Source organism: Microvirga lupini (assembly GCF_014191055.1).
GTDB lineage: Bacteria > Pseudomonadota > Alphaproteobacteria > Rhizobiales > Beijerinckiaceae > Microvirga > Microvirga lupini_A.
In genome coordinates this window covers 1-55,368 of record NZ_JACHWB010000002.1, presented here as the reverse complement: position 1 = coordinate 55,368, position 55,368 = coordinate 1, and the positions used below count along the sequence as shown (strand labels likewise).

General features: G+C 63.4%; 54 protein-coding genes (1 of these 54 only partly in view). 27 read left to right on the top strand and 27 right to left on the bottom strand.

The annotated features are described in order from the left end of the window. On the top strand, positions 1 to 264 hold the end of the coding sequence (locus tag FHR70_RS07295) for a DUF6454 family protein (protein WP_183448669.1). It extends 702 nt beyond the left edge of the window; only the last 264 of its 966 coding nucleotides appear in the window; its start codon lies beyond the left edge, outside the window; the stop codon is at positions 262 to 264. Between the two features lie 27 nt (positions 265 to 291). Here FHR70_RS07295 and FHR70_RS07290 read toward each other — a convergent pair whose 3' ends face one another. The 4 genes from FHR70_RS07290 to FHR70_RS07275 form a co-directional block, all read right to left on the bottom strand. After that, complete coding sequence (locus FHR70_RS07290; protein WP_183450134.1) at positions 292 to 507, bottom strand: dodecin; 216 nt, start codon at positions 505 to 507, stop codon at positions 292 to 294. Positions 508 to 573: 66 nt separating this feature from the next. After that, on the bottom strand, positions 574 to 1,326 hold the full coding sequence (locus FHR70_RS07285; RefSeq protein WP_183448667.1) for a tellurite resistance TerB family protein: 753 nt from the start codon (positions 1,324 to 1,326) through the stop codon (positions 574 to 576). An 85-nt stretch (positions 1,327 to 1,411) separates the two neighbouring features. Beyond that, positions 1,412 to 1,768: a VOC family protein gene (locus FHR70_RS07280; RefSeq protein WP_183448665.1), complete on the bottom strand. Its 357-nt coding sequence runs from the start codon at positions 1,766 to 1,768 to the stop codon at positions 1,412 to 1,414. Next, entirely contained in the window at positions 1,765 to 2,784 is a 1,020-nt protein-coding gene (locus FHR70_RS07275; protein WP_183448663.1) for a fumarylacetoacetate hydrolase family protein, read from the bottom strand. Before FHR70_RS07275 ends, FHR70_RS07280 begins: the two co-directional genes overlap by 4 nt. 73 nt (positions 2,785 to 2,857) lie before the next feature. Between FHR70_RS07275 and FHR70_RS07270 the strand changes: the two genes are divergently transcribed. From FHR70_RS07270 to hppD, 5 genes are all read left to right on the top strand, one after another. Further along, positions 2,858 to 3,946 carry a TRAP transporter substrate-binding protein gene (locus FHR70_RS07270; RefSeq protein ID WP_183450133.1) on the top strand — a complete coding sequence of 363 codons (1,089 nt, stop codon included), beginning with the start codon at positions 2,858 to 2,860 and terminating at the stop codon, positions 3,944 to 3,946. 2 nt (positions 3,947 to 3,948) lie between these two features. Further along, positions 3,949 to 4,716, top strand: coding sequence for a hypothetical protein (locus FHR70_RS07265; RefSeq protein ID WP_183448661.1), 768 nt, complete (start codon positions 3,949 to 3,951; stop codon positions 4,714 to 4,716). Between the two features lie 106 nt (positions 4,717 to 4,822). Next, positions 4,823 to 5,326 carry a MarR family winged helix-turn-helix transcriptional regulator gene (locus tag FHR70_RS07260; protein WP_183448659.1) on the top strand — a complete coding sequence of 168 codons (504 nt, stop codon included), beginning with the start codon at positions 4,823 to 4,825 and terminating at the stop codon, positions 5,324 to 5,326. Next, positions 5,323 to 5,949 carry a maleylacetoacetate isomerase gene (maiA, locus tag FHR70_RS07255; RefSeq protein ID WP_183448657.1) on the top strand — a complete coding sequence of 209 codons (627 nt, stop codon included), beginning with the start codon at positions 5,323 to 5,325 and terminating at the stop codon, positions 5,947 to 5,949. The genes FHR70_RS07260 and maiA overlap by 4 nt, the downstream gene beginning before the upstream one ends. An 85-nt stretch (positions 5,950 to 6,034) precedes the next feature. Beyond that, positions 6,035 to 7,150, top strand: a complete 1,116-nt coding sequence (gene hppD / locus FHR70_RS07250) for a 4-hydroxyphenylpyruvate dioxygenase (RefSeq protein ID WP_183448654.1) — start codon at positions 6,035 to 6,037, stop codon at positions 7,148 to 7,150. A gap of 79 nt (positions 7,151 to 7,229) precedes the next feature. On the opposite strand, the gene FHR70_RS07245 is transcribed toward hppD, so the two are convergent. Further along, complete coding sequence (locus FHR70_RS07245) at positions 7,230 to 8,111, bottom strand: alpha/beta fold hydrolase (RefSeq protein ID WP_183448652.1); 882 nt, start codon at positions 8,109 to 8,111, stop codon at positions 7,230 to 7,232. Between the two features lie 45 nt (positions 8,112 to 8,156). After that, on the bottom strand, positions 8,157 to 10,202 hold the full coding sequence (locus FHR70_RS07240; protein ID WP_183448650.1) for a lytic transglycosylase domain-containing protein: 2,046 nt from the start codon (positions 10,200 to 10,202) through the stop codon (positions 8,157 to 8,159). A gap of 190 nt (positions 10,203 to 10,392) precedes the next feature. On the opposite strand from FHR70_RS07240, the gene dapA reads away from it, so the two are divergent. The 3 genes from dapA to FHR70_RS07225 are packed head-to-tail and all read left to right on the top strand — an operon-like array spanning position 10,393 to position 12,344. Then, the gene (gene dapA, locus FHR70_RS07235; RefSeq protein ID WP_183448648.1) at positions 10,393 to 11,277 is read left to right on the top strand and encodes a 4-hydroxy-tetrahydrodipicolinate synthase; all 885 of its coding nucleotides are present in this window, start codon (positions 10,393 to 10,395) and stop codon (positions 11,275 to 11,277) included. An 11-nt stretch (positions 11,278 to 11,288) separates the two neighbouring features. Next, positions 11,289 to 11,762, top strand: a complete 474-nt coding sequence (smpB, locus tag FHR70_RS07230) for an SsrA-binding protein SmpB (protein WP_183448646.1) — start codon at positions 11,289 to 11,291, stop codon at positions 11,760 to 11,762. 51 nt (positions 11,763 to 11,813) lie between these two features. Beyond that, complete coding sequence (locus tag FHR70_RS07225) at positions 11,814 to 12,344, top strand: glycine cleavage system transcriptional repressor (RefSeq protein WP_183448638.1); 531 nt, start codon at positions 11,814 to 11,816, stop codon at positions 12,342 to 12,344. A 57-nt stretch (positions 12,345 to 12,401) separates the two neighbouring features. Here the strand turns inward: FHR70_RS07225 and FHR70_RS07220 are convergent, their stop codons facing one another. The 6 genes from FHR70_RS07220 to rpoZ all read right to left on the bottom strand — a co-directional run bounded on the left by FHR70_RS07220 (position 12,402) and on the right by rpoZ (position 18,175). After that, positions 12,402 to 13,046 (bottom strand): LabA-like NYN domain-containing protein, encoded by a 645-nt coding sequence (locus tag FHR70_RS07220; protein ID WP_183448636.1) that lies wholly within the window; start codon positions 13,044 to 13,046, stop codon positions 12,402 to 12,404. A 238-nt stretch (positions 13,047 to 13,284) separates the two neighbouring features. After that, positions 13,285 to 13,872 (bottom strand): orotate phosphoribosyltransferase, encoded by a 588-nt coding sequence (pyrE, locus tag FHR70_RS07215; RefSeq protein WP_183448634.1) that lies wholly within the window; start codon positions 13,870 to 13,872, stop codon positions 13,285 to 13,287. Between the two features lie 105 nt (positions 13,873 to 13,977). After that, positions 13,978 to 14,688 (bottom strand): HAD family hydrolase, encoded by a 711-nt coding sequence (locus FHR70_RS07210; RefSeq protein WP_183448632.1) that lies wholly within the window; start codon positions 14,686 to 14,688, stop codon positions 13,978 to 13,980. A gap of 22 nt (positions 14,689 to 14,710) precedes the next feature. Then, entirely contained in the window at positions 14,711 to 15,412 is a 702-nt protein-coding gene (locus tag FHR70_RS07205; protein ID WP_183448630.1) for a gamma-glutamyl-gamma-aminobutyrate hydrolase family protein, read from the bottom strand. A gap of 6 nt (positions 15,413 to 15,418) precedes the next feature. Then, positions 15,419 to 17,590: a RelA/SpoT family protein gene (locus tag FHR70_RS07200; RefSeq protein WP_183448628.1), complete on the bottom strand. Its 2,172-nt coding sequence runs from the start codon at positions 17,588 to 17,590 to the stop codon at positions 15,419 to 15,421. Between the two features lie 177 nt (positions 17,591 to 17,767). Then, entirely contained in the window at positions 17,768 to 18,175 is a 408-nt protein-coding gene (gene rpoZ, locus FHR70_RS07195) for a DNA-directed RNA polymerase subunit omega (protein WP_183448626.1), read from the bottom strand. A 415-nt stretch (positions 18,176 to 18,590) separates the two neighbouring features. Between rpoZ and fabD the strand changes: the two genes are divergently transcribed. The 7 genes from fabD (at position 18,591) to gmk (ending at position 25,175) form a co-directional block, all read left to right on the top strand. Then, complete coding sequence (fabD, locus tag FHR70_RS07190) at positions 18,591 to 19,538, top strand: ACP S-malonyltransferase (protein ID WP_183448624.1); 948 nt, start codon at positions 18,591 to 18,593, stop codon at positions 19,536 to 19,538. A gap of 12 nt (positions 19,539 to 19,550) precedes the next feature. Beyond that, positions 19,551 to 20,288 carry a 3-oxoacyl-[acyl-carrier-protein] reductase gene (gene fabG, locus FHR70_RS07185; protein ID WP_183448622.1) on the top strand — a complete coding sequence of 246 codons (738 nt, stop codon included), beginning with the start codon at positions 19,551 to 19,553 and terminating at the stop codon, positions 20,286 to 20,288. A gap of 234 nt (positions 20,289 to 20,522) precedes the next feature. Next, complete coding sequence (locus FHR70_RS07180) at positions 20,523 to 20,759, top strand: acyl carrier protein (RefSeq protein WP_036347903.1); 237 nt, start codon at positions 20,523 to 20,525, stop codon at positions 20,757 to 20,759. Between the two features lie 66 nt (positions 20,760 to 20,825). Further along, entirely contained in the window at positions 20,826 to 22,088 is a 1,263-nt protein-coding gene (gene fabF / locus FHR70_RS07175; protein WP_183448620.1) for a beta-ketoacyl-ACP synthase II, read from the top strand. Between the two features lie 95 nt (positions 22,089 to 22,183). Next, on the top strand, positions 22,184 to 23,539 hold the full coding sequence (gene mltG, locus FHR70_RS07170; protein ID WP_183448618.1) for an endolytic transglycosylase MltG: 1,356 nt from the start codon (positions 22,184 to 22,186) through the stop codon (positions 23,537 to 23,539). A 93-nt stretch (positions 23,540 to 23,632) separates the two neighbouring features. Continuing rightward, complete coding sequence (locus tag FHR70_RS07165; protein WP_183448616.1) at positions 23,633 to 24,520, top strand: YicC/YloC family endoribonuclease; 888 nt, start codon at positions 23,633 to 23,635, stop codon at positions 24,518 to 24,520. Positions 24,521 to 24,524: 4 nt separating this feature from the next. After that, on the top strand, positions 24,525 to 25,175 hold the full coding sequence (gmk, locus tag FHR70_RS07160; protein ID WP_183448615.1) for a guanylate kinase: 651 nt from the start codon (positions 24,525 to 24,527) through the stop codon (positions 25,173 to 25,175). 8 nt (positions 25,176 to 25,183) lie between these two features. Here gmk and FHR70_RS07155 read toward each other — a convergent pair whose 3' ends face one another. From FHR70_RS07155 to lptF, 6 genes are all read right to left on the bottom strand, one after another. Continuing rightward, positions 25,184 to 26,296 (bottom strand): D-alanine--D-alanine ligase family protein, encoded by a 1,113-nt coding sequence (locus FHR70_RS07155; RefSeq protein WP_183448612.1) that lies wholly within the window; start codon positions 26,294 to 26,296, stop codon positions 25,184 to 25,186. A gap of 150 nt (positions 26,297 to 26,446) precedes the next feature. Next, a complete protein-coding gene (gene rsmA / locus FHR70_RS07150) occupies positions 26,447 to 27,307 on the bottom strand; it encodes a 16S rRNA (adenine(1518)-N(6)/adenine(1519)-N(6))-dimethyltransferase RsmA (protein ID WP_183448610.1) in 861 nt (286 codons plus the stop codon). Beyond that, entirely contained in the window at positions 27,304 to 28,305 is a 1,002-nt protein-coding gene (gene pdxA / locus FHR70_RS07145; RefSeq protein WP_210277540.1) for a 4-hydroxythreonine-4-phosphate dehydrogenase PdxA, read from the bottom strand. Before pdxA ends, rsmA begins: the two co-directional genes overlap by 4 nt. Before the next feature lie 24 nt (positions 28,306 to 28,329). Continuing rightward, positions 28,330 to 30,801, bottom strand: coding sequence for an LPS-assembly protein LptD (locus FHR70_RS07140; protein WP_246407935.1), 2,472 nt, complete (start codon positions 30,799 to 30,801; stop codon positions 28,330 to 28,332). A 62-nt stretch (positions 30,802 to 30,863) separates the two neighbouring features. Then, the gene (gene lptG / locus FHR70_RS07135) at positions 30,864 to 31,949 is read right to left on the bottom strand and encodes an LPS export ABC transporter permease LptG (RefSeq protein ID WP_183448604.1); all 1,086 of its coding nucleotides are present in this window, start codon (positions 31,947 to 31,949) and stop codon (positions 30,864 to 30,866) included. 2 nt (positions 31,950 to 31,951) lie between these two features. Next, a complete protein-coding gene (gene lptF / locus FHR70_RS07130; RefSeq protein WP_183448602.1) occupies positions 31,952 to 33,112 on the bottom strand; it encodes an LPS export ABC transporter permease LptF in 1,161 nt (386 codons plus the stop codon). A gap of 214 nt (positions 33,113 to 33,326) precedes the next feature. Here lptF and FHR70_RS07125 point away from each other — a divergent pair, with 214 nt between their 5' ends. The 4 genes from FHR70_RS07125 to FHR70_RS07110 all read left to right on the top strand — a co-directional run bounded on the left by FHR70_RS07125 (position 33,327) and on the right by FHR70_RS07110 (position 37,430). Continuing rightward, positions 33,327 to 34,820, top strand: a complete 1,494-nt coding sequence (locus tag FHR70_RS07125) for a leucyl aminopeptidase (protein WP_183448600.1) — start codon at positions 33,327 to 33,329, stop codon at positions 34,818 to 34,820. A 122-nt stretch (positions 34,821 to 34,942) separates the two neighbouring features. Continuing rightward, entirely contained in the window at positions 34,943 to 35,395 is a 453-nt protein-coding gene (locus tag FHR70_RS07120; protein ID WP_183448598.1) for a DNA polymerase III subunit chi, read from the top strand. A 104-nt stretch (positions 35,396 to 35,499) separates the two neighbouring features. After that, the gene (locus FHR70_RS07115; protein ID WP_183448596.1) at positions 35,500 to 37,050 is read left to right on the top strand and encodes a S10 family peptidase; all 1,551 of its coding nucleotides are present in this window, start codon (positions 35,500 to 35,502) and stop codon (positions 37,048 to 37,050) included. 5 nt (positions 37,051 to 37,055) lie between these two features. Continuing rightward, a complete protein-coding gene (locus tag FHR70_RS07110) occupies positions 37,056 to 37,430 on the top strand; it encodes a hypothetical protein (RefSeq protein WP_183448594.1) in 375 nt (124 codons plus the stop codon). 100 nt (positions 37,431 to 37,530) lie between these two features. On the opposite strand, the gene FHR70_RS07105 is transcribed toward FHR70_RS07110, so the two are convergent. From FHR70_RS07105 to FHR70_RS07095, 3 genes are all read right to left on the bottom strand, one after another. Continuing rightward, on the bottom strand, positions 37,531 to 38,199 hold the full coding sequence (locus tag FHR70_RS07105; protein ID WP_183448592.1) for a calcium-binding protein: 669 nt from the start codon (positions 38,197 to 38,199) through the stop codon (positions 37,531 to 37,533). 356 nt (positions 38,200 to 38,555) lie between these two features. Then, positions 38,556 to 38,966 (bottom strand): hypothetical protein, encoded by a 411-nt coding sequence (locus tag FHR70_RS07100; protein ID WP_183448590.1) that lies wholly within the window; start codon positions 38,964 to 38,966, stop codon positions 38,556 to 38,558. Positions 38,967 to 39,559: 593 nt separating this feature from the next. Continuing rightward, a complete protein-coding gene (locus FHR70_RS07095; RefSeq protein WP_183448588.1) occupies positions 39,560 to 41,437 on the bottom strand; it encodes an ABC-F family ATP-binding cassette domain-containing protein in 1,878 nt (625 codons plus the stop codon). A 205-nt stretch (positions 41,438 to 41,642) separates the two neighbouring features. Here FHR70_RS07095 and FHR70_RS07090 point away from each other — a divergent pair, with 205 nt between their 5' ends. Next, entirely contained in the window at positions 41,643 to 42,329 is a 687-nt protein-coding gene (locus tag FHR70_RS07090; protein WP_183448587.1) for a Crp/Fnr family transcriptional regulator, read from the top strand. On the opposite strand, the gene FHR70_RS07085 is transcribed toward FHR70_RS07090, so the two are convergent. Together FHR70_RS07085 and FHR70_RS07080 are read right to left on the bottom strand one after the other, a co-directional pair. Continuing rightward, positions 42,326 to 43,240 (bottom strand): DMT family transporter, encoded by a 915-nt coding sequence (locus FHR70_RS07085; protein WP_246407933.1) that lies wholly within the window; start codon positions 43,238 to 43,240, stop codon positions 42,326 to 42,328. The genes FHR70_RS07090 and FHR70_RS07085 overlap by 4 nt on opposite strands. A 69-nt stretch (positions 43,241 to 43,309) precedes the next feature. Next, on the bottom strand, positions 43,310 to 43,978 hold the full coding sequence (locus tag FHR70_RS07080; RefSeq protein WP_246407931.1) for a TetR/AcrR family transcriptional regulator: 669 nt from the start codon (positions 43,976 to 43,978) through the stop codon (positions 43,310 to 43,312). Positions 43,979 to 44,122: 144 nt separating this feature from the next. On the opposite strand from FHR70_RS07080, the gene FHR70_RS07075 reads away from it, so the two are divergent. Beyond that, a complete protein-coding gene (locus tag FHR70_RS07075) occupies positions 44,123 to 45,328 on the top strand; it encodes an HlyD family secretion protein (protein WP_484502670.1) in 1,206 nt (401 codons plus the stop codon). Between the two features lie 6 nt (positions 45,329 to 45,334). After that, complete coding sequence (locus tag FHR70_RS07070) at positions 45,335 to 46,933, top strand: DHA2 family efflux MFS transporter permease subunit (protein ID WP_183448585.1); 1,599 nt, start codon at positions 45,335 to 45,337, stop codon at positions 46,931 to 46,933. Between the two features lie 56 nt (positions 46,934 to 46,989). Here the strand turns inward: FHR70_RS07070 and FHR70_RS07065 are convergent, their stop codons facing one another. The 3 genes from FHR70_RS07065 to FHR70_RS07055 all read right to left on the bottom strand — a co-directional run bounded on the left by FHR70_RS07065 (position 46,990) and on the right by FHR70_RS07055 (position 50,158). Further along, on the bottom strand, positions 46,990 to 48,060 hold the full coding sequence (locus FHR70_RS07065; RefSeq protein WP_183448584.1) for an HlyD family secretion protein: 1,071 nt from the start codon (positions 48,058 to 48,060) through the stop codon (positions 46,990 to 46,992). 3 nt (positions 48,061 to 48,063) lie between these two features. After that, positions 48,064 to 49,635 (bottom strand): MFS transporter, encoded by a 1,572-nt coding sequence (locus FHR70_RS07060; protein ID WP_183450127.1) that lies wholly within the window; start codon positions 49,633 to 49,635, stop codon positions 48,064 to 48,066. A gap of 94 nt (positions 49,636 to 49,729) precedes the next feature. Next, on the bottom strand, positions 49,730 to 50,158 hold the full coding sequence (locus FHR70_RS07055) for a MarR family winged helix-turn-helix transcriptional regulator (protein WP_183448583.1): 429 nt from the start codon (positions 50,156 to 50,158) through the stop codon (positions 49,730 to 49,732). A gap of 231 nt (positions 50,159 to 50,389) precedes the next feature. Here FHR70_RS07055 and FHR70_RS07050 point away from each other — a divergent pair, with 231 nt between their 5' ends. Genes FHR70_RS07050 through FHR70_RS07040 form a run of 3 tightly spaced genes read left to right on the top strand, consistent with a single transcriptional unit; the run spans position 50,390 to position 53,270 of the window. Further along, the gene (locus tag FHR70_RS07050) at positions 50,390 to 51,559 is read left to right on the top strand and encodes an ABC transporter ATP-binding protein (protein ID WP_210277539.1); all 1,170 of its coding nucleotides are present in this window, start codon (positions 50,390 to 50,392) and stop codon (positions 51,557 to 51,559) included. 5 nt (positions 51,560 to 51,564) lie between these two features. Then, on the top strand, positions 51,565 to 52,467 hold the full coding sequence (locus FHR70_RS07045) for an ABC transporter permease (protein ID WP_183450123.1): 903 nt from the start codon (positions 51,565 to 51,567) through the stop codon (positions 52,465 to 52,467). A 2-nt stretch (positions 52,468 to 52,469) separates the two neighbouring features. Further along, the gene (locus FHR70_RS07040; RefSeq protein ID WP_183450121.1) at positions 52,470 to 53,270 is read left to right on the top strand and encodes an ABC transporter permease; all 801 of its coding nucleotides are present in this window, start codon (positions 52,470 to 52,472) and stop codon (positions 53,268 to 53,270) included. Here the strand turns inward: FHR70_RS07040 and FHR70_RS07035 are convergent. Further along, on the bottom strand, positions 53,264 to 55,075 hold the full coding sequence (locus tag FHR70_RS07035) for an AsmA family protein (RefSeq protein ID WP_183448582.1): 1,812 nt from the start codon (positions 55,073 to 55,075) through the stop codon (positions 53,264 to 53,266). The genes FHR70_RS07040 and FHR70_RS07035 overlap by 7 nt on opposite strands. 199 nt (positions 55,076 to 55,274) lie before the next feature. Between FHR70_RS07035 and FHR70_RS07030 the strand changes: the two genes are divergently transcribed. Beyond that, the coding region (locus FHR70_RS07030; protein ID WP_281381312.1) for a CoA-transferase at positions 55,275 to 55,368 on the top strand (94 nt) is incomplete at its 3' end.

Genomic DNA, 55,368 nt, shown 5'->3' with positions numbered 1-55,368 from the left:
AAAAGCCGCATGCTGTGCTCTGGCGTGACGGAAATGCGGGTCACGCCCGACGCCGCGCCGTTCCGCCTCGGCGGGCTCGACCTTGTCAACCTCGCCGACGGGCGTCCGCTGTTTCAGACACCGGTGCTGCTCTGGACCGCGTCCGGAATGGACATGACCCACAACCCGGTCTGGATGGAGGCGAGCGACGAAGGGATTCGCGGCTACTTCATGCCCGATGACGACAAGTCCACGCTTTACATCTACGAGACCGAGGTGAAGTAGGACACGGACGAGAGCGGGGGCAGCCCGTCAGCTGCCCGCTTCCAGCGTGAACCCGGCCTTGAGCACCACCTGATAATGGCGCACCTCGCCGTCCTCCACATGGCCGCGGGTCTGGACGACCTCGAACCAGCGCAGGTTTCTCAACGTTTCGCTGGCCCGCCGGATCGCGGTCTGAATCGCATCCTCGATGCTGGTCTCGGACGAGCCGACGAGTTCGACGATCTTGTAGACGTGGTCGCTCATGAGGGGCTCCATGGGTTGGGGAGAGACGAGGCTCCATGGCTGTCCCATGGAGCCTCCTGGGTCGGTTCAGGCTCCCGTGCCGGTGGCGACCGTCTGGCGAACGGCGCCGAGCTGCGCATCGAGGTGCGTGACCAGATCGGCCGGAAGGTCCAGGAGCGCCACGAGGCGGTCGAGATAGGCTTTCTCCTCCGGCGTGTCCGCGTCTCCGATCGCCACCCGCGAGGCCACGTAAAGCTCGGCGGCCTGCTCCTTGGTTTTCGGCAAGCGGGCGATAGCGGCGGCATCGGCAGGTTTCGCCATCATGTCGAGCAGGAAGCCCTTCTCCTCGTTGCCGAGGCCGAGCTGCTGGATCTGCTCCTGGATCCGGGTGCTTTCCTCGCCGTCCAGATGCCCATCGGATTTCGCCGCCGAGATCATGGCCTGCACGAGGGCGAGGCCCATCTCGTGGCCGTTCTTGTCCTTCTCCTCCTCGAGGTGGAAGCCGCTGCCGGCTGGCGGCTGGGCAGGCACGCTTCCAGGCCGCCCGGCACCCGGCGCCTGATTGGCCTGCCAGTCCTGGTAGGCCTTGAAGGCGACGCTCGCGAGCACTGCGAGGCCGCCGGCCTTCATGAGCGAGCCGCCGGCGGAGCGCCCGGCGCGGGAGCCCAGGATCAGGGACAGGAGGCTTCCCGCCGCCAAGCCGCCCATGCCGCCGGGGATCTGCGAGCCGAGGCCGCCTGACTCGCCCAGCATGCCGCCAAGGCCGCCTTGCTGCGGCTGACGCCCCCCAAGCGAGCCCTGGCTGCGCATGAGGCCATCGAGGATGCTGCCGAGATTCATAAGTGTTCTCCCTGTGCTGAGGATTTGCATCAGGGAAAAGGCAGGTCATTTCCAAGAGTTCCGCACGGCGTCGTTCACCGATTGGTCAGCCCTGCATGAACTCGATCCGGTTGCCCACCGGATCATCGACATGAAAGCGCCGGACGCCCGGAATGGCATCGTCCCAGGCAGGATGATGTCCCGCTTCGAGCAGAAGCCGCGCCAGGGCATCGAGGTCGGCGACGGCAATGGCCGGATGCGCCTTGCGGGCTGGGCGGAAATCCGTCTCGACGCCGAGATGGATCCGCACCGAACCGCTCTCCAGCCAGAGACCGCCGCGCTTGGCGAGGCCAGTGGGCTTCGGCACTGCCGTCATGCCGAGCAGGCCGGTATAGAACGGCCTGCACAGGTCATCCGCGCCTTCGGGGATGGCGAGCTGAACGTGATCTAGGCGCAGCGTCACGCCTCTTTGCGGTAGGCCTGGACCTCCTGTTCGATGGCGCCGAAGATCGAGTGGCCGGCCTGGTCCTTCATCTCGATGCGGATCGTGTCGCCAAAGCGCATGAACGGCGTTCTAGCCTCGCCATGGACGAGCGTCTCCACCGTGCGTAGCTCCGCCAGGCAGGAATAGCCCAAGCCTCCCTGCTCGATGGCTTTGCCCGGTCCGCCGCCCTCGTCCTTGTTGGAGACCGTGCCCGAGCCGATGACCGTGCCGGCCCCGAGCGGCCGGGTCTTGGCCGCATGCGCGATCAGGGTCGGGAAGTCGAAGGTCATGTCGACCCCAGCATCCGGCTTGCCGAATGGCTTGCCGTTGAGGGTGGAGAGCAGGGGGAGGTGCAACTTGCCGCCGTCCCAGGCGTCGCCCAGCTCGTCGGGCGTGACCGCCACCGGCGACAGGGTGGAGGAGGGCTTGGCCTGGAAGAAGCCGAACCCCTTGGCAAGCTCGCCTGGGATAAGGTTGCGCAAGGAAACGTCGTTGACGAGAACAACCAGCTTGATGGCCGCCGCCGCCTCCTCGCGGCTGGCCCCCATGCGCACGTCGCCGGTGATCACCGCCACCTCGGCCTCGAAATCGATGCCGTGCGCTTCGTCGGCCGCCGGGATTGGGTCGCGCGGGCCGAGGAAGGAGTCAGAGCCACCCTGATACATGAGCGGGTCGGTCCAGAAGGAGGCCGGCATCTCCGCCCCACGGGCTTTGCGCACCAGCTCCACGTGATTCACATAGGCCGAGCCGTCGGCCCATTGATAGGCGCGGGGCAGGGGCGAGGCGCAATCATGCTCGTGGAAGCGGAAGGCAGGGACCGAGCCGTGCTCGAGCTGTTCGGCCAGGTCGCGCAGGCGAGGCTCGACTTTTTCCCAATCGTCCAGGGCTTGCTGGAGCGTCGGAACAATGAAAAATGCATCCGTCGCGCGAGTCAGGTCCTTCGAGACGACGACGAGGCGGCCATCACGGCCTTGATTGAGGGAGGAGAGCTTCATTGCCACCGACCGGGTTGTTATGGTCCATTCAACTTGCAACGAAATGCTTTCCGGGGAAACGCCAATGACAACGATGAAGAGAAGAAACTTTCTGAAGGGCGCAGGCCTCGCCGCGGCGGCCGGTACCGTGGCGGCTCCCGCGATAGCCCAGAGCATGCCGGAAATTCGCTGGCGTTTGACCTCGAGCTTCCCGAAATCCCTCGACACCATCTTCGGCACCGCCCAGACCTTCGCCAAGTACATGGCGGACGCGACCGACGGCAAGTTCCAGATCCAGGTCTTCGCCCCGGGCGAGATCGTCGGCGGCCTTCAGGCCATGGACGCGGTGCAGAACGGCTCGGTGGAATGCGCCCATACTCCGACCTATTACTGGGTCGGCAAGGAGCCGGCGCTGGGCATGGGCACGGGGCTGCCCTTCAGCCTCAATGCCCGCCAGCTCCACTCCTGGTGGCACTTCGCCGGCGGCAAGGAGATCATCAACGAGATCCTGGCGAAGTATAACTGTACCTCGCTGGTCTGCGGCAATTCCGGCACGCAGATGGGCGGCTTCTTCCGCAAGGAGATCAACACCGTCGAGGATCTGAACGGCCTGAAGTTCCGCATTGGCGGCCTCGGTGGCATGGTGCTGGCCAAGCTCGGCGTGGTGCCGCAGCAGGTCGCGCCCGGCGATGTCTATCCGGCGCTCGAACGCGGCACCCTCGATGCGGCCGAATTCGTCGGCCCCTACGACGACGAGAAGCTCGGCTTCCTGAAAGTGGCCAAATACTACTACGCCCCCGGCTGGTGGGAGGGCGGCGCCATGCTGCATCTCGTGGTCAACCAGCAGAAGTGGAACGAGCTGCCGAAGCACTATCAGGCCATCATGTCCAACGCCTGCGAGGCGGCGAACAACTGGATGCTGGCCAAGTACGACGCGGTGAACGGCCAGGCGCTGCGCCGCATGGTCGGCGCCGGCGCAGAGCTGCGCACCTTCTCCCCGGCGATCATGGAGGCTTCTCTCAAGGCCGCCAATGAGCTCTACGCGGAACTGTCCGCCAAGGATGCGAACTTCAAGAAGGTCTACGATTCGATGGTGGCCTACCGCACCGACGTCCTGCCTTGGTGGCAGCTCAACGAATACGCCTTCGACACCTTCATGATCCGCACCCGCGGACGGTCGTAACCATGAGGCCCTGTCAGGCGAGACTCGTTTCTCGCCTGACAGCCATTCTCACCTGTCTTGCTTCTGCCGCTGCGATTCTTCTTTCTCCCATCGCAGCGGCTCAGGACCTCACCATTCCGGAGGTCGTTTATCCCAGCCTCGCGCGACAGGCCGAGGCGGCGGAAGGCTTCGTTCCAGCAGGATGGCTGCTTGAGGTGCAAGTGTCTGGCGATCTCAACCGGGACGGCCGTGCCGATCTGGTCCTGGTCCTGCGCCAGAACGACCCTGCCAATGTGATCAAAGACTTCGAAGGGTTGGGCGAGAAGCCGTTCGACACCAATCCTCGCATTCTGGCTGTCGCTTTTCATGATCGGAGTTCAGGCAAATTCGGCCTGCAGCTTGAGAACCACACGCTCATTCCCCGCCGCATAGAGCCCGCCGCCGACGATCACTTCGACAAGGAGAGCGGGATCGCCCTCTTAAGGGACAGTTTTCAGGTGCGACTGAACTGGTGGATGAGTGCGGGAGGGTGGGAGACGTTCAACACGACTTATACATTCCGGCATAGATCCGGCCGCTTTGAGCTGATCGGCTACGACCGAAATGCAACTCATCGCGGTAGCGGCGACACGACGTCTGTCAGCATCAACTATCTGACCCGAAAAGTGAAAAGGACGACGGGCCATATCAGCCGCGACACCCAGAAAGTCCGTTGGCAAACGCTCCCGCAGGGGTCTGCGCCCACGCTTGAGAGCATCGGCGACGGGCTGAGCTTCGAGCCCGAGACCTGATCCAACCATTTCGGAAGCAAGGCTGTCTTGACGTTTCGTCAGGTAAATCTAGTTGCCCGTGCAACGAATCCTGCTATTGGTTGCAATGGCAACAATCGGAATGGCGATGGCGAGCGGATCTGCAGCGAGGAAGCCGGCCCCCGAGCCCCTGGTGGTTCTGGAGGAGTTTCTGCCCTATCGGCTCAACGTGCTCGCCGGGCTGACCTCAAGCGCGCTGGCCCAGATCTATGCCGAGCGGTTCGGCCTCTCAATCCCGGCATGGCGGGTCATCGTAACCCTCGGGCAATATGAATGCCGGACGGCCAGGGACATGGCACCCGATGGCGTCATGCACAAATCGACGGTCTCGCGGGCGGTTTCAGCACTCGAGAAGCGTGGGCTCGTCAAGCGCCGCCCGAACCTGGACGATCGCCGCGAGGAATGGCTCGCCCTGACGCCGGAAGGACGGGCGATCTATGAGGCGGTGGCTCCGGAAGCCCTTGCCGTCGGAGAGCGCCTGCTTTCGGTGCTGACGCCCCAGGAGCAGCAGACGCTCTCCGCCTTGATCGACAAGCTCACCCGGCAGGCGCGATTGCTGGCGCCGCAGGATGCGGAGGGGGAAGAGGCGTGAGGCTCTACACCTATTTCCGTTCATCCGCCGCCTACCGGGTCAGGATCGCGCTCAATCTCAAGGGCGTCTCCTACGAATCCGTGCCGGTGAACCTTCTGAAAGGGGAGCAGCGCGAAGCGGGCTATGCGGCGGTCAACCCGCAAAAGCGCGTGCCCTCCCTCGACATCGGCGGGACGACGCTGATCCAGTCGCCCGCCATTCTCGAATATCTCGATGAGGCATATCCAGAGCCGCCGCTGCTGCCGGTGGGCGCCGTCAACCGGGCCAAGGTCCGGGCCATTGCCAGCCTGATCGCCTGCGATATCCACCCGCTCAACAATTCCGGAACGCTGGCCTACCTCAAGAAACGCCTCGGGCACGATCAGGCTGCTGCGGACGAGTGGTATGCCCATTGGGTTCGCGAAGGCTTCGATGCCATCGAGACCCTGCTTGGGCCGGGACCCTACGCCTTCGGGTCCAAGATCACCCTGGCCGATGTCTATCTCGTGCCGCAGGTCGCCAATGCGCGGCGCTTCAATGTCCCGCTCGATGCCTATCCGAAGATCGTCGCGGTCGATGCGGCTTGCGCCGCACACAAGGCTTTCCAGGACGCCGCGCCAGCAAACCAGCCCGACGCTGCCTGACGAAGAATCGCATCCGCCGAACGGCGAATGCATTGGTGTTACACGCAAAAGCCTCCCTCACCGGAGGCATGACAGGAGGAAGACCATGGGACCGTTCCCGCATGATGCGCCCCCGGCCACCATTTCCGAAGAGAACCCGATGGGGACGGATGGCTTCGAATTCGTGGAATATTGTCACCCCGATCCGCAGGCCCTCGACCGTCTCTTCAAGACCATGGGCTTCAGCGTCGTGGCCAAGCACCGGTCGAAGAACGTGCTGCTCTACCGGCAAGGCGACATCAACTTCGTCGTCAATGCCCAGCCCGGTTCCTTCGCTGAGCGTTTCGCGGCCCAGCACGGGCCGTCTGCGCCGGCCATGGCCTTCCGTGTTGCCGATGCGAAATACGCCTACGAGCGCGCGCTCTCCATGGGTGCGAAGCCCGTACAGACCCAGGTCGGACCCAACGAACTCGAGATCCCGGCGATCGAGGGCATCGGCGGCCTGCAGATCTACTTCGTCGACCGCTACGGCGCGAAGGGTTCGATCTATGACGTCGATTTCGAGTGGCTGGGCGAGCCCGATCCGAAGCCGAAGGGCGTCGGTCTCTATTATATCGATCACCTGACCCACAACGTCTATCGTGGGCGGCTGAACGAATGGGCGGGCTTCTACGAGCGCCTCTTCAACTTCCGCCAGATCCGTTATTTCGACATCGAGGGCAAGCTCACGGGTCTGCATTCCCGCGCCATGACGAGCCCGGACGGCAAGATCCGCATTCCGATCAACGAGGATGCGGGCGAGACCGGGCAGATCGAAGAGTATCTCCAGGAATACAAGGGCGAGGGTATCCAGCACATCGCGCTGGGATCGCATGACCTCTATGAATCCATCGAGACGCTCATCGATGCCGGTCTCGAATTCATGCCTGCGCCGAACGAGATCTACTACTCGCGGGTCGACAAGCGCCTTCCGAAGCATGAGGAGCCTCTTGACCGTCTCAAGAATAACGGCATCCTCATCGACGGGGAGGGCGTGGTCGAGGGCGGCTTCACGAAGGTGCTGCTCCAGCGCTTTGGCAAGACGGCCATCGGACCGATCTTCTTCGAGTACATCCAACGCAAGGGCGATGACGGATTCGGCGAGGGCAACTTCAAGGCTCTCTTCGAATCCATCGAGGAGGATCAGATTCGCCGCGGCGTGATCGGCCCGAAGGTCGCCTGATCTTCGCGCTAAACGTCAAAAGAGGCCGGACGCGTTCCGGCCTCTTTTTGCGTTCGGCAGGTCTCTACGAGTTCACGCTTCAGGCGGAATTCTCCACTGACAGGACAAAGTGTTCGATTGTCTGTGTGAGGTTGCCATCGAGGGCAGGGGCGTGGCCCTGACCGGGAACCGTGATCGCCGTGAGCCGTGGGTGTCTGTCCTGCATCGCCTCCACCGTTGTGGCCGACAGCAGGTCCGAATGCTCCCCGCGGATGACGAGAAGCGGGAACGGCTTCAAGCCTTCGAAGAGCGGCCACAGATCGGGCAGGGGTGCCTGTGGATCTGCTGTCTCGAGCGTCTTCATCAGGTTCGGGTCGTAGTTCAGAATGAGTTGGCCTTCGCTCTCACGCCATGTGACTCGGGCCAAGGCCTGCCATTGGTCGTCGGTGAAGGCGGAAAATTCCGTTCCCGAGGTCTGGCGCAGGATCTGCACGGCCTCGTCCATGGTGCGGGGCGTCGGCAACTTGCCGACATATCCGCGAATTCGCGCGAGCCCTGCGGCTTCGAGCACGGGACCGATATCGTTGAGGACCGCACCTGCGATCAATGTGGGGCGGACCGCACTCAAGGCCATGGTGATCAACCCGCCACGGGACGTGCCGACGAACACCGCCTTCTCGATTCCCGCTGCCGTGAGAACCTGCAGGACGTCGTTCAGCTCGATCTTGACGTCGTAATTGCGCCAGTCCTTGTCCCAGTCGGAGCGGCCGCGGCCGCGATAGTCCAGAGAGAGGACACGGCGGGGCTGCGACGCGTCGCGGCTCAGAGCCACAGCAAGCTCGTGAAAATCTTCGGATGACCGCGTGAGGCCAGACAGGCACACGACCGGCAAGGCACCGGCCGTGCCGGGATCATAGTCTCGGGCGTAAAGGCGCAGCCCGTCGGCTGCGGACACAAAAAGATCCTTATAGGTGTCGCTCATCTCAATCCATGGTCATGGGGTACGGATGAGCGGCATCTTGCATGACTAGTTGGTGCTTGTCGCGTCCGCCGTTGCCGGAGCCGCCGGAGCCGATTTCTCTTTCAGGCGTTGCCGATAGACCCTCAGATTCTCGAGAACGCGCTGCACGTAATTGCGGGTCTCATAGAAGGGGATGCGCTCGACCCAATCGACCTCGTCCACGTCCGGCTTGCGGGGGTCGCCGTAGGAGCGGACCCATTTGATCACGTTGCCGCCGCCCGCATTGTAGGACGCGAAGGCAAGGATATGGGAGCCCTTCCAATCCTCCATCAGCTCGCCGAGATGGGCCGAGCCGATCTTGGCGTTGTAGGAGGGGTCCTCGATCAGACGCTTCAGATCGAAGCCGACACCGAAGCGCTTGGCCGTCCTCTTGGCGGTCTCCGGCATGAGCTGCATGAGGCCGCGCGCGCCGGCGCTGGAAACGGCGCGTGGATTGAAGGCGCTTTCCTGGCGGGCGATGGCATAGACCATGGCGGGCTCCACCTCGTCCCCGACGGGCTGGAAGTCCGGGATGGCCGCGAGCGGATAGGCATGCTGATCGAGAGGGAAGCCTCTTTGCAGGGCCATCTTGCCGATGGCGAGAACAGCCCGGGGGTTCTGCTGCGATGTGGCGAGACTCGCGAGCGCATCGAGCTGACCAGGGTCGCTCAAGGTCTGGGCAAGATCGGAATAGAGGCCCATGGCCAGATCCGGCTCGCCGAGCTGCTGCAGCAGCTGCAGTGCCTGGACCGGAACGAGGGCGTCGAAAGCCTTGCGCTCGCTCTCTGTCAGGGGGGCGACCTTCCTCAAGGCGATGGTCCGACCGAGCTTTTCCTGGGCCAACTGCCCGTAATAGGTCGTGGGCTGGTCGGCGGCGCGCTCATAGAACAGGCGAGCGTTCTGAGCCTCGCCGGCCGCCTCCGCCGCACGGCCCTGCCAATAGGCGACGCGGGACATGGAGATGGGGGTCGAAGCCGTCTTGGCGACGGCTGCGAAGTGCTGTGAGGCTTTCGAAGGTTCGTTCAGGAAGCGCAGGGCGATCCAGCCGGCATGGAACTCCGCCTCGATTTGCTGCACCGGCGACTCGGCCGCATGGTGGCTCGCGACCTCGTAGGCCGTCTTGGCATCGCCCTTGTCGAGAAGCTCACGGGTGATCAGGCGCTGCTCGGCCCACCACTCGTCGCCATCGACCCGCAGTTCCGGATCGCGCGGCGCCTGCATGATGATGCCGGCGGCCTCGACCAGGTTGTTGCTGCGGCGCTGGAGCAGTGCGCGGGAGAAGAGATAGGACGGGTCGCCGCGCAGGGAGGCCGGTACGGCCGCAAAAGCCTTCTGGGCTTTCTTCTTGCCCTGGAACACGGCCATGCGCGCCTTGACGAGAAGCTCGTAATCCTTGCCCGCGTGACCCGCGGCCCGCTGGGCTCCGCCCCAGTTCTCCTTCAGGAGCAGCCGCTCCATGCGGAAACGGTGGTCGGCCCGGGTCAGGACTCCGGGAAATTGGTCGAGGATGCGGCGCTCCATGTCGGGACCGAACGTATCCTCGCGCCACACATGGCGGATCTTCTCATGGGCTTCCTGCTCAAGGCCATCCGCCTTCAGGGCGAAGGCGAGGGCGATCCGCCCGCCTGTAGTGACAGGAGCCTGGTTGGAAAAGAAGAAGCGGACTTGGGGCGGCGACCGGCGCTCGGCCAGCAGGGCATCCTCGCTTCTGCGCCGGATCTGATTGGTGAGGGGCCAGTCCGGATAATCCTTCCGGAAGGCCATGATGCGGTCGAAGGTGACGGGCGTGCCGCTGCGGATCCCGTACCACTCGCTCAGGGCCCGGGCGGCCGGCTGGGTGAGCTTGGTCTTGAGGATCTCGGCCTCGGTCAGATCGTTGTCCCGATAGGCCTTGAAGATACCCGGCAGATGATCCAGGTCTCCCGGCACTGGATTGGCCGGAACGAAGGTTTCCAGGGTGCTGGTCTGAGGCGTTTCAGTCTTCGGAAGGGACGTCTCGGTGGCCTGGACCGCGAGGGTGGAGAGTTGGACAAGCGCGACGGATGTCAGAAGAAGACCTTTGAGAAGACGCATGTTGAGGCTCACCCGCAGTCCCCTTTGCTGTCGCCCGCATCGCATTGTGACGACGTTTCTCTTGAGGAAACACTAAGAGCCGAGCTAGGACAACTCCCCGAAGGAACGTTTGCGCCCATGCGCCGCACCCCCTATGTGTTAAACCCTTGTGGCCTCTAGGACCCGGCGCAATTTACCCCGAGGAAGATTCATGACCCAATTCAAAGGCTCCATCACGGCCCTGGTGACCCCCTTCAAGGATGGCGCCGTGGATGAGGCTGCGTTCCGGTCCTTCATCAACTGGCAGATCCAGGAGGGCACCAGCGGCCTCGTGCCCGTGGGCACCACCGGCGAGAGCCCGACGCTGAGCCACAAGGAGCATGACCGGGTCATCGAAATCTGTGTCGAGGAGACCAAGGGCCGGGTGCCGGTGATCGCCGGTGCCGGCTCCAACAGCACAGCGGAGGCGGTCGCCTTCTCCAGGCATGCGGAAAAGGTCGGCGCGGATGCGGTGCTCATCGTCACGCCCTACTACAACAAGCCGACGCAGGAAGGCCTCTACCAGCACTACAAGGCCATCAACGACGCCATCGGCATTCCGATCATCATCTACAACATCCCCGGCCGTTCCGTGATCGACATGTCGGTGGAGACCATGGCGCGGCTCTATGAGCTGAAGAACATCGCCGGCGTGAAGGACGCCACCGCCAACATGGCCCGGGTGAGCCTGCAGCGGCAGATGATGGGGCCGGATTTCATCCAGCTCTCCGGCGAGGATGCCACGGCTCTCGGCTTCATGGCTCATGGCGGACATGGCTGCATTTCCGTCACTTCCAACGTGGCGCCGCGCCTCTGCGCCGAGATGCAGAACGCCTGCCTGAACGGCGATTACGCCTCGGCCCTGAAGGTGCAGGACCGGCTCATGCCCCTGCACACCAATCTCTTCATCGAGACGAACCCGACGCCCGTGAAATACGCCGCGTCGCTGCTCGGTCTCATGGGGGATGACGTGCGCCTGCCGCTGGTGCCCGCCTCCGACAACGCAAAGCAGGCCGTTCGCTCGGCCATGGTCCATGCGGGCCTGATCAACGCTTAAAAAAAGAGCTCATGGCAAAAGACCCGAAGAGTCCGAACCGCGTCGTCGCCGACAACAGGAAGGCGCGGTTCAACTACGAGATCATCGATACCTACGAGGCCGGGATCGCGCTCACCGGCACGGAGGTGAAATCCCTGCGCCAGGGCAAGGCGACCATCGGTGAGGCTCATGCCGGGCCTTCGGGGGAGGAGTTCTACCTCTTCAACGCCTACATCCCCGAGTACCTGCAGGCCAATCGCTTCAACCACGAAACCAAGCGCCCCCGGCGCCTGCTCCTGCACAAGCACCAGATCAACAAGCTGATCGGCGCCACGCAGCGGGAGGGCTTCACGGTGATCCCGCTCAAGATCTACTTCAACGACCGCGGGCGTGCGAAGGTGGAACTCGGCCTCGGCCGGGGCAAGAAGCTGCACGACAAGCGCGAGACGGAGAAGGAGCGCTCCTGGAACCGTGAGAAGGCTCGCCTCATGCGCGAGAAGGGCTGACGCAGCGGCAATGTGCGCTAGATGTCCTCCGGTCTGTTCAGGAGGGAAGACATGGCGTCCGTGGCTCTGGTGTCGGTTCTTGGGCCTGATCGGGTTGGGCTGGTTGCGGCCATCGCCGAGCACCTTTTCAACATCGGCGTGAACCTGCGGGACACGACCTTTGCGTCCCTCGGCTCCGGGGCCGAGTTCGTGGCCCTGTGCGAACTCCCGTCCGAGATGACGGCTGCCGACGTGGAGGCCGGCCTCAAGCAGCTTGCGGAACTTCAGGGCGCCGAGATCCGGGCCGTTCCCTATGCTTTCGATCCAAGCCCCGGTCCTGCCGGAAGCGTCACCCATCGGATCGCCATCAGCGGCGGCGATCAGCTTGGCCTCGTGGCTCGGCTGGCCGAGGTATTCAAGCAATACGAGGCCAATATCGTGCGCCTCGAGGCACGAAAGCTGCCGGAAGCAGAGGGCGGGCTTTACGTCACGCGTTTCGCGGTCTCGATTCCGCCCGGGCAAGCGGACCTGTGCCTCGCCACGGTCAGCAACACCGCCGGTGCGCTGGGTTTGAGCTGCCAGGTGGAAGAGAGTTCGCTCTGATCCGAAACGACGATGGCCGGGACAAGCCCGGCCATGTAGCTGCTCTGTTCGATTGCGTCAGATATCGAACTCGTCATCCTGCGGCTGGCGGATGCCGTAGCGGCTTTCAAGCGCGCCGCTGCGCGGCTGCGGGCGCTGGCGCTCACCGTTCTCGTTCATCGGACGCTGCGGGCGATCCGAGGGATCGCGGCCGATCCGGGAGGCGAGCTGCGACAGGTCTAGGAACTCGTCCGCTTGGCGGCGCAGCTCATCGGCCACCATCGGCGGCTGCGTGGTGACGGTGGACACCACCGAAACCCGAACGCCGCGGCGCTGCATGGCCTCGACGAGGGAGCGGAAGTCGCCGTCGCCGGAGAACAAAACCATGTGATCGATATAGGGCGAGAGCTCCAGCGCATCGATGGCGAGCTCGATGTCCATGTTGCCCTTGACCTTGCGGCGGCCGGCAGAGTCGACGAATTCCTTCGTGGGCTTCGTGACCACGCGGTAGCCATTGTAATCGAGCCAGTCGATCAGCGGGCGAATGGAAGAATATTCCTGATCTTCTACAAGGGCCGTGTAGTAAAAGGCACGCACGAGCGAGCCGCGACCTTGGAACTCCTTCAGCAGGCGCTTGTAATCGATATCGAAGCCGAGGGTCTTGGTAGTAGCGTAGAGGTTGGCGCCATCAATGAAGAGGGCGATCCGCTGCTGGCCTGACATAAGTATTCTCTATCTGTGTCTGCCGGAGCGGCCTAACAACCTTCATTATTCAAGCAACATCTATTATTTACGCAGGCAATAAAACTGCGCGAAAAATGTATGACGTGCCTCAGAACAGGCTGCTATTAACCCTTCGGACCAGTAATCCTGACAATGGAAAATACTTAATGGCGTGTAAATTCCAAGAGTCAAGTTGTCCGAACCAAGGCAGTCAACCCTGTGTGTGACAAATAAACAGCTATTTTGATTTCAGGTCTCGGCTGCCCGGTTTTACGGCCGGAAGCGCCGCCAGATCGGGCGGCAATTGGTCTGGCGCATAGGCCGGAATATCGAGCTGGACCAGGGATACGAGAGGCACGCCGAGATCCGCCTTGCCGCCGGAGCGGTCGATGAGGCAGGCGGCACCAAGAATTGTTCCGGGATGTTCCCGAAGGGACGTGAGGCATTCCCGAGAGGAAAGGCCGGTGGTGACGATGTCTTCCACCATGACGACACGGGCGCCCTCAGGAATCGTGAACCCGCGGCGCAGGGCGAAGACCCCATTCTCCCGTTCGACGAAGATCGCCTTGGCTCCCAAATGCCGGGCCGTCTCATAGCCCGGCACGATGCCGCCGACAGCGGGCGAGACCACGTAGTCGACAGTCCCGAAGGCTTCCGTGATCTTCTGGGCAAGCGCCCGACACACGCGCTCGGTCCGCGCCGGATCCTGAAACACGAACATCTTCTGCAGGAAGACCGGGCTGTGCAGCCCCGACGAGAGAACGAAATGCCCCTCCAGCAGCGCACCGGCGGAGCGGAATTCTTCAAGAACGTCGTTCTGGGTCATGGGCGGGTCTCCTGCTAACGCGCTTTTGGCAGGCTGCTGGGCAGGAGGCAAGATCATACGAGAAAGCCCTCTGCCTGAGCTTGCCGGAATGCCTCATCCTTGAAGTCAACGAGCGCCATTCTTTGCAACCCCAGCCAGCCACCGCGGCAGCTCCGCCAAGGAGGGCAACTCCGCAAAGCGGGGATGGTCCGTCGGAAGCGGCGCGTCTTCGTGGGCCCACACCAGATGAAACGGGATGAGCGCCGCGTAGCTGCCGGCTTCGAGGGCGGGCAGGACGTCGGAGCGGATCGAGTTGCCGGCCATGGCCGCGTGCTCCGGGCCGGCGCCGTGGCGCGAGAAGATGCGGGTATAGGTGTCCGCCTTCTTCTCGCTCACGATCTCGACGCCCGAGAAGAAGCTGCCGAGGCCGGAGGCCGCGAGCTTCGATTCCTGATGGAAGAGATCGCCCTTAGTGATGAGCACGAGCCTGTATTCCGCCGAGAGCGCTTCGAGCGCCTCATGAACACCGGGGAGTGGTTCCACGGGATGGTTCATCAGTTCACGGCCAATGGCGAGGATCTCGCCGAGAGCTTGGCTCGACACCTTGCCCTCGCTCACTTGGATGGCGGTCTCCATCATCGAAAGCGTGAAGCCTTTCGCCCCATAGCCGTAGAGGCCGAGATTGCGCCTTTCCGTTGCCTCGATTTCCTCTTCGAGCCGCTTGGTGTCGACGAAATCGGCGAGCAGCTCATTGAAGCGCTGGCGCGTCGATTGATAGAAGGTCTCGTTGTGCCAGAGCGTATCGTCGGCATCGAGACCGAGAACGGAAATCGACATTGGGAATTCCTGCGATGGCGGATCAGTGGCGCTGCTGCGCCGCCTGAACGAAGGCGCCGAATAATCTGTTGCCCGGATTGTCCTGAGTTGCGAAGGCCTCCGGGTGCCACTGGACGCCGATCGCGAAGCGCCGGGACGGGATCTCGACGGCCTCGATCACGCCATCGGGGGCTCTGGCTGAAATGACAGCCTGATCGGACACTGCAACGACCGCTTCCTGATGGCGGCTGTTCACGTCGAGCCGCGTCGTGCCCACGATGCGCGACAGGATCGTGTCCGGCACGATCTCGACGGAATGCATGGCCGTCCGGTCGTCGTGGACCAGGATGTGCGGACCGGTCTTGCGGATCTCGTGCACCATGCGCCCGCCATGGAGACAGGCAAGCATCTGCATGCCGTTGCAGATGCCGAGCACTGGTTTGTCGCGATCGAGAAATCCCCGCATGAGCGCCTGCTCGATCTCGAGCCGCTCCGAAGACGGGTAACGCGACTCGTCGCCAGGGGCATACCAATCGCGGGGAAACCGGATGCGGCCGCCGACGCTCACGAAGCCGTCGAACTCCTCCACCACCGGATCGATCATCTCAGCCACATAGGGGATGCCGAACGGTAGGCCGCCGGCGCGCTGGACGGCGAAGAAATACGCCTTCGTGGTCTCATAGAGGTTGCCGCCGCCACTGGTGTTCTCATCCATGATGACGGCGATGCGAGGCTTGCGAGACATGGGGTTCTATCCGGTGACGCGATCGACACGACTCACCACGCGCTTGGCGCGCAGCTCTGCGATGATAGCATTGAGGTGCTTCAGGTCCCAGACCGTCAGGTCGATGGTCATGTCGGTGAAGTCCTGGGTGCGCCGCTTCATGGAGACATTGTCGATGTTGCCGTCATGATCGGCGATGACCTGCGTGATCTGGGCGAGCGATCCGGGCTCGTTGATCGATTGCAGCTTGATGCGCGCCGGGAAGCGCTGGGTCGAGCCCGCTTCCAGGTCCCAGCGCACATCGATCCAGCGGTCCGGCTCATTGTCGTATGCCGCCAGGGAGGGTGACTGGATCGGGTAGATCGTCACGCCCTCGCCGAGGGTCATGATGCCGACGATGCGGTCTCCCGGCACGGCTCCGCCTTCCGGCGCAAAGTGGATCGGCATATCCGTATTGAGGCCCCGGATCGGAATTCCGCTCGAGTGCTCTCCGGCGCCCTTCTTGCCCGCGCCGTCCGGCTGGCCGCTCCCCCTGCCGTCGCTGCCGGCGCGCCGCTCCTCGAAATAATCCGGGTAGACGGCACGAACCACATCGCCGGAGAACATCTCGCCACGGCCAACGGCCGCCAGCACGTCCTCGACCGAAACGCGCGCCAGCCGGGGCAGGGCGCCTTTCAGCTTCTCGTCGGAGAAGGGGCGCCCGGCACGCTCGAAGGCGCGTTCCAGGATCTGATGGCCGAGGCCCGTGTATTGCCGGCGCACGGCCGCGCGGGTCGCGCGCCGGATCGAGGCCCGAGCCTTGCCGGTGACCACGAGGGATTCCCAGGCGGCCGGGGGTGTCTGCCCTTCGGCGCGGACGATTTCCACCTCGTCGCCGTTCTGCAGTTCGGTCAACAGCGGCGACATGCGGCCGTTGATCTTGCAGCCCACCGCCGTGTTCCCGACATCGGTGTGCACCGCATAGGCGAAGTCGATGGGCGTCGCGCCGCGGGGCAGGGCGATGAGGCGGCCTTTGGGTGTGAAGCAGAATACCTGGTCGTGGAAGAGTTCGAGCTTCGTGTGCTCCAGGAACTCCTCCGGATTGTCGCCTTCCGCCAGGAGGTCGATGGTCCGCCTCAGCCACTGATAGGCGCGGCTTTCAGTGGCAAGCCGCGAATTGTCGTTCACGCCTTCCTTGTAGAGGGCATGCGCCGCGATGCCGAATTCCGCCACCTCGTCCATGTCCTCGGTGCGGATCTGAAGCTCGACGCGCTGGCTGCCCGGCCCGATCACGGTGGTGTGGATCGACCGGTAGTCGTTCTGCTTCGGGGTCGAGATGTAGTCCTTGTACCGCCCCGGCACCATGGGCCAGCTGGTATGCACGATGCCGAGTGCCCGGTAGCACTCGTCGATGGTCCCCACGATGATCCGGAACGCGAAGATGTCGGAGAGCTGCTCGAAGGAAACCGACTTCCGCTCCATCTTGCGCCAGATGGAATAGGGGCGCTTCTGGCGTCCCGAGACAACCGCCTCGATCCCTTGCGCGCGCAGCTTCGTGGTCAGGGTTCGCTCGATCTCTTCGACCAGCTTCTCGCTCTTGGTCGAGAGTTCGTGCAGGTGGCGCTTGATCGCCTCATAGGCCTCAGGGTCGAGATTCTGGAAGGACAGTTCCTCCAGCTCCTCGCGCATCTCCTGAATGCCCATGCGTCCGGCGAGAGGCGCGTAAATGTCGAGGGTCTCCTCGGCGATGCGCTTGCGCTTTTCCGGTGGCATGAACTGCAGGGTGCGCATGTTGTGCAGGCGGTCCGCGAGCTTGACGAGGAGCACGCGCACATCGTCGGCAACGGCGAGCAGCAGCTTGCGGAAGTTTTCCCCTTGCGCAGCCCGCTTCGACACGAGGTCGAGCCGCTTGATCTTGGTGAGGCCGTCCACGAGAGCGCCGATCTGGGGCCCGAAGGTCTTGTTGATCTCCTCGAGCGTCGCCTGCGTATCTTCCACCGTGTCGTGAAGGACTGCCGCCGCGATGGTCGCGTCGTCGAGCTTGAGATCTGTCAGGATGGCGGCCACTTCGAGGGGGTGGCCGAAGAACAGGTCGCCGGATGCGCGCTTCTGGGTGCCATGGGCCATCATGGCATACACGTAAGCGCGGTTGAGAAGCGCCTCATCGGCCGAGGGGTTGTAGCGCTTGACCCGCTCGACGAGTTCATACTGGCGCATCATGCGGCCGACATCTCCATTAGGCCCGGTGTCTCTGGCAGAAAGTATTGAAGATATTGTACAATGTCTCTGCGCCGCAAGCTGAATACCTTGCCGCAGGGCAGGCATGCCGGGTCGTGGTTAAGCCCTGCAACAAAAAAGCCCGGCGCAAGGCCGGGCTTTCAAAAATCCTGGTGACGCTTATTCGCGGTCGTCGTCGTCCGCGCTGTTGCTCGGGGGCACGAGGCCCTCCAAGCCGCGCAGGAGGTCCTCTTCGCTCATGCGGTCGAACTGAACGTCCGCGTCGTTGTCGCTGCCCGTGGAGGGGGCTGCGGCGGTGTTGCTGAGCATCGGAACGGCTTCGGCCTCCGGCTCGTCCACCTCGACGTACTTCTGCATGGAGTGGATGAGCTGCTCCTTCAGGTCGTCCGGAGCGATGGTCTCGTCCGCGATCTCACGCAGGGCCACGACCGGGTTCTTGTCGCGGTCGCGGTCGATCGTCAGCGGCGAGCCGGACGAGATGAGGCGAGCCCGGTGGCTGGCCAGCAGCACGAGCTCAAACCGGTTGTCGACCTTGTCGATGCAGTCTTCGACGGTCACGCGAGCCATGCGGGGCTCCTTCTTCAGGTTCAATGAATATCGGAAGGGGGACCGGATACACCGGTTGCCCTCAGAAAACAAGAGGATGCGTTCTGCGGCAGGGGCTTATGCCCATGGTCGGGGCAGGTGCGGGGACGCACGGCGGAGGTACTCCGGCATGGGTAGAGTTTCCCACGGTCAAGCCTGAGGAGGGTTGGTTGTGAGCACCTTGAGTTCCTTTCTGCTAAGTCTCGGCCATGCCTTGGATGCCGGCTTAAGGCATCTGAGCCTGCAGCGGCCTCCCGTGAACCGGCAGATGCTGACGGGGTGGCGGCGCCTGATCTGATCACAGGTCAAGTGCGGGGCAGCGCGCCCTTCGCCTTGACTCCATGCTCTCCGGGTGCGAGTCCCGCGCGGATTCGTTGAACTGAGGGTTCCGTTCCTGATGACGCGCGCATTCATTTTTCCTGGACAGGGAAGCCAGACGGTCGGAATGGGCAAGGCCCTGGCCGAGGCCTTCCCGCAAGCCAAGGCTGTCTTCAACGAGGTGGATGAGGCCCTGTCCCAGAAGCTCTCCACCCTGATGTGGGAGGGGCCGGCCGAGGAGCTGACCCTCACGGCCAATACCCAGCCGGCCTTGATGGCGGTAAGCCTGGCGGCGATCCGCGTTTTGGAGGCCGAGGCCGGTCTCGACCTGAAGCAGCATGCCGCCTTCGTGGCCGGCCATTCGCTCGGCGAGTATTCGGCGCTTGCCGCCGCCGGCAGCCTGTCCATTTCCGATACGGCCCGGCTTCTCAGGATCCGCGGTAACGCCATGCAGAATGCCGTTCCCGTAGGGCAGGGCGCTATGGCGGCGCTTCTTGGCCTTGAATACGACGCAGCCCTTGAGGTGGCCCGTGAGGCGGCCCAGGGCGAGGTCTGCGATGCGGCCAACGATAATGGCGGCGCCCAGGTGGTGGTGTCCGGCCATAAGAGCGCCGTCGAGCGGGCCGTGGCCATTGCCCAGACCAAGGGGGCCAAGCGCGCCGTGATGCTGGCCGTGTCCGCCCCCTTCCATTGCGCCCTCATGCAGCCGGCGGCCGATGCCATGCGCGAGGCCCTGGACCGGGTGACCGTGAACGCTCCCGTCGTTCCGGTCGTGGCCAATGTGGAGGCTGCCCCCATCACCGATCCAGCGGCGATCCGCGATGCCCTGGTCCGTCAGGTCACCGGCACCGTGCGCTGGCGCGAGAGCGTGGCCTATATGGCTTCCCAGGGCGTCAACTCCTTCTATGAGGTTGGTTCCGGCAAGGTGCTGACCGGGCTCGTGAAGCGCATCGCGTCCGGCGCGTCCGGCGCCGCCATCGGAACCCCTGAGGATGTTGCCGCCTTCAAGGCGTCTCTGAACGGATAAGAGGAACCCCGCATGTTCGATCTCACCGGCCGCAAGGCTCTCGTCACCGGCGCCACGGGCGGAATCGGCGGCGCCATCGCCCGTGCCCTCCATGCCCAGGGCGCGACCGTCACTCTCTCCGGCACCCGGCGCGCCGCCCTGGATGAGCTTGCCTCGTCGTTGGGCGAGCGGGTCCATGTGGTCGAGGCCAACCTGGCCGACAAGGACTCGGTCGAGGCTCTCGTCCCGGCCGCCGAGGCCGCCATGGAAGGGCTCGACATCCTGGTCAACAACGCGGGGGTCACCAAGGATAACCTCTTCATGCGCATGAAGGACGAGGAATGGGACACGGTGATCGCCGTGAACCTCACCGCCTCCTTCCGTCTCTCCCGGGCTGCCGTGAAGAACATGATGCGCCGCCGCTACGGCCGCATCGTCAATATCGGCTCCGTAGTGGGCTCCACGGGCAATCCGGGGCAGGGGAATTATGCCGCCTCCAAGGCCGGCCTGATCGGCATGACCAAGGCTCTCGCCGCCGAGGTGGCCAGCCGCAACATCACGGTCAATTGCGTCGCTCCGGGCTTTATCGAGTCGCCCATGACCGATGTGCTCAACGAGAAGCAGCGTGAGGGAATCCTGGGCACGATCCCCATGGGGCGCCTGGGTCAGGGCGATGAGATCGCCTCCTCGGTCGTTTATCTCGCATCGAGCGAAGCCGCCTACGTGACGGGTCAGACCCTGCACGTGAATGGCGGAATGGCTATGTTCTAAAGGAACTTATCGCCGTTTCCGGAATCTGTTTGCAGGTGCCGTTCACCTCTCGCCAGACTGGATAAGCTTGTGTTAAGCATGATCCCGATCAGGTCAAAGGGGTTGACCGGCGCTTAAAAATGCGGCTTTGCACGGCGCAGGGTAGCCGTTTCAGCGTTGTCAGCTGAGCAGCTGATCTAATTTGATTTCTTGAATCCGCCCAATCCTGAGGCGGCAGCCACTGAGGAAAAAACGATGAGTGACGTCGCTGATCGCGTGAAGAAGATTGTTGTCGAGCACCTCGGCGTCGAAGCCGACAAGGTGGTCGAGAACGCGAACTTCATCGACGACCTGGGCGCCGACAGCCTTGATACGGTCGAGCTGGTGATGGCGTTCGAGGAAGAGTTCAACGTCGAGATCCCGGACGACGCGGCTGAGACCATCGTGACGGTCGGCGACGCTGTCCGCTTCCTCGAGAAGAACGCAGCCTAAAAACTGGGCGGGCGTCGGGTGACTCATCCGACGCCCGAATTTTATCAATCGATAGGGCAGGAATTCATGCGCCGCGTAGTTGTTACAGGTCTTGGCATGGTCACTCCGCTGGGCAGCGGGGTCGACGCCACATGGTCCCGCCTCGTCGAGGGGCAGAGCGGCGCCGGCAAGATTACGGATTTTCAGGTCGATGACCTGGCCTGCCAGATCGCCTGCCAGATTCCGCGCGGCGACGGCACCAACGGCACCTTCAACGCCGACGAGTGGATGGAGCCCAAGGAGCAGCGCAAAGTTGATCCCTTCATCGTATATGCAATGGCAGCTTCGACCCAGGCTCTTCGTGATTCCGGCTGGCAACCCAAGACCTATGAGGAGCAGTGCGCCACGGGTGTGCTGATCGGGTCCGGCATCGGCGGCATCGGCGGCATCTATGAGGCTTCCGCCACCCTCATCGAGCGCGGCCCGCGCCGGATCTCGCCCTTCTTCATTCCCGGCCGCCTGATCAACCTCGCCGGCGGTTACGTGTCCATCGAGCACGGCCTGAAGGGCCCGAACCACGCCGTCGTGACCGCCTGCTCTACCGGTTCTCATGCCATCGGTGACGCAGCTCGGCTAATCGCGCTCGGCGATGCGGACGTGATGGTGGCCGGCGGCACGGAATCCCCGGTCAATCGCCTCTCCATCGCGGGCTTTGCCGCCTGCCGGGCCCTCTCCACGGGCTATAACGACACGCCAGAGAAGGCCTCCCGCCCCTACGACAAGGACCGTGACGGCTTCGTCATGGGCGAGGGCGCCGGCGTGGTGGTGCTGGAAGAATACGAGCACGCCAAGGCCCGCGGCGCCAAGATCTATGCCGAGGTCATCGGCTATGGCCTGTCAGGGGATGCCTATCACATCACCTCGCCGTCCGAGGACGGGGACGGCGCCTATCGCTGCATGGCCGCGGCCCTGAAGCGCGCCGCTATCGACGTGTCCGAGATTGACTACGTCAACGCCCACGGCACCTCGACGCCGCTCGGCGACGAGCTGGAGCTGAAGGCCGTCGAGCGGATCATGGGCAATGCCGCCGGCAAGCTTTCCATGTCGTCGACCAAGTCGGCGATCGGGCACCTGCTCGGCGCCGCCGGTGCCGTCGAGGCGATCTTCTCGATCCTGGCCATCCGCGACGGCATCGTCCCGCCGACCATCAACCTCGACAATCCGTCCGTGGAGACGGCCATCGATCTCGTGCCCAAGCAGGCCAAGCGCAAGGAGGTCAATGTGGCCCTGTCGAATTCCTTCGGCTTCGGCGGAACTAACGCTTCGCTCATTCTTCGTCGCGTATCCTGACGCGGGCGGCGGGCCGTTACGGCTTTTCGCCATAATCCCGGCTAGGGTGTCGGCGGACCGGCAGGACCGCCGGCCGATACCAGAAAAGCGGCTTAATGTTCGGACGAAAGAAAAAGATCCTTCTCCCTCTGGACGATTCCGAGAATGGATCGTCCCAGCCCCGTCTGGCGCCCCGGTCCCCCAGCGAGGCCATCAAGCCCTCGATGGCTCCGCCGCCGCCGCCGAGGCTCCGCCGCCGCCGCAGGGGCATGCTCTCCCTGCTCAGCGGACTGCTGACGCTGCTCGTGGCCGTGGCGATCGCCGGCATCTTCGGCTTCTCCATGCTGCAGCAGGCCGTGACGTCGAACGGGCCGCTGCAGAGCGACAAGGTCGTGGTGATCCCCCGCAACACCGGCACGGGTGAGATTGCCCAGATCCTCAAGCAGGAAGGCGTGATCGAGCAGCCCCTGCTGTTCCAGGCCTATGCCTACATGAACCGCCAGCGTGGGCAGCTCAAGGCCGGCGAGTTCCAGTTCAAAGCCGGAACCAGCATCGAGGACGCCATCGACACCCTGATTCAGGGCCGGGCCATTCTGCACACCGTCACGGTTCCTGAGGGGCTCACCAGCGAGCAGATTCTGGCTCGCCTCTACGAGCATGAGATCCTCACCGGCGACGTCACCGAAACCCCGCGCGAAGGCTCGCTTCTGCCCGATACCTACAAGTTCGAGCGCGGCACCACGCGTCAGCAGATCATCAGCACCATGCAGGCGGCCCAGCGTCAGGCCATTGAGCAGATCTGGCAACGCCGCTCGCCCGAACTGCCGATCAAGTCGCCGCAGGAACTCGTGATCCTGGCTTCCATCGTGGAGAAGGAGACGGGTCGCGCCGACGAGCGCACGCGGGTGGCCGGCGTCTTCATCAACCGCCTCATGAAACGTATGAAACTCCAGTCCGACCCCACCATCGTCTATGGACTCGTGGGCGGAAAAGGCACCCTGGGACGTGGCATCCTGCGCAGCGAGATCGAGGCGGCGACGCCCTACAACACCTATGTGGTCGAAGGGCTGCCGCCCGGACCAATCGCCAATCCGGGCCGCGCTGCGCTCGAAGCCGTGGCCAACCCGTCCAGGACCAAGGACCTCTACTTCGTGGCCGATGGATCCGGCGGCCATGCCTTCGCCGAGACCTACGAGCAGCATCAGCGCAACGTGACCCGCTGGCGGCAGATCGAGAAGTCCCGCCCGACACCTGAGGCCACCGAGGTGGATCGCGTTGCGCCCGATGGCGAGCAGACCAGTCTGCCGCCCGGCACCGCACCGGCGCTGCGCGGTACCGCAAATGCTCTACCGGCTGGCGGTCGTCTCGGGCGCGGCTTCGATGCCAGCGAGGGAACCGACCGGGACCCGCTCAAGAACAAGAATTTCGACCTGAACAATCCGAAGAACGTTCCCGCTCTCCGGCAGCCCTGAGCGACCGGATAATCCCCAATCCTGCAATCGACTCTTCGATCGGCGCGCATTATGGTCGCGCCGATTTTTCATTCCGTTTTCGAGGTTTCACGCATGTCCGTTGCGAGCATGACCGGCTTTGCCCGCGAGGCTGGCGTTACCGGTGCCTATCAATGGGCTTGGGAACTCAAGACCGTGAATGGTCGTGGGCTCGAGGTGCGTGTTCGGGCACCGTCGGGCCTCGATGCCATGGGCGAGGAGGCCCGCGGGCAGATCCTCAAGGCGCTCACCCGCGGCCAGGGCCAGCTGAATCTGTCCTTGAGGAAGGCGTCGTCGGCTCCGAAGCTGCGCGTCAATCAGGACGTGCTGCAATCGCTGCTGACCGCCCTCGGTAACCTGTCGCTTCCGGAGACCGTGAAGCCCGCTTCCCTCGACGGTCTTCTCGCCGTGCGCGGCGTGGTGGAACTCGACGACGATGCCGATGATCCTGGGCAGGATCAGGAGCTTGCATCCGCGTTGAGAGCCGGTGTCGGGGCGCTGATCGATGCGCTCAAGTTGGCTCGGCTGAAGGAGGGGCAGGCGCTCTCCGCCGTCCTTGGGCAGCAGCTGGATCTGATCTCACGGCTCGTCGACGAGGCCGAGGCTGCGCCTGCCCGCCAGCCGGAGGCGATCCGCGCCCGGCTGGAGGCTCAGATCGCAGAACTGTTCGAGGGAAAGCACACCCTCGACCCGACGCGCCTCCATCAGGAGGCGGTGATGATCGCAGCCCGCGCGGATATCCGTGAAGAGCTCGATCGCCTGCGTGCCCATGTGGACGCCGCGCGGGGCCTGTTGGAGGAGGGCGGTCCGGTCGGCCGTCGGCTTGACTTCCTGGCACAGGAATTCGGGCGCGAGGCGAACACCCTGTGTGCGAAAGCCAATGATGTCTCCCTGTCGCGGATCGGCCTTGAACTGAAGGCCGTAATCGAGCAATTCCGCGAGCAGGTTCAGAACGTGGAGTGATGCGGTGAGCCAAGATCCGAAATCGCCGGTCGGCCGTCGTGGCCTGATTCTCATCCTGTCGTCGCCATCCGGTGCCGGCAAGACCACGCTTACCCGCAGCCTCGTGGAAGAGCGGGCGGGCGCCCTGTCGATCTCCGTGACCACGCGGCCTAAGCGCCCGTCCGAGATCGAAGGCAAGCACTATCATTTCATCGATGTGGAAGAGTTCAAGGCGATGCGTGATCGCGACGAACTCCTCGAATGGGCGGAGGTGCACGGCAATTTCTACGGCACCCCGCGCAAGCCCGTGGAGAGAACGCTGGCATCCGGCCAGGACATGGTCTTCGACATCGACTACCAGGGCACCCGCCAGGTGCGCCAGAAGCTGCCCGACGATGTGGTGACCGTGTTCGTCCTGCCTCCGAGCTTCAAGGAACTCAAGGCGCGCCTGGAGCGTCGGGCGGAAGATGCGCCCGATGTCATCGCCAAGCGTCTCGCCAACGCCCGGGTCGAGATGGAGCGCTGGGTCGAGTACGATTACGTGATCGTCAACGAGGACCTGGGCAAGTCCTTCCAGAGCCTGAAGGCCATTCAGACCGCCGAGCGTCTCAAGCGCGATCGCCTCGTCGGCCTCTCCGATTTCGTCGAAGGACTGCTCTCGGAGAAGCTCGACTGAATCTCCGGTTACACGAGCGCCAGCTGGTTTCGACGCTCATGGCGGGCAATGGCATGCCCGATCAGCACTTCCATCAACTCGCTCTGCGGCAGGCCACCGGCCTCCCAGAGCTTCGGGTACATGCTGATCGCCGTGAAACCCGGCAGGGTGTTTGCCTCGTTGATGAAAACATTTTCCTCGTTCTTGGGATCAACGAAGAAGTCGACGCGGGCTAAGCCTTCGCAACCCAAGGCCTGGAAGGTCGCGATTGCAAGCTCCTGGATGCGCTGTGTCAGTTTCGAAGGCAGTTCGGCCGGAATGCGCATCATCGCGCCGTCCGCATCGATATACTTGGCGTCGTAGCTGTAGAAGCCGTGGTTGTCGGCGGGCAGAATTTCGCCCAGCGGGGATGCCTTGATCTCGCCGGCAGCGTTCTCGAGCACAGAGCACTCAACTTCCCGTGCGCCCGTGACGCTGCTCTCTACGAGCACCTTGCTGTCATAGCGGAAGGCATGATCGCAGGCCCTACCAAACTCCTCAGCAGAGAAGGCGCGGGATACGCCAACGGACGAGCCCATATTGGCGGGCTTGACGAAGAGGTTCGATGTCCCGAGCGTATCAGCGGCTGACCGGTAATCGACCCGGGTGCGTGGCGTCAGGGTAAGAAAGGGAACCACCGGCAGGCCCCTGTCGCGCAACAGGCGCTTTGCCACGTCCTTGTCCATGGCGGCAGCCGAGCCCAGCACGCCCGAACCGACATAAGGCACACCGGCCAGCTGCAGGAACCCTTGAACCGTCCCGTCCTCCCCATTGGGTCCGTGGAGCACGGGCACGACAGCATCGAGACGGATCGAAGCAGGAGCGGCATTGCCGTTCATGACGAGAAGCTCGCCGGCACCTCCCGGAAGCGGAGCAACCTGCGGAGCACCCTCCGGAATCTCCAACGATCGGACGCCGCGCCCGCCGCCATTGCCACTGTCGCAGAGAAGCCAGCGTCCGTCCCGGCCGATGCCGATCAGGACAATGTCGTACCGATCCGGGTCGAGGGCGCGCAGAACATTGGCTGCCGACATCTGCGAGACCTCATGCTCCGCAGAGCGTCCCCCGAACAGAAGCCCGATCCTCTTGCGCGGCTGCGTCATGCCCGCTTCCTCCTCTGGCGGCTGTATGAGGCCACCTGCCTGATGCGATCATGGAGAGGTGCGGTTAAGGTCCCATGAAGGACCCGCGCCACTCCTGCCGAGCGGCTGCATATAGGCCATGCCAGGGATGAGGCGAGCGTCGGATTGAGGTTACGCCCGAGTGCCTCGCATGGCGTCCAGGGCATTGGCCAGCGCCACATAGCCCTCAACCGGGATGTTCTCGGCCCGGATCGTCTCCTCGAGCCCGGCCGCCCGGATGATCTCGGCCGGATCCGGCGTAAGGGATTTAAGGCTCTGGCGCAGCATCTTGCGGCGCTGGCCGAAAGCGGCGCGCGCCACCGCCTCCAGCGCTTCGAGGCGGCAGGGCAGAGGGTTCGCCCGTGGCGTGAGATGGACGATGCTCGACGTGATCTTCGGCGGCGGCACGAAGGCCGAGGGGGGCACATCGAAGAGGATGCGTGACTCCGTGCGCCAGCCGCAGAGAACGCCGAGGCGGCCATAGTTCTTCGGGTCGCTCTCGTCAGCCACGATGCGCTCGGCGACCTCTCGCTGGAACATAAGCGTAAGCGAGGCCCACCAGGGCGGCCAGGCCTCGACGGTCAGCCATCCGGTGAGAAGGGCCGTACCGACATTGTAGGGAAGGTTGGCGATGATCCGCACGAGGCCTTCACCGACCAATGGGCGCGGGTCGAATTCCAGGGCATCGGCTTCGACCACCTCCAGCCGGCCCGGATAATGGTCCGCGATCTCGGCCAGCGCTGGCAGGCAGCGGGTGTCGCGTTCGATGGCCACGACCTTCTTGGCGCCGGCCGCAAGGATCGCCCGGGTCAGGCCGCCGGGGCCGGGGCCGACCTCGATGATTGTAGCTTCCTCCAGCGGTCCGGCGGAGCGGGCTATGCGGCTTGTCAGATTGAGGTCGAACAGGAAGTTCTGGCCAAGCGACTTCTTGGCCATGAGCCCATGGGTGCGGACCACCTCGCGCAAGGGGGGGAGGTCATCGATCTGGCTCATGAGGCTCCCAGACGGGCAGCAAGCTTGATGGCGGCGATGAGGCTGTCGGGCCTAGCAATGCCCTTGCCCGCGATGTCGAAGGCCGTACCGTGATCCGGGGAGGTGCGCACGAAAGGAAGCCCGAGGGTCACGTTGACCGCTTCATCGAACGCGATGGTCTTGATCGGGATGAGAGCCTGATCGTGATACATGGCAAGCGCCGCATCGTAGCGGCTGCGGGCGCGGGCATGGAACATGGTGTCGGCGGGCAGGGGGCCTGCCATCTCGATGCCCTCCGCGCGCAGGATGTCGATGGCCGGGACGATGACGTTGGCCTCCTCCGTTCCCATAGCTCCGTTCTCGCCGGCGTGAGGGTTGAGGCCCGCAAGCGCCAGCCTCGGCTTCGCGATGCCGAACCGCTTCCGCAGTTCCCGAGCGACGATCCGCCCGGTCCGCACGATCAGCTCCGTGGTGAGAGCGGCGGGAACGTCCGCAAGGGGGATGTGCACGGTCACAGGCACCACCGCCAGCTGCTCGCTCCAGAGCATCATCACGGGATGATAGGTTTCTCCGCCACCTTTCGACGCAAGAGCAGCGAGAAACTCCGTATGGCCTGGATGCCGGAACCCGGCCTCGTAGAGCACGTGCTTGGCGATGGGGTTGGTGACGAGCGCCGAAGCGGCTCCATCCTGGACCAATCGGACGGCGGTCTCGATGGACTCGACCACCGATGCCGCAGCGCCCGCAGCCGGCTGACCCGCCTGCGCCGAGACCGGACCGCTCAAGGGGATAACCGGAAGAGACTTTGAAAATGTACCCGGGATCTGCGCCGTTTCGACGGTCCTGATCGGAACGTCCCAGCCCTGGTTCTGCGCAAGGCGTTCAAGAAATGCGGGGTCGCTCAACACCGCGAAGGGGGGCAGAGCCTGTTCTTTTCGCAGCATCCAGGCCTTGAGGGCCAGTTCCGGCCCGATCCCGGCGGGGTCACCCTGCGTCAGCAGGAGTGAGGGCTGGTTCAAGGCTGTCACCTGCGTCTTTCACCATCACTCATCAGCGGAACCGCCGAGCCTCTGGGTGTAGCCCACCTCGCCGAGGGAGCGGAGCTCGAGGCTGAAAGCGATCGTATGGTTCTGCTCCTTCTCGCCCGAGGACAGGGTGATGTCGCGCGGGGTGATGCTGTAGCTCACCGAGAAGGTGGTGCACTCGTCGATATAGCCCAATCCCAGGGACATGCCGGCCACAGTAGTGGCGTTCTCTGGAGTGGCTACCGGGAAGGCCTCGCGGGCCGTCAAGTAGCGATCGAGATCGAGCAGGATCGAGCCTGTCACGAACCAGTTCGGCGTCATGTCCCAGCGGGCGGAGGCCAGCAGGCCCTCGCGGCGGGTCGGGTAGCCGATGGCGGGCTGAGCCGCATAGCGGGCATAGGTCAGCGAGGTCGAAACCGGCAGATAGGGATTGAAGTTCGCCCGGATGCCGGCTTCGAACCGGTTCAGGCTGAAATCTTCCTGATCGAAGCGTCCGCGCGAGACGAAGGCGAAATTGGCATTCGGAGAGATCTGGAAGCGGCCGACATAGTCGGATGCTCGCGAATCAAGACCCGAATCCAGGCCCACATTGGCCAGATCGCCCTGCCGGAACGAGTTGCGTCCCGCAACCTGATAGGATTGTCCGAACAGCACGTTGGCATAGAAGTTATCTGCGCCAGTAACGGTGTACTGCAAGCCGACATTGGCGCGTACGCCGCCCTCGACGCGATCGTAGCCGGAAAACTTGTCCCAGTCGAAGAGCGACGTGTCGTCGAACACAAGGCTCTGGGCATCCTCGTTGGGAAGGCTGCCGATCCGGGTTTCGTTCGGGCGAGCAACGATCTGGGCGATCGGCTCCAGAATCTGCTGTCCTGATGTGCCCAGGCTGGCGATGAAGGGATAACGATATTCGAGACCGACCGCCGGCATGGCGCGGAAGAGATAATCATCGTCCGCGTCGGTGAAGTTGGCCAGCTCCGGGTTCTGGTACCCGTTGAAGTCAGGGGCGATCCAGAAGTTATCGGCCCGCAGGTAGGCGAACGGGGTCCAGACCTGACCGATGGGGTCGATGAACTCGCGCCGCCAGGAGGCTGTAACGGACGCTCTGGATGCCGAGCCGCTGATGCCGCGAACGAGGCATGAACTCGGATCGAATACGGTGCAGGTCCGGGCGATGCCGAAATAGGTGGTATTGCCAGGTGACAGCGGATCGAACTGGGCAGCCTCGCGGGACAGGCTGGTGACGTTCACATCAAGTGCGAACTCGCCGCCGATGGTCGAAGGCGTAAAGCGCTTGTTGTAGTCGATCACCGGCGCCACGACCGGCTGCTGCTTCTGCCAGTCGTAGGTGGAGAGGGTCTTGAAATAGTAGCCCCGCGCATCGAAGAACGAGCGATCTCCCTGGCCCTGGAGATAGACGGTCGAGATCGATTCCTTGACGTAATAGCTGCTCAGGCTCTCGCTGCGGATGCGATAGTTCGTGAGAAACCATTTGTCGGACACAAGGGCAATGTCCCAGCCCCAGCGCCAGTTCTGGTTGATGAAGAACTCGCCCGATGACTCAAGGGAGCCACGAAAATCGCGGTCGCCTGCTCCATATGGAGAGAGAAGGAAAGCCTCAGGATCCAGCTGGTTGATGCCGGCCGCGCGGATATTGTAGGCGCCGGTCTCCAGGCGGTGACGCCACTCAACCAGCCCGAGAAGGCCCTGACGGCTCAGAATGGTCGGGCTGATCGTCAGGTCATAATTGGGAGCAATGGCCCAGAAGAACGGGATCGAGCCGCCATAGCCCAGGGTATTAGAGTAGACATAACGCGGCGCGAGGAAGCCCGTCTTGCGCTTCACGGTCGGATCGGGCGTCCAGAAATAGGGCAGGTAGGCGACCGGGATGCCGAGAAGCTCGAGGGTGGCATCCTCGTAATAGATCGTCCGCTCGCTGTTGTTGTGGATGATCTTCGCGGCCTTCACCTGCCAGAGCGGGGGGCGTTCAGGATTGTCCTTGCACGGCTCGCAGGCCGTATAGGTACCGCGTTCAAAAGTTGTGGTCTCGCCTTCCGCACGCTCGGCCCGGGGGGCAGAGAATCGGGTCGTCAGGGGACGGCCTTGTTCCACGGTGGTCTGAACCACTCTCAAGGAATCGATGAAGCCGTTCTTGAAGTCATCGGTGAGCTCGAAGCGGTCACCCGTAGCGACGGTGCCGTTGGCCTCCGTCAAGCGGGCATTGCCTTCGGCAAAGACGCGGCCGGTGTTCCGGTCATAGGTGACCCGGTCGGCCTGGAGCGTCCGACCCTGGTAGTTCATCTGCACATCGCCGGAGGCCGCGATTGTGTTCCGGTCGTTGTCGTAGACGATTTCCTTAGCGTCAACGAGGAGGCGGTCCTCCCCGGACCCCGATCGGGCGCGGGCGCCAATGGCCTCGTTCAGCGTGGCTTGGGCAAGCGCAGGCATTGACCCAGCGGCATAAACCAGTGCCGCTGCGATCGCAGACATTGCGATCGTTGTCTTGAGCCGCCGCATCCCCACTCCTTCGCAATACTTCTTATTGAGAACGGTCAGCCGTCCTCTTGGTACAATAAGGCCAAGGTCCCCAAAAGAGTGCCTACTACGGCAGGGAACCAAGCCGCAACCAGGGAACTGATGATTCCGGAGGCTCCAAGCTCCGCCATAAGCTCAGTGGCGACATAAAGCATGAACCCGGCTGCGACGCCACCCAGAACCATCATGGCTACACCGCCAAATCGAAAGAATCTTAACGAGACGGATGCGGCAACGAAGACCATGGCGATGAAGAGAAGGGGGCGGGCCAGAAGCAGGTCATAATGAAGGCGGTAGGTCGTCGCGTTGATATCCGCCTGCTCCAACCGGGCAATCGTCGCCTTCAGGTCCCAGAACGGGACTGCATCCGGATCGATGAAGCTCTGTCGAACCTCCGAGGGCTGCAGGGTTGAGGCGATCAGGTAACGATCGTGAGATTGCGGCTCCTCGGTTGCGGACAGAACTCTGGCTTCCTTCAACTCCCAGAAGCCCTCATGCAGGTTCGCCTCCGGGGCCTCGATCCGATGGCTGAATGTGCCATCGTGGTCGAAGGCATAAACCGTGACGTCATAAAGGGTCGCAGCGTTCGTCGCCGAGCCGTTCGCGCGGAAAATGGCTTGGCCGTCCTGGCTTCTCTGACGAAGCCAGATCGGCTTTTCCCGGGTTTGGACATTCCTGGAGAAGATGCTCGTTTCCAGGGTGGAAGCACGCTGCTTGAGGACGGCTGAGAGCGGGTTGTAGACGGTGACGGAGAGCGCGCCGATCAGCACGGCGATGAGGAGCCCCGGCTGAAGAAACTGCCAGGCGGAGATTCCGGCTGCGCGGGCCACCACCAGCTCCAGCTTGCGGCTGAGCTGCAGGAGGGCCGCCATACTGCCGAACAACACCGCAAAGGGCATCACCTGCTCGGCGATGGCCGGGGTGCGGAACAGGGCCAGCTGGGCGATCACGCCCGCCGTCGCACTCGGGGCGTCACCGGCCCGGCGCATGAGCTCCACGAAATCCAGGGTATAAACCAGGGTGAAGACCGTCGCGAAGACCAGAAAGATGGTCTTGAGAAACTGCCGCGAGAAATAGAAGCCTAGGGTTCTGCCGATGAGCATGGTCAGGCTTTCTGGGTCGCGGGAGCGCGCGTCGGCAGGAGATTGTTGAACATTCTTAGGATCTTGGCCTGAGCCGACCGCATGGCAGGTCCCTTCAGGATCAGCAGCAGGCTGATCAGGATGCTTGCCAGCGGCACGGCATAGATTGCAATCACCGCGGCCGAGGTCCGGGCGACGCCGCTCGAAGCGGCAAAGCCGAGGATCCGCATCAGGACGATCGCCACCACCGCGCTGGCGATTGCCATGCCACGGCCTTGGCGGGTCGTCCGGGATTCGCCGAGAGCCGCGAAGGCGATCATCATCATGGCGAGCGGGTAGAGCCAGGAGGACAGGCGCTCATGCAATTCGGCCCGGAAGCGCCCTGACTGCTCCTGATAGAGGGGTTCGCTCTTGTCGGGGAACAGGAGCTGGAGGGTGCTTCGCTCGCGCGGTTTGTAGACGACCTCTCCGCCCTCCCTGTTGAAGGCTGACAGATCGACGGCATAGCGCTCGAAGGCGACAATGGAGGAATCGCGGCTGTTCGGCTCCTTGCGCTGAACGCTTCCCTTCTGAAGCACGAGGTAGGACGTTCCATTCTGCTCGGCGGTCTGGCCCCGCTCGGCCAGATAGACGACGGCTTTGTTTTTCTCCCGGAGATCTTCCATGAAGATTCCGAGCAGGGAATCCCCCTGGCGCTCCCGGTAATGGAAGGTGATGCCGTTCTCCAGGCTGATGAACTGGCCCTCCTTGGCCATAGTGCCCACGAAGTCGGCCCGGATCTTCGTGAACAGCTGGCGCATCTCCTGAAAGCTCGCGGGCATGATGTGGATCGAGATGATCCCGACAATGAGGCAGACAAAAGCCGACAGCGCCAGGAAGGGCCGCAGCAGCCGTCCCGGGGGCATGCCCCCGGCGCTCATGACAATCAGCTCGGAGTCGCCGTTCAGCTTGTTCAGCGTGTAGACGGTGGCCAGGAACAGGGCCACGGGGGCAATGACGCTGATCAGGGCCGGCAGCGAGAGCCCGGTCACGGTCAGAAAGATCAGAAGGGTCTGACCCTTGCCAGTCAGCAGGTCGAGTTCCCGCAGAGCCTGGGTGATCCAGATCACCCCCGTCAGGGCGAGCAGGCAGGCGGCGAAGGCGCTGAATGTGATTTTCAGGATGTAGCGTTCGAGAAGTGTCATAAGGCCCTTCGCCCCCGGGCGGTTGCGCCCTGGGTATCGTGTCACAAGATCTCAGGCAAGATGGCCGTTTTCAACAGCCTGGGATTGCGCCGATTTCACGGCAGCTTCCCCGTTCCCAAGCCTGCAATATGATATATGTCCCACCCGTTACCATCGCGCATCAGCGTCGCAGCCGGCCCCAAGACCGGAAATGCACCAGAACAAAGAGGATTTCATGGCCGACAGCTTCAAGATCGACTTTCAGGCCCACGGCAAGGTCGAATCCGGCGACCTCATCGTCTTCGTTGGAGAGAATCTCAAGCCTTCCGCGACAGTGGCCAAGCAGCTCGGGCCGAAGGCTGTCGATCTGATCGCCAAGGCGGCCGCAGCCGAGAGCTTCAAGGGCAAGGCCAAGTCCGCCATGTCGATTGTGGTCCCCACGGGCCTCTCCGTCGACAGGTTGATCGTGATCGGCCTAGGGGGCGAGAAGGACCGGAGCGATGTGGACTTCGCCCAGTTGGGCGGCCTGATCGCCGGTAAGGTGAACGGCAAGCTGGCGACCGTGGTCCTGGACCTGCCCGAGACCGAGGTCACCCCTGACGCTGTGGCGGATATCGCCCTCGGCGTCCAGCTGCGCCGCTACAGCTTCGACCGCTACAAGACCAAGAAGAAGGACGAGGACAACGGCAAGAGCGGCGGGCGGCTGGTCTTCAGCGTGGCGGATCCCGCTGCGGTCAGGAAGGCCTACAAGACCCGCGAGGGAATCCAGCAGGGCGTCATCATCGCCCGAGATCTTGTCAACGAGCCGCCGAACGTTCTGGGGCCGCAGGAATTCGCCGCCCGCGCCCAGGCCCTGACCAAGCTCGGTGTTGAGGTCGAGATCCTCGACGACAAGGCCATGAAGAAGCTCGGCATGGGGGCGCTGCTCGGCGTGGCGCAGGGCTCGGTGCGGGGTGGCCGGGTGGCCATCATGCGCTGGAACGGCGGCAAGGCGAACGACAAGCCCATCGCCTTTGTGGGCAAGGGCGTGGTCTTCGACACCGGCGGCATCTCGATCAAGCCGGGCGCCGGCATGGAGGACATGAAGGGCGACATGGCGGGTGCTGCATGCGTGGTCGGCCTCATGCATGCCCTGGCGAGCCGCAAGGCGAAGGCCAACGTGGTCGGCGCCATTGGTCTTGTGGAGAATATGCCCGACGGCAACGCCCAGCGGCCCGGCGATATCGTCACCACCATGTCGGGCCAGACCATCGAGATCATCAACACGGATGCGGAGGGCCGCCTCGTGCTGGCCGACGTGCTCTGGTACGTCCAGGACAGGTTCAAGCCCAAGTTCATGATCGACCTCGCAACCCTCACGGGCGCCATCATGGTGGCTCTGGCCCAGGAATATGCCGGCCTGTTCTCGAACAATGACGAGTTGGCCGATCGCCTGACCGTTGCCGGCAAAGCGACCGGCGAGCGCGTCTGGCGCATGCCGCTGGGGCCGGAATTCGACAAGATGATCGAATCCAAGTTCGCCGACATGAAGAACTCGGCCGGACGCTTCGGCGGGTCGAGCACCGCGGCGGCGCTGCTCCAGCGCTTCGTCAACGATGTGCCCTGGGCGCATCTCGATATCGCCGGCACCGCCATGGGCTCGCCGCAGAACGAGATCAACAAGGGCTGGGCCTCGGGCTGGGGCGTGCGCCTTCTCGATCGCCTCGTGCGCGATCATTACGAGGCTTGAGTCTCCAAAGCGTCATCCTGGGGCTGCGCAGCAGAACCCGGGATCGCTTGATGCGAAGGGTGCTTGATCCTGATGACGATCCAGGATCTTCGCCTCGCTCCGCCCGGGATGACAGGAGTATCATGACCGAGGTCCTTTTCTATCATCTCCAGCATCAGCCTCTCGAGGCCGTGCTGCCCACGCTCCTGCAGAAGACCCTGGAGCGCGGGTGGCGCGCGGTGGTGCAGGTGACGACCGAGGAGCGCATGTCCGCCCTCGACGATCACCTGTGGACCTTCACGGACGAGAGTTTCCTGCCGCACGGAACGGACCGCGAGGCCCATGCGGCGGATCAGCCGATCCTCATCACCCTGTCAGGCGCCAATCCCAATGGTGCCTCCATCCGCTTCCTGGTGGAAGGCGCCGACCTGCCGGAGGACATGGCCGCCTACCAGCGCCTGGCAATCCTGTTCGACGGCAACGACATCCAGGCTCTCGCCTTCGCCCGCGACCAGTGGCGGGCGGTGAAGGAGGGCGGCCACGACGCAACCTATTGGAAGCAGGACGAGAGCGGCCGCTGGCAGCGGAAGGCGTGAGGAGGTTCTTCTGTATGAGCGCCGGAACACGAAGACTTCATCGTGGCGGTGCTTGCCGCCGGGGGGCGGGTCTCCAGTTTCAGGGCAGCCACAAGGATCTCCCGATGACTCGAAAGCTGCGCCTTCCTCTCTACGCCGCCCTGTTCCTGTCACTGGCTCTGCCAGTCGGAGCCGTGGCTCAGGAACAGCAGCCGCAAGGGCAGCAGGAGCAGCGTCGGCCCCGGCCTGAGGCCAGGGAAGCGCAGGCGCTGCCGCCGGAATCGGTGACGCGCCATACGCTTCAACTTCCTGGGCGGACCATGTCCTTCACCGCAACGGCCGGACATCTGACGTTGGCCGATCCACAGGGCGCGCCGCAGGCTGAGATCGGGTTCGTCGCCTACACGCGGGACGATGCGGACCCGGCGACCCGGCCGGTGACTTTCGCGGTGAATGGCGGCCCTGGTGCGTCCTCTGCCTATCTGCATCTCCTTGCTATCGGGCCGTGGCTCCTGCCTCTCGACGGTCCGACGATCAGTCCCTCGGCACCTCCGGCTCTCGTGCCCAATGCCGAAACCTGGCTCGATTTCACCGATCTCGTCTTCATCGATCCGCCCGGAACCGGCTATAGCCGTGTGGTCGGCGGGGATCCGGTGCGGGAGCGGTTCTACTCAGTCCAAGGCGACATCGATGGGTTGGCTGCTTTCGTCATGCGCTGGCTCAAGGAAAAGAACCGCCTCATGTCGCCGAAATTCTTCACCGGCGAAAGCTATGGCGGCTTCCGGGGGCCCCTGCTGGCCCAGAAGCTCCAGAGCGATCAGGGGATCGGATTCAGCGGACTGGTTCTCGTCTCACCCGTGCTCGATTTCGACTGGCTCGACCAAGGCGCTGGCGCGCCATGGATCAATGCAGCCGTTCTGCCATCGCTTGCGGCGGCGAATCTTTCACGAAACGGTCCTGTGTCGCGCGAAGCGCTGAAGGACGCGGAGGCTTATGCATCCGGTGAGTACCTCGTCGACCTCATGCGTGGGCTCCAGGACAAGGAAGCGGTCGAGCGCGTCAGCCGGCGTGTTGCCGAACTGAGCGGGCTCAGCCCCGAGGTCGCCCGACGTCTGGCAGGGCGCATCGACATGCGTGCTGCCCAAAGGGAATTGCGGCGCGGCTCGTCCGAGATCGTCAGCGCCTACGATACCAACGTGGCGACTGCCGACCCGAACCCGAACGCTCAGGTCTCCCGCTTCGAGGACCCGGTGCTCGACGGCATGACGGCGCCTCTGACGAGCGCCATCATCCATCACCTGACCCACACCCTGAATTACAAGGCGGATGGGCGCTACAGCCTGCTCAACGGATCCGTCAACGGCGCCTGGCGCTGGGGCGGCGGACGCAACGGTCCTGAAAACCTGGAAGAGCTGCGCCAAGCTCTCTCTTTGGACGGCAAGCTGCGCGTCCTCGTTGCTCATGGCTTCACCGATCTGGTGACTCCCTACTACGCCTCGCACTTGCTGCTGAACCAGCTACCCGACCTCGGTCCCCAAAAGCGCGTGGGACTGACAGTTTACGAGGGCGGTCACATGTTCTATTCGCGACAGGCGTCACGGCAGGCCTTCAAGGCCGATGTGCAGCGGCTCTTCGACGAGGCCCTGCAGGCAAGAGCGGCCGATAAAAAGGATTGATCAGAATGCGTGCAAGAGTTCCGTCGAGTGTCGCCCTTGTGGCCATGGTCCTGTCCGCGTGCAACAGCACTCGATCCACACCGCCGGTCGCAGCGCCTGCAGCCCCTGCGCCGGTGGCCTCACTTGGTCCGCAGATCGACGGTCCCGTTCTTGGTCCCGACGGTCGTTGCACCGGTACGCCTGCGGGCACGGCAACCGCCATCGAGCCCGGCATTGCCGAATGCGATCTGGTGCGCCTGAAGGGCAAGCCGGCTACCGACGTGCTCGTGGGTGAGAGCGGCAAGGGCCAGCGGGAAGTCCAGGTGCTCTATTCCGAACCGGGCGGACGGGAGCTGTATTTCTTCGTGAACAACCGCCTCGACCGGGTGGTGAAGCCTTAAGCTCTCTTGTTCCGAGCTTTTTCGGGATTGGCATCTTCAAGCTTGCATACAAAAATGGCCGCAGCGAGTGCGGCCATTGACGTTGCGGTAGAGTGCGGTCTCAGATGATGTAGTCGAACCTCATGTCGGACGCGAGGCCGGCATTCTTGAGCACGACACCTGTTTCGAAGTAGCCGTCCGCGTTGAGGTCGGAGATCAGGAAGCCCTTGTCGGTGTCAGGGTTGAACAGGAACACGTGCCTGACGCTGGTGTCGCCGTACAGATAATCGGCATCGGAAGCGGCCGTTGCGATGGACAGCGCGTCCGTCTCGACCTCACGGTAGTTGCTACTGGTGCCCTTGATCGTCATGTCGATGAAATCGAAGGACCTGTTCCAGTCGGTGATCGTGTCCGCCGTGCTCGTCGTTAGACCCGAGTCGCCTCTCTTGAAGACGAAGGAGTCTTCACCCGTTCCACCCACCAGGGTGTCGCGACCCGTGCCGCCGGACAGAAGGTCGTCGCCCGTGCCGCCGGAGAGATAGTCCAGGCCCGAGCCGCCATAGAGATCGTCAAAGCCTGCTCCCCCGTAAAGGTCGTCATGACCGGCACCACCGATCAGGTAGTCGTCTCCGTACCCGCCATAGATCGTGTCGTGATCGTAGCCTCCATAGATGTCGTCGTCGCCATCCCAGCCGAAGATGAGATCATCCCCGTCATAGCCGAAGATGATGTCCGAAGTGTCGAACCCATCGATATCGTCGTCGAAATCATCCCCGTAGATGGACGCCATTGTTGTCTCCGCATTCTTCTGTTGCCGGGCGCTCTCATTGCGAGACCCGCCGAAGGTTCAGACCCAAGTTATGCCCCAGGCGGTTAACCCCTCGTGACTGCATCATCGGACAGGATGGCTGAATGGTGGCAAGGCGGCTCGTTCATCAGGCGTATAACTGCCGGTGCGGTGGCGAACAGAGATCATGATTAACGACGGATTAATGGGCGAGATCGGGACAAGACACGTGCCGTGATCCATCGCATGATCCAACGATGGGTGGAGACCAACCTCCATCAGCGAGAAGGCGAGCGTGCAAGTCCTGCACGCTCGCCTTCACGATTTCTCAGTCGGGCTCCGACCGACGATTCCGCGGATCAGTAAACCTCGTACGAACGATAGCGACGATCGTACCCGTCGTCATAATAGTCCCGCGGGCCGCGGTCATACTCGCGGAAGGATCTGCGATACCCGTCGTCGTACCGTCCGGGTCTTTCCTCGTAGCGTCTCGGGCCTCTGTCGGACCCGCGGGCGATGAAGGCGCAGCGCTTCGCAACGCCCGGAGCGGGATCGCCGAACACCCTGTTGGAGCAGGGGATGCCGCCATCCCGGACGAAAACCTCAACGCTTCGGCCTGGAATCCCGTAGATCACACGGGTCGGGTAGGGAACGCGGCAGAACCCATCCTCTCGTGCGCAAGGCACCAGCCCTTGTGCCTGTGCCTGCGACGGTATCCCGACAATTGCCCCACTGATGAGCAAAGCCGCGGCCAAAACTGCACGAAACATGGTCCGTTCTCCATTCCAGATGTACTCATGTACGCCTTTCATGATGAACGCAGCAGTAATGGCGAGTGTTCACAATGAGATGTCTGCTTCACCGCCAAATGCTCGGGAGCGGCGCCAGGGGATCGTCGTCATTGGCGCTTGTGACCGGCCGCGGCTCGATCCTCACCAGCGGCAGAACGGCGTGAGAGAAGAGTTTCGTGGTGCAATAAGACAAAGCCTGGGCCATGAACACCTCCATAGAGGACAGCCAAAAGCTAACCTCTGGTGGAATGGCCCGATGTGCTCCTCCGCACCCTGCCTACGAAGCAGCCAGACGTGTTAGGTCGGAAGAGTGACTTCGATGGAGACGAAGGCGCCACCTGGATTGAGCAGGCATCGTGTTGTCATTCACGGCCGACGCCGATCCGATTGTCAGATGAGCCATTGGCATGAGGCCTCCTGCAAAGGCCCTGTCGGTGCAGGCGGAAATCAGAATTCGCATGGTCAGCCCCCCGTAAGGCTATGACCAGCTTAAGACCGTGGTTCGATTTTGGGTGCGCTCCGAGGAGGTAGCTCCCTGCTCTGGGGGAGTAGACCGCAGGCGCCTGTCCGTTCTAGGCGCCGGCTTCCTCGATCTCGCTGCTCAGCGCCAGCCACTCCTCCTCGACCGTTTCGAGGGTAGACGCAGCCTCCGCGCGCATTCTGGACAGATCGGAGGCCTTTGCCGGATCCTTCTGAAAGGCGGTGCCGTCGGCGAGCGCCGCATCGACCTTGCCGATGACGTCCGTGAGTTTGGCCATCCGGCTCTCGAGCGCCTCGAGCTTCTTGCGCAAAGGGGCGAGGGCCGCGCGGCGCTCGGCGGCGGCACGACGCTCGTCGGTCTTGGAGGTGGTGGGAGTCTGCGGCTTGTCGGAGCGCTTCTGCGGATCGAGCTCGCCGGAGAGCACGAGCTGGCGGTAATCGTCCATGTCACCGTCGAACGGCTTCACGCCGCCATTGCCGACGATCCAGAGCCTGTCGGCACAGGCCTCGATCAGGAAGCGGTCGTGGCTGACCAGGATCACCGCACCCGTATAATCGTTGATCGCCTCCATCAGGGCCGTGCGGCTGTCGATATCGAGGTGGTTCGTCGGCTCGTCGAGGATGAGCAGGTGAGGGCCGTTGAAGGCGGCAAGTCCCATGAGCAGGCGAGCCTTCTCGCCGCCGGAGAGGGCAGAGACCGGTGTGTCGGCCTTTGCACCTGGAAAGCCGATCTGCGCCGTGCGGGCGCGGATCCTGGCGACCGGCGTGTCGGGCATTCGCTCGGCCACATGGTCGTAGGCTGTGGCCTTCGGGTTCAGCTCGTCCAGTTGGTGCTGGGCGAAATAGGCCACATCCATGCGGGTGGGGGTACGCATCTCGCCCTTCATGGGCGCGAGCCTGCCGCCGATGAGCTTGCAGAAGGTGGACTTGCCGTTGCCGTTGGAGCCCAGCAGCGCGATCCGGTCGTCCGGCGAGATCGTCAGGTTGAGGCGGTCGAGCACGATGCGCTCGCCATAGCCGACAGCGCCGCCTTCGACCGTGATCAGCGGCGGGGCAGCCGGACGCTCAGGCCCCGGCAGGTTGAAGGGCAGCACGTCGTCTTCCACGATGGTCGTGATCGCCTCCATCTTCTCCAGCCGCTTGACGCGCGACTGCGCCTGACGGGCCTTGGAGGCCTTGGCCTTGAAGCGATCCACGAAAGCCTGCAGGTGCTTGCGCTCGGCCTCCTGCTTGGCGGCCATCTTGGCGGTCAGCTCGCGCTTTTCCGCGTATTGCTTGGCGAACGAGGTATAGCCGCCGCGGTAGATCGCGAGCTTGCCCCGGTCGAGATGGAGGATGTGGTTGACGCAGGTGTCGAGCAGCTCGCGGTCGTGGCTGATGATCAGGACAGTGTGCGGGTACCGGGCCAGATAGTCATAGAGCCAGAGCGTGCCTTCGAGATCGAGGTAGTTGGTCGGCTCGTCGAGGAGCAGCAGGTCGGGCTCGGTGAACAGCACGGCGGCGAGCGCCACGCGCATGCGCCAGCCGCCGGAAAAGTCCGAGCAGGGCCGGTTCTGCGCCTCGGCGTCGAAGCCGAGGCCATGGAGGATGGCTGCCGCACGGGCAGGGGCCGAATGAGCCCCGATATCGGTCAGCCGCGTTTCGATCTCGGCCCGGCGCAGGCCCTCTGCCGTGTCGGCTTCAGCCAGGAGGGCGGCGCGTTCCTTATCGGCGGCCAGCACCACTTCGATCAGGGTTTCGGGGCCGCCCGGCGCCTCCTGGGCCACGGCGCCGATTTTCATGCCGCGGGGCAGGGTGACGGTGCCGCTCTCGGTGGCGAGATCGCCCTGGATGATCTTGAACAGGGTGGTCTTGCCCGCACCGTTGCGTCCGACGAGGCCCACCTTCCCGCCTGTCGGCAGGTTGAAGGAGGCGTGGTCGAGGATCAGCCGGTCGCCGATGCGGTAGGTCAGGTCATTGACGTGAAGCATGCCGCCTTTTGGCGTGGGATGGCCGCGCTGGCAAGGTATTTGGCCGGTATCAAGTGCCTTCCGCTGCCTGCACAAGGCCTGTGGGATAGCCGGAATCGTCAGTGACAGGACCCTGAAGGCTTGACAAAGGGGTAAGGCACCTCTCCCGTACCGGAGGTGCGGGAAATGTGCTATAGCCAAGATCAAAGGCTAAGGGAGGAGACCGATGGCGCGGCTCGCCGGGATCAAGTTGTTCAAGGGTCTTGAGATCGACCTCGCCCCGTTCGAGGCGCGAGCCAATTGGCGCCGCTTCGATCCCGAGGAGGTTCTGGTCGACTTCGACGAGCCCTCGACGGACGTCTACTTCCTTCTGTCCGGGGAAGTGCGGGTCCTCATGCGCACGGCTTCCGGCAAGGAAGTCATCCTCCACGAGATGAAGCCCGGCGACCTGTTCGGTGAGCTGGCCGCTCTCGACGGCGTTCCGCGCTCCGCCAATGTCACGGCGCTGACCCGAGGCGAAGCCTGCGTGATGCCGGCTACCGTCTTCAAGGAGATGCTCTTCTCTCATCAGCCTGTAGCCGAGCGCCTGTTCTGCCTCATGGCCTCCCGCATCCGCGAGCTGAATGCCCGCTTCATGGAGCAGACGGTGCTCGATCTTCGGCACCGGCTCTACTCGGAGCTCCTGCGGCTGTCGACGCCGCGGCAGGACAAGTCCGGTGAGCGGGTGATCACGCCGCCGCCCTTCCACCATATCGTCGCCGCCCGCATCGGCTGCCGCCGCGAGCAGATCACCCGGGAGTTCACGATGCTGACCCAGGAAGGGCTGATCGAGCGCACCAGGGGTGCACTGATTCTGCGCCAGCCGGACGTGCTCAAGGCCCGGGTGGCCGAGGCCTTCCGGACCGACCATTAGGCCGCCACCGCTTTACGCTTGCCCTCGGTGAGGGCGAGCGCCGTGGCGGACAGCATCACGGCCATTCCTAAGGCCTCCGGCCAGCCGAAGGCCTCGTTCGCAAACGCAACGCCGACAGCGACCGCCACGACAGGGCTGACAAAGGAATAGAGCCCGGCCTGGAAGGCACCCCAGTCGCGCACAAGCCAAAGATAGATCGAGAATCCTCCGAGGGAACCTCCGAGGACGAGAATGGTCAGGCCCAGGATCGCGCGCCCATCCGCGAGACCCGCGAAATAGGCGGGATCATAACCCTCCACCAGAAGCGATACAGGGATGAGGCCGAGGGCACCGATGCTCGTCTCCCAGAAAGCGAGGGTGATCGGATGCATGGTCTGCATCAGCGGGCGGCTGACCACACCGCCCCAGGCATAGCTCAATGTTGCCAGAGCCACAGCGGCAAGACCCAGCAGGGCACCATCCTGCGCCGCGCCGGTTCGTCCTGAGAAGAGCATCACGAGGCCGAGGACGCCGAGCGCAATGGCTCCGAGCCTGCGGGGCGTAACGCGCTCCTGCCCGTAGAGAGAGCCGACCAGGATCAGAAAGATCGGCATGAGGGAGAGATTGACGATGGACGACAGCCCGGTCGGAGCGCGGGCGACACCCCAGAAGAGCAGGCTGTAGCAGCCGGTCGTGATGAGAAGCGATGCGACGACAACCCGCCAGGGCTGCTCCATCCTCAATGGCAGACCCCTGGCGAGAATGAAGGCAAGATAGCAGAGGCCCGCGAGCAGGAAGCGGATCATGGCCAGGAAGATCGGCGGAACCGCCTCGGAAGCGATCTTCATCGGCAGCCAGGTCAGGCCCCAGATCAACGCCATTCCGGCAAAGGCCGCGATATGTCCTGCTCCGCTGCCCTCACGCTGTCCCATCGCTCATCCCCAGCCGCCTGCGGGCCAGACTAGTGAAGGGCAGGGCTCGGGGAAAGCTCCAACTGGTGCTTATTGCTTCGGGGCATCAGGTCCGTAGGCTGCAAAGAAGACCCGCAGGGCATTCTCCACGTTCTTCTGGATCTGCTCTTCGGTCGGCGGTTCGCCGACAGAGAAGAGCAGGCGGCGCAGCATGCCGGACACACAGAGATCGAGGAGATGCTGGGCGGCGACGCCGGTATCCTCGATGGAAAGGCGGCCGGCCTCAACCTGCCGGTCGAAGTAAGCGCTGAGTCGAGCAATCCCCTGGCATGGACCTGCCTCGTAGAAGGCCTGGCCGAGACGGGGGAACTTCTCCGCCGCGCCCATGACCATGCGGATCGAGGAGATGTGCTCGGGCTTGCCCATGCGGCGCAGGTAGCTCAGGCCGAGCTTCCTCAGGACGCCGCGGACATCAGGATCCTCCGGGTCGAGCTTGAACAGCACCTCCGCCAGACCCTGCTTCTCCTCCGTTGTCAGGGCCTCGAAAAGGCTCTCCTTGCTGTCGAAGTAGACGTAGAGGGTGCCCTTCGAGACGCCTGCCACCTTGGCTATCTCGCCCATGCTGGCGCCGTCGAACCCCTGGGCTAAGAAGACCTTGCGCGCGCCCTCCAGAATCTGACGGCGCTTGGCACTTTCGGCGCTCTCTTCGATAGCCGAAGACGGGTCACGGGTCAGGGTGCTGTTATGCACGGCGCTCATGGTTTCGTTGTTTTCCTTTTTATCGCTATTGACCGAACGGTTCGGTCAACTCATATATGGCAGGCAATCAACGGAGATCAAGGCTGTAACGACAAGCCCAAGCCTTCTGGTTCTTGGGCTTTCGTCTGCCTTGCAGAGGTCCACATGGCTTATCGGGAAGAGTTTGAGCAGGGGGCAGTCCGCGGCAATGCCGCAAGGGAAGGGCAGCCCGCGCTTGCGCCCACGTCTGAGCAGAAGGCTCCGGAGCCGGTGGCTCGTGAGGCAGCCCCGACGGTCAGAAAGAGGGGTATCGGCAAGAAGCCCGTCATCCTGGCGGTTCTGGCGGCTGCGCTCGGGTTCGGCGGCTATGAGGGCTATGGGTGGTGGACGAACGGCCGCTTCATGGTTTCGACCGAGGACGCCTATGTACAGGCCGACATCACGATTCTGTCGGCCAAGGTGTCCGGCTATGTGCAGTCGGTCGCCGTCACGAACAATCAGAGCGTCAAGGCAGGCGATTTGATCGCCAAGATCGATGACGGCGATTACCGCTTCGCGCTCCAGTCGGCCAAGGACAAGCTTGCCACGCAGCAGAGCGCCGTCACGCGCATCGGCCGACAGATTGAGGCCGGTCATGCTTCTGTGGCGCAGGCTCAGGCGCAGATCGCCGCTGCGAAGGCCGAGGCCGAGCGCGCCGAAGGCGATTTCGCCCGCCAGCAGCAGCTCGCCCGCTCCGACTTCACTAGCCGGGCCGCGCTCGAGAACGCCAAGGCCGCTCGTGACCGGGCTCAGGCCAATGTGCAGAGCGCCGAGGCCGCATTTGCCGCCGCTAAGGCGAATGTCGACGTGCTCGCCGCGCAGCAGAACGAGGCTCAGCGCGTCGCCGCCGAGCAGCAGACGTCGGTCGAGAAGGCGGAGCGGGACCTCACCTTCACGGAGATCCGCGCGCCGGTCGATGGGGTGATCGGCAACAAGGCCATGGAGGTCGGGACCTATGTGCAGCCCGGCGCCCGCCTGGCCGCTCTCGTGCCCATGGCCAGCGTGCATGTGGACGCCAACTTCAAGGAGACGCAGCTCGCGTCCCTGAAGGTTGGCCAGAAGGTGCATATCGAGGTCGATGCTTTCCCAGATACCGACGTGATCGGCACCGTGGAGAGCGTCTCCCCGGCCTCAGGCGCCGTGTTCAGCCTGCTGCCGCCTGAGAATGCCACCGGCAATTTCACCAAGATCGTTCAGCGCGTGCCCGTGCGTGTTTCCGTCAACCCGGAGATCGTCCAGCAGGGCATCCTCCGTCCCGGCCTCTCCGTCGTGGTCGATGTGGATACGCGTACCTCGGCCGCGACTGAAAAGACGGCCAGCCTCAAAGAGTAAGGAACCATGGCCGCATCCGCTGCCATCTCGAACACGCCGCAAGGCCCGATGTTGGCCGCGAAGCCGGCGCCCGTGAGCGGGCGCCGGACCTTTGCGTTCTTTTGCATGGTCTTCGGCATGTTCATGGCGATCCTGGACATCCAGATCGTCTCCGCGTCGCTCGCCGAGATCCAGGCCGGTCTCTCCGCATCGTCGGAGGAAATCTCCTGGGTGCAGACGAGTTACCTGATCGCCGAAGTGATCATGATTCCGCTCTCGGGAACGCTTTCGCGCGTTCTCTCCACACGCTGGATGTTCGTGATCGCCTCTGGCGGCTTCACGTTCATGAGCTTCATGTGCGCCACAGCCACCAATATCGATCAGATGATCGTCTATCGGGCGCTGCAGGGCTTCATCGGTGGCGGCATGATCCCGACAGTCTTCGCCTCAGCCTTCACGGTTTTTCCGCCGGAGAAGCGGCCTGTGATCTCGCCGATCATCGGCCTCGTGGCGACGCTCGCGCCGACCATCGGTCCGACGCTCGGCGGCTATCTCACAGACCTGTTCTCCTGGCATTGGCTGTTCCTGGTCAACATCGTGCCTGGCATCTTCGTGACGGTCTCCACCTATCTGCTTGTCGATTTCGACGAGCCGGATTTCCGCCTCTTCAAGAGCTTCGACTGGGCAGGCCTCGGCTTCATGGCGGCCTTTCTCGGCAGCCTGGAATACGTGCTGGAGGAGGGGCCACTGAACGACTGGTTCCAGGACGAGCTGGTGCTGATCCTGACCATCGTGTGCGTGGTCGGCGGCTTCGGCTTCTTCTACCGGGCTTTCACCGCAAAGCAGCCGATCGTGGACCTGCGCGCCTTCGCCGACCGCAACTTCCTTGCGGGCTCGTCCTTCAGCTTCGTCATGGGCATCGGCCTCTATGGCCTGACCTATCTCTACCCGGTCTATCTGGGGAGCGTGCGGGGCTATTCCTCCCTGCAGATCGGCGAGACGATGTTCGTGTCTGGCGCGACCATGTTCGTAATGGCGCCGGTGGCAGGTATCCTGTCCCGCAAGATGGATCCTCGCATCATGATGGGCATCGGCTTTGCCGCCTTCGCCTTCGGCACATGGATGATGAGCAGCCTGACCAAGGACTGGGATTTCTGGGAGCTCTTCGTGCCGCAGATCTTCCGCGGCGTCGGTCTCATGATCTGCATGGTGCCGATCAACAACATCGCCTTGGGCACGCTCCATCCAAGCCGGATCAAGAACGCGTCAGGTCTCTACAATCTCACCCGCAATCTGGGCGGCGCCGTCGGTTTGGCGCTTATCAACACGGGTATCAACAATCGCCTGGACCTCCACCTCCAGCGCCTGCGCGAAAGCGTGAACTGGGGGCGGTCGACGGCGGTCGAGACGCTGAATGCCATGACGCTGAAATTTCAGTCTCTTGGTCCTGATGCCGGCACGGCTGCCATCAAGACCCTGTCCAACATGGTCCATCGCGAGGCGATGGTGATGGCCTTCGCGGATGTGTTCCTCCTGCTGACGATCCTGTTCCTGGGCCTGATTCTGGCTCTGCCGTTCATCAAGAAACCCCGTCCGGCTCCTGCAGGCGCAGGGGGCGGCCATTAGGTTAACCTCCAAACTTCAGCCCGGCGTTGAGCCGGGCATTTTATTGGATGGTGTGCTTACCGGTTCGCGATGGCATTGTCGCCAGAAGGCTGCGCATTCGTATCGACGCTCACCACCACCGACATTCCCGGAACCAGGCGTTCGGATAAGGCCTGTCCCGGATCGATGGAGATCCGCACCGGAACGCGCTGCGCAACCTTGGTGAAGTTGCCGGTGGCGTTGTCGGTCCGGATCACGCTGAACTCCGAGCCAGCGGCTGGAGAGAATCGCTCAATGTGCCCAGTGAGAGCGGCGTGCTCCAGTGCATCGACCGTGAATGTGACAGGCTGGCCGGGTTTCATGCCCGGCAGCTGGGTTTCCTTGAAATTGGCGACCACCCAGATCCTCTCGGGCACGAGGGTCAGCAACTGGGTGCCTGCGGAGACATACTGACCGAGGCGCGCGCCGACTTCGCCGAGCTGTCCGTCCTGGGGGGCCGTGATGCGCGTGTTCTGCAGATCGATCTCAGCCAAGCGGACGGCCGCCTGGGCACCCTGGACGACGGCTTCCAGAGATTGCCGGCTGACGAGAGTGGCCGCGAGATCCTGTTGGGAGACAGTCAGCGCTGCCTCGGCCTGATGCAAGGCCGCAGTCGCCTGATCCAGCGCAGAACGCGCTTGATCGGCTTGGCTTTGCGTCGCGATGCCTCGTTCCAGAAGCGGCGCGATCCTGTTCCAGTTGGCTTCTGCGGCAGTGCGGACGGCTCGGGCGCTCTCGACCTGAGCTTGGCTCGACTCGATCCGCGCCCGATCCGAGCGCTCCTTCTGCTCGGAATTGGCCAATGCTGCCTGCTGGCTCGCCAGTGTCGCCTTCGCCTGTTCCAGCTTCTGCGCGAAGATCCGGTCGTCGATTTTCACCAGAAGCTGACCAGCCTTCACGTGCTGGAAGTCCTGAACGGCAACCTCGGCCACGTAGCCGGCCAATTGCGGAGCGATGACCGTGAGCTGTCCGCGCACATAGGCATTATCGGTGGTCTGCACGGAGCTGCCGAAGGGCGGCAGCCGCCAGGCATAGAGCACGAGAACCACACCGGCGATGCCGATGAATGCGGCGATGAGAGTAGCGGTCGATCGGAAGAACTTGGACATGAGTTATGCGCTGGCAGCCGGTTGTGGTTCAGGGGAAATGCTTTCGCGGATCGCGCGGATCGCGAGATGGAGGATCATCGCGGCCAGCGCACAGGCGGCGCAGAGGGCGATGGCCAGGAATGCGTCGTTATAAGCCAGCACCGTCGCCTCCCGTGTGACCTGCTGCCCGAGCAACGCTATGCCCTCTGCGTTGAGCAGAGACCGGTCCGTGATGACACGCCCATAGGCTCCCGCAAGCTGCGCGATGCGCTGGGAAACCATGGGATCGACCACGGTCAGATTGTCTGCGATGGCTTGGAGGTGGAACCTCGTGCGCCATGTGATGAAGGTGCCGACAAGCGCCGATCCGATGACGCCGCCCAGGCTCTGGGTCGTCAGGAAGACGACGATGAAGTTCAGAATGAAGGTCGGCCCGCGCTGCAACGCGAGCATCAGGCCGGCCGCCATGGCAGGCGGCAGGAAAAGAACGCCGGCTGCAGCGATCAGAGCTTGGCTGACATACATCTGCTCCGGCCTTGTCAGGCTCGTGGCATTGCTGTCCATGAGGGCGCCGACGAGAAGAAGGCCCAGGGCCACCATCTGGAACGCGCTTTCCCGGCCGGGCTTGAACAAGACGATATAGCTCAGGCCTGCAGCCATCGAGGCGGCGATGACGACCAGGGACAGAGTGGTCGTCTGCTCGTTCTGCAGCCCCAGGATCTGAAAGAACGCGAAAGCGCCGGCGGTCTGCTCCGACATGAGCAGGCGGAACACCAGAAGGGTGCCTGCGAGATGCAGGATCTCCTTGCTGGCGAGCCAGCGGACATCGAGAAAGGGCGTCTCGCGATTGAGCTCGATCATGATCGCGCAGGTGAGCGATGCGATGCCGATGGCGAGCATGACACCGAGCCATGGCGCTTCGAACCACCAATAGGCGCGCCCCAGCGTGAAGACCATGGCGATAAGGCCGAAGCCGACGGCGATGAAAAGATAGCTCACGACGTCGAGCCAATGGATCACCTTGGCCCGTGGCGGCGGAGTGAGAGGTAAAAGATACACGGCCGCAAAAGCCATCATGGCGAGTGCGATCTCGAACAGATAAAGACCGTGCCAGTCGCCCAATGCCAGAAGATCCGGAGAGATCAGGCGGGCGAGGGGAGCCCCAAGCGCGATATTCGTCAGGACGAGAGGCTGGCCGATGCTCAGCTTCTTTGCCGGAGGCAACGGCTCCAGCATGTAGAGGAAGGCGAGGGTCGAAATGGGCGCTGCCGCGATGCCGCTGAAGAAGCGAACAACAAAGGCCGATTGCAGATCGAGCACGAAGATGTGCAGCAGCATCACGAGCACGAACAGAAGGATGCTCAGCTCCGCGAAGTTGCGCAGCCCAAACTGGGCCCTGACCTTCACCAGGATCAGCGAGAGGCTGACATTCGGCGCCATATAGGCGGCGATCAGCCATGTGACCTCGTTGCTGGTCGCGCCGAGCGGCCCCTGAAGCTGGGGCAGGTTCGCGGCGGCGAGATTCATCCCCAACCCTTGCGTGAGGGACAGGAGAAAAGAGGTCAACATATAGAGGGCCGCCCGCGGCCAGGGCATGGGCGGAGGTGCGGCTGGAGAGGCAGGCGGCGCCTGAGGCTCGACCGGCTCGACCGTTCTGTCGGATGGTTCTGTCACGGAAGGCGCACCATTCTCAGCCTTCGGCCTCGAGGTTCCGGGCCATGGTATGGAAAACGCGCAGAGCAGCCCTTAGGTCGTCCTCGCTCACATCTTTGAGCACGTCGTTGCGCACCTCCTGAACGATTCCGCCGACCAGGATGGCCTCCTTCTGTCCCGCTTCGCTGAGGGCGATCTGTTTGGCGCGCCGATCCCCGTCGACAGGCCTGCGCTCGATCAGGTCCTGCTTCTCGAGGCCATCCAGGAGGCGGACCAGGGTTGGACCCTCGATTTCGAGAGCGTCGGCCAGTTCCGTCTGGGTCATCCCTTCCTTCTTGGCGAGAAGGATGAGGGTGCGCGCCCGTGCCAACGTAAGGCCCTTCGCTTTAACCCTCGCATCGAAGAGGGTCCGCACCCGACGGCTGACCTTCCAGAGTTCATCGAAGAAGCTTGCCTTGAGGGTCATGGCCTCAAATCCCTTAGGGTGCATATTGGTAGCGTGCTAATAATATGCGCGCTCTATATCTTAAGGGCAGGGCTGCTGCAAACGCAGAGGCCCAACTTGCCTGCAGGAAGGGGTTGCATAAAAGGCTGCCCTCCAGCCGGTGGAACTTGTCTTTTAAACGGTTGTTCTCAGGGGCCGAACATCATAGCTTGCCCCTTGGTTTTTCCTCGTACAGGTTGAAGTCAGAACATCTTGCCTCCTCCAGTCCGTCAATCCGCCTCCGTCGGCGCCGTGCGCCGCTCCTTCGCTCCCTGGGCGACCCCTGACGCAAAGCCGCTCATCCGCTTCGAGAACGTCACGAAACGCTTCGGCGAATCCACAGCGGTCGATCATCTCTCTCTGGACATCTTCGAAGGCGAGTTCTTCTGCCTGCTGGGCCCCTCCGGCTGCGGCAAGACGACCCTCATGCGCATGCTCGCCGGCTTCGAGACGCCGACCGAGGGCACGATAACCTTAGGGAGCCAGAACCTGGCCGGCGTGCCGCCCTATCGCCGGCCCGTGAACATGATGTTCCAGTCCTACGCGCTCTTTCCGCATATGAGCGTGGAGAAGAACATCGCTTTCGGTCTCAAGCAGGATGGAATGCCCAAGGACCAGATCGCGGACCGCGTCGGCGAGATGCTGCGCCTCGTCCAACTCGAGAAGCTTGCCCGTCGCTACCCGAGCCAGCTCTCCGGCGGCCAGCGCCAGCGCGTGGCTCTGGCCCGTGCGCTCGCAAAGAAGCCCAAGGTGCTGCTTCTCGACGAGCCGCTCGGCGCCCTCGACAAGAAGCTGCGCGAGGAGACCCAGTTCGAGCTGATGGACATCCAGCACGACCTGCACATGACCTTCGTAGTCGTCACCCACGATCAGGAGGAGGCCATGACGATGGCCGACCGGATCGCCGTCATGGATCACGGCCGGATCGTGCAGGTCGCCACTCCCGGTGAAATCTATGAGCAGCCCAAGACCCGCTTCATCGCGGAATTCGTCGGCGACGTGAATATCATCGAAGGCCATGTCCAGGGCCAGGAAAACGGCCTCTGGCGGGTGAAGACATCGTCGGCCGCGGTGCCGCTCACCATCGACGATCCGGACGAGGTGCTGCATTCCGGCCAGCCGGTGGCGATCGCCGTCCGTCCGGAGAAGATGGTGATCCAGCGCGATCCACCGGGACCTGGTGCCATCAACGTGCTCACCGGCGAGGTGTGGGATATCGGCTATCTCGGCGACTGGACTGTTTACCGGGTCAAGCTCGCCACAGGCGAAATCCTGCGCGTGACCCGCGCCAACGCCTCTCGCTTCGTCGAAAACCCCATCGAGTGGGACGAGCAGGTCTATGTCACCTTCGCGCCGGATGCGGCGGTAATCCTGGCGGAATAGCCATGATGAATCGCTCCCTCACGCGGCGCCTGACTGCAGGTCTTGTGCCCGCCGTGCCTTACCTCTGGCTCGGCGTGCTCTTCCTCGTGCCGTTTCTGATCGTCCTCAAGATCAGCCTCTCGGACCCGGCGGTGGCTCAGCCACCCTACAAGCCGGTCTTCGAATGGAACGACATCGCCGGCTTCTTCAGCGCGCTCGATTTCGAAAATTTCGCGTTGCTCGCCGAGGACGATCTCTATTTCCGGGCGACGCTCTCATCGGTGCGCATCGCCGCCGTCTCGACATTGCTGCTGCTGCTCGTGGGCTTTCCCATCGCCTACGGCATGGCGCGTGCGCCGGAGCGGTACCGGCCGCTCCTGGTTGCGGCGATCATCCTGCCGTTCTGGACGAGCTTTCTCATCCGCATCTACGCTTGGGTGGCGATCCTCAAGCCCGAAGGGCTGCTCACGCAGGCGCTTATGGGCATCGGCCTGATCTCCGAACCCCTCGACATCCTGAACACCGAGACGGCCGTCTATATCGGCATCGTGTATGCCTATCTGCCCTTCATGGTGCTGCCGCTTTACGCCACATTGGAGAAGATGGACGATACGCTGCTCGAAGCGGCCCTCGATCTCGGCTCCACGCCCTGGCGCTCGTTCTGGACGATCACCGTTCCGCTCGCCATGCCGGGCATCATCGCAGGCTCGCTCCTGTGCTTCATCCCGGCGGTCGGCGAGTTCGTGATCCCGGATCTGCTCGGCGGCTCGGAGACCCTGATGATCGGCCGGCAGCTGTGGAGCGAGTTCTTCTCGAACCGCGACTGGCCGCTGGCGTCCGCGGTCGCCATCCTGCTGCTGATCATTCTCGTCGTGCCGATCGTGATCTATCGCGATGTCGAGGCCCGGCGCGTGGAGGCCCGGCCATGACCATGCGCCGCCTGAGTGTCTTCAACGTCACCTCGCTCGTGATCGGCTTCGCCTTCCTTTACCTGCCGATCCTGCTGCTGGTGCTCTATTCCTTCAATGCCTCCCGGCTCGTGACCGTGTGGGGCGGCTTCTCCACCCAGTGGTATGGGGCTTTGTTCCGCAACGAGGCGCTCATGGAGGCAGCCTGGGTGACGCTGCGCGTTGCGCTTCTGTCCGCAATGCTTGCGACTGTTCTCGGCACCCTCGCGGCGCTTGCGCTCACCCGCTATGGGCGCTTTCCCGGCCGTGCGCTGTTTACCGGAATGGTCTATGCGCCGATGGTCATGCCTGAAGTGATCACCGGCCTGTCGCTGCTGCTGTTCTTCGTGGCTGTCGATTTCGACCGGGGCTTCTGGACCATCACGCTCGCCCATACCACGCTCACCATGTGCTTCGTGACCGTGGTGGTGCAGTCGCGCCTCATGACCTTCGACCGCTCGCTCGAGGAGGCGGCGATGGATCTCGGCGCGCCGCCCCTGCGCACGTTCTTTTCCGTGACGCTGCCGCTGATCGCGCCTTCCATCGTGGCGGGCTTCCTGCTCGCCTTCACTCTGTCGATGGACGATCTGGTGATCGCGAGCTTCAACGCGGGTCCCGGGGCCACGACGCTGCCGATCAAGATCTACAGCGCGGTGCGGCTCGGGCTCTCACCTGAGGTCAATGCAGCCTCGGCCATCCTGATCGGGATCGTGACCCTTGGGGTGATCTCCGCGACCCTGCTGAGCAAGCGGTCGGTTCTACGCTCCCGCCGCAACGCTCACTGAGCCGTGGCTTGCGGGCCTTGCGTGCCGGTGGGGGCGCGTTCCGAGGGGAACAAGGGTTTGGCCGCGCCCGACCGTTCGATGAGCGAGCGGACCTGAGGGGTGACGGCGACGTTGTCCCAGTCGCCCGTGACATCGAAGGCGAGGGCCGGCGACTGACCGACCGGCGCATCGGCATGCGTAATCCCTGCCGTCACCTGGAGGGTTCGGTCGACCAGCAGCACCTGCCCGCGAAGATGGGCCTGCACGGCTGCCCCTTTCAGCTTGCCCTCGACGACCTCACCAACGCCATCCTTCATCACAATCTGAGCTTCGGCCTTGTCGAAAGGCGTACGGCCCCCTTTCCAGTTCAGGGACGCCAGGAGAGGACGCTTTTCTACACGCCGGAGCGCGTCCTCAAGGTTGATCCCCACCAGTTCTCCATCCGTCAGCTCGATCGAGGAGCGGCCCTCCGCCTGACGGATCACATCCGCAGGGTTCCGGCCATGGCCGTCGAAGCTGAATTGTCCCTGGGCACGGCCGGTGATCCAGCGTGGCTCGCCGACGGCGGCGAGGAACGGTGCGATCTTCACCCCTGAGAAGGTTCCTTGGCTCCTGAAGTCGACAAGGCCATTCTGGGCCACCAGCGACAACCGCCCCTTCAGGGTGCCGTCATAGAAGTCGGCCCGTCCGATGGAGGCCTCGATACGGCCGGGCTGGACGAGCACGCTGGCCGCCATATCGTCCAGGCCCAGACGCCCGAGGCTGGCGGTCGAAGCCGAGAGGCGAAGGTCGAGGTCGGCCCCTGTGGCGCCGGCCAGGTCGATGGCTTCCTCGCTCCACGAGCCTGAGGAGGTCCGTGTCTGGTTGAACGGGGCGAAGAGGTCGGACAGGTTGAGCGTATCGGCCGCAAGGGTACCGGCGATGACTGGCCGTTCCGTATCGAAACGGACGCCCAGGGTACCCTCCAGCTTGTCCGGCCCTAAGGTGATGGAGACAGCCGGCCAGGTCAGGCGGCGGCGGTCCATGGAGAAATCGCCGCTGATCGACAGCGCCTGCAGCAGGGATCCGAAGGGAAGATCCACCCCGCTCCAGCGGGTGAAGTCGCGCACCGAAGCGGTCTTGATGGTGCTTTCGCCCGTGATGCGAGGCCCGTCGCCGAGCTGCGCCTCGCCCTCGGCCATGAGGCGGGCGCCGGGTGCGGAAAGGGTCAGGGAGAAGGGGCTGATCTTGTTGGACGCCAGCAGATCCGGGAAAACCGAGGCCTGTTCCAGGGAAACGAGCTCATCCCGCCAGCGCGCAGACCCTGATACCGTCAAAGGTTCGGACGGATCCACCCAGCGGATCATGGCATTGAGCCCGTCCAGATTGGTGTTCTTCAGGTCGGTCCAGCGCACCGAGGATTTCGTCACCACGAGGCGGCGGGCATGGGCCTTGGCTGAGCCATCCTGGAAGATTTCGGCCCAGTTGACGGTCTGGAGCTTCTGGGCCGAGGCGGTGATGCGGGTTTCCGTCAGATCGAAGTCGGACAGCTCGATCCGCCCGAAGAGAAGCGGCAGGATGCGCAGCTCGCCCCTTAAGGTGCCGCCTTCGGCCCTGAGCGCCCCATCAGGGAACGCGAGCGCGACATCTTCGAATTTGACCCGCGGGATCGGCAGCACCGCGAAGGTGCTCCGGCCCCTCACCGTCAGGTCGAGGCCGTAGCGGCTCCTCACATGCTCCTTCAGCTCCGCCGACAGACCGCCTCCGGGCAACGTCCAGGGCGAGGCCGCCGTCCCGAGAACGGCAAGCGAGATCAAGGCGATGAGAAAGACAACGCGGCGGGACATGGAACGAATGTTGTAAACCTTGAGCGCTGCCTCGCAAGCGGTGAAGAGGAGATGTCCTCAGGGCAGGGCCGACTTCATGAATCCTTTCCATATATCCATACGAAGGGATTGTCTAAATTGAGGCCAGGTTGCAGGGTGGCCGCCATTCGAACCGCGACACTTCGAACGGGCGGAAATTCGCCCACAAGGAGGGGATTTGATGGATAAGGTTTACAGCGACGCCCGCTCGGCGCTGGCCGGCCTGGTCAAGGATGGTATGACCATCATGGCCGGAGGCTTCGGCCTGTGCGGCA

Excerpts from the sequence above, each read along its gene's own strand:
- FHR70_RS07105 (WP_183448592.1), bottom strand. The coding sequence starts at position 38,199 with ATGGCGTCCATCTACGGGGATGATTTCGACGACGATATCGATGGGTTC.
- FHR70_RS07245 (WP_183448652.1), bottom strand. The coding sequence starts at position 8,111 with ATGAGCGACACCTATAAGGATCTTTTTGTGTCCGCAGCCGACGGGCTG.
- FHR70_RS07085 (WP_246407933.1), bottom strand. The coding sequence starts at position 43,240 with ATGGGACAGCGTGAGGGCAGCGGAGCAGGACATATCGCGGCCTTTGCC.
- pyrE (WP_183448634.1), bottom strand. The coding sequence starts at position 13,872 with ATGACCCAGAACGACGTTCTTGAAGAATTCCGCTCCGCCGGTGCGCTG.
- rsmA (WP_183448610.1), bottom strand. The coding sequence starts at position 27,307 with ATGAGCCAGATCGATGACCTCCCCCCCTTGCGCGAGGTGGTCCGCACC.
- FHR70_RS07200 (WP_183448628.1), bottom strand. The coding sequence starts at position 17,590 with ATGATGCGCCAGTATGAACTCGTCGAGCGGGTCAAGCGCTACAACCCC.
- FHR70_RS07275 (WP_183448663.1), bottom strand. The coding sequence starts at position 2,784 with ATGAAGCTCTCCTCCCTCAATCAAGGCCGTGATGGCCGCCTCGTCGTC.
- FHR70_RS07110 (WP_183448594.1), top strand. The coding sequence starts at position 37,056 with ATGCGTGCAAGAGTTCCGTCGAGTGTCGCCCTTGTGGCCATGGTCCTG.
- FHR70_RS07285 (WP_183448667.1), bottom strand. The coding sequence starts at position 1,326 with ATGAATCTCGGCAGCATCCTCGATGGCCTCATGCGCAGCCAGGGCTCG.
- FHR70_RS07075 (WP_484502670.1), top strand. The coding sequence starts at position 44,123 with ATGGCTTATCGGGAAGAGTTTGAGCAGGGGGCAGTCCGCGGCAATGCC.
- dapA (WP_183448648.1), top strand. The coding sequence starts at position 10,393 with ATGACCCAATTCAAAGGCTCCATCACGGCCCTGGTGACCCCCTTCAAG.
- FHR70_RS07210 (WP_183448632.1), bottom strand. The coding sequence starts at position 14,688 with ATGTCGATTTCCGTTCTCGGTCTCGATGCCGACGATACGCTCTGGCAC.
- FHR70_RS07290 (WP_183450134.1), bottom strand. The coding sequence starts at position 507 with ATGAGCGACCACGTCTACAAGATCGTCGAACTCGTCGGCTCGTCCGAG.
- FHR70_RS07180 (WP_036347903.1), top strand. The coding sequence starts at position 20,523 with ATGAGTGACGTCGCTGATCGCGTGAAGAAGATTGTTGTCGAGCACCTC.
- FHR70_RS07155 (WP_183448612.1), bottom strand. The coding sequence starts at position 26,296 with ATGACGCAGCCGCGCAAGAGGATCGGGCTTCTGTTCGGGGGACGCTCT.
- FHR70_RS07140 (WP_246407935.1), bottom strand. The coding sequence starts at position 30,801 with ATGTCTGCGATCGCAGCGGCACTGGTTTATGCCGCTGGGTCAATGCCT.
- fabF (WP_183448620.1), top strand. The coding sequence starts at position 20,826 with ATGCGCCGCGTAGTTGTTACAGGTCTTGGCATGGTCACTCCGCTGGGC.
- FHR70_RS07045 (WP_183450123.1), top strand. The coding sequence starts at position 51,565 with ATGAATCGCTCCCTCACGCGGCGCCTGACTGCAGGTCTTGTGCCCGCC.
- FHR70_RS07265 (WP_183448661.1), top strand. The coding sequence starts at position 3,949 with ATGAGGCCCTGTCAGGCGAGACTCGTTTCTCGCCTGACAGCCATTCTC.
- FHR70_RS07035 (WP_183448582.1), bottom strand. The coding sequence starts at position 55,075 with ATGTCCCGCCGCGTTGTCTTTCTCATCGCCTTGATCTCGCTTGCCGTT.
- FHR70_RS07065 (WP_183448584.1), bottom strand. The coding sequence starts at position 48,060 with ATGTCCAAGTTCTTCCGATCGACCGCTACTCTCATCGCCGCATTCATC.
- FHR70_RS07240 (WP_183448650.1), bottom strand. The coding sequence starts at position 10,202 with ATGCGTCTTCTCAAAGGTCTTCTTCTGACATCCGTCGCGCTTGTCCAA.
- hppD (WP_183448654.1), top strand. The coding sequence starts at position 6,035 with ATGGGACCGTTCCCGCATGATGCGCCCCCGGCCACCATTTCCGAAGAG.
- FHR70_RS07165 (WP_183448616.1), top strand. The coding sequence starts at position 23,633 with ATGTCCGTTGCGAGCATGACCGGCTTTGCCCGCGAGGCTGGCGTTACC.
- FHR70_RS07080 (WP_246407931.1), bottom strand. The coding sequence starts at position 43,978 with ATGAGCGCCGTGCATAACAGCACCCTGACCCGTGACCCGTCTTCGGCT.
- FHR70_RS07060 (WP_183450127.1), bottom strand. The coding sequence starts at position 49,635 with ATGCCCTGGCCGCGGGCGGCCCTCTATATGTTGACCTCTTTTCTCCTG.
- mltG (WP_183448618.1), top strand. The coding sequence starts at position 22,184 with ATGTTCGGACGAAAGAAAAAGATCCTTCTCCCTCTGGACGATTCCGAG.
- FHR70_RS07225 (WP_183448638.1), top strand. The coding sequence starts at position 11,814 with ATGGCGTCCGTGGCTCTGGTGTCGGTTCTTGGGCCTGATCGGGTTGGG.
- rpoZ (WP_183448626.1), bottom strand. The coding sequence starts at position 18,175 with ATGGCTCGCGTGACCGTCGAAGACTGCATCGACAAGGTCGACAACCGG.
- FHR70_RS07125 (WP_183448600.1), top strand. The coding sequence starts at position 33,327 with ATGGCCGACAGCTTCAAGATCGACTTTCAGGCCCACGGCAAGGTCGAA.
- FHR70_RS07100 (WP_183448590.1), bottom strand. The coding sequence starts at position 38,966 with ATGTTTCGTGCAGTTTTGGCCGCGGCTTTGCTCATCAGTGGGGCAATT.
- FHR70_RS07260 (WP_183448659.1), top strand. The coding sequence starts at position 4,823 with ATGGCGAGCGGATCTGCAGCGAGGAAGCCGGCCCCCGAGCCCCTGGTG.
- FHR70_RS07220 (WP_183448636.1), bottom strand. The coding sequence starts at position 13,046 with ATGTCAGGCCAGCAGCGGATCGCCCTCTTCATTGATGGCGCCAACCTC.
- lptG (WP_183448604.1), bottom strand. The coding sequence starts at position 31,949 with ATGCTCATCGGCAGAACCCTAGGCTTCTATTTCTCGCGGCAGTTTCTC.
- lptF (WP_183448602.1), bottom strand. The coding sequence starts at position 33,112 with ATGACACTTCTCGAACGCTACATCCTGAAAATCACATTCAGCGCCTTC.
- FHR70_RS07090 (WP_183448587.1), top strand. The coding sequence starts at position 41,643 with ATGGCGCGGCTCGCCGGGATCAAGTTGTTCAAGGGTCTTGAGATCGAC.
- FHR70_RS07055 (WP_183448583.1), bottom strand. The coding sequence starts at position 50,158 with ATGACCCTCAAGGCAAGCTTCTTCGATGAACTCTGGAAGGTCAGCCGT.
- FHR70_RS07120 (WP_183448598.1), top strand. The coding sequence starts at position 34,943 with ATGACCGAGGTCCTTTTCTATCATCTCCAGCATCAGCCTCTCGAGGCC.
- FHR70_RS07270 (WP_183450133.1), top strand. The coding sequence starts at position 2,858 with ATGAAGAGAAGAAACTTTCTGAAGGGCGCAGGCCTCGCCGCGGCGGCC.
- smpB (WP_183448646.1), top strand. The coding sequence starts at position 11,289 with ATGGCAAAAGACCCGAAGAGTCCGAACCGCGTCGTCGCCGACAACAGG.
- fabG (WP_183448622.1), top strand. The coding sequence starts at position 19,551 with ATGTTCGATCTCACCGGCCGCAAGGCTCTCGTCACCGGCGCCACGGGC.
- FHR70_RS07115 (WP_183448596.1), top strand. The coding sequence starts at position 35,500 with ATGACTCGAAAGCTGCGCCTTCCTCTCTACGCCGCCCTGTTCCTGTCA.
- FHR70_RS07205 (WP_183448630.1), bottom strand. The coding sequence starts at position 15,412 with ATGTCTCGCAAGCCTCGCATCGCCGTCATCATGGATGAGAACACCAGT.
- fabD (WP_183448624.1), top strand. The coding sequence starts at position 18,591 with ATGACGCGCGCATTCATTTTTCCTGGACAGGGAAGCCAGACGGTCGGA.
- FHR70_RS07070 (WP_183448585.1), top strand. The coding sequence starts at position 45,335 with ATGGCCGCATCCGCTGCCATCTCGAACACGCCGCAAGGCCCGATGTTG.
- FHR70_RS07095 (WP_183448588.1), bottom strand. The coding sequence starts at position 41,437 with ATGCTTCACGTCAATGACCTGACCTACCGCATCGGCGACCGGCTGATC.
- FHR70_RS07040 (WP_183450121.1), top strand. The coding sequence starts at position 52,470 with ATGCGCCGCCTGAGTGTCTTCAACGTCACCTCGCTCGTGATCGGCTTC.